At 53.0% G+C, this 54,813-nt stretch carries 67 protein-coding genes, 8 tRNA genes, 1 rRNA gene and 1 riboswitch (1 of these 77 only partly in view); of the genes, 16 read left to right on the top strand and 60 right to left on the bottom strand.

Annotated elements, in window-relative coordinates; all coding sequences use genetic code 11:
• The 4 genes from KNP86_RS07230 to KNP86_RS07215 all read right to left on the bottom strand — a co-directional run.
• A protein-coding gene (locus KNP86_RS07230) for an alpha/beta hydrolase (protein WP_214753444.1) crosses the window boundary here: on the bottom strand, positions 1–344 show its 5' portion. 601 nt of this gene lie to the left of the window's left edge; 344 of the gene's 945 nt are visible here — the first part of the coding sequence; the start codon lies at positions 342–344; its stop codon lies beyond the left edge, outside the window.
• Positions 345–403: 59 nt separating this feature from the next.
• Positions 404–634: a hypothetical protein gene (locus tag KNP86_RS07225; RefSeq protein ID WP_214753442.1), complete on the bottom strand. Its 231-nt coding sequence runs from the start codon at positions 632–634 to the stop codon at positions 404–406.
• A 112-nt stretch (positions 635–746) separates the two neighbouring features.
• Entirely contained in the window at positions 747–1,502 is a 756-nt protein-coding gene (locus KNP86_RS07220; RefSeq protein ID WP_214753441.1) for an HAAS domain-containing protein, read from the bottom strand.
• Entirely contained in the window at positions 1,477–1,830 is a 354-nt protein-coding gene (locus KNP86_RS07215) for a PadR family transcriptional regulator (RefSeq protein WP_214709184.1), read from the bottom strand. Before KNP86_RS07215 ends, KNP86_RS07220 begins: the two co-directional genes overlap by 26 nt.
• 170 nt (positions 1,831–2,000) lie before the next feature.
• Between KNP86_RS07215 and KNP86_RS07210 the strand changes: the two genes are divergently transcribed.
• Positions 2,001–3,458, top strand: a complete 1,458-nt coding sequence (locus tag KNP86_RS07210; RefSeq protein ID WP_214711214.1) for an aldehyde dehydrogenase family protein — start codon at positions 2,001–2,003, stop codon at positions 3,456–3,458.
• Between the two features lie 45 nt (positions 3,459–3,503).
• On the opposite strand, the gene KNP86_RS07205 is transcribed toward KNP86_RS07210, so the two are convergent.
• From KNP86_RS07205 to KNP86_RS07190, 4 genes are all read right to left on the bottom strand, one after another.
• Positions 3,504–3,842 (bottom strand): zinc ribbon domain-containing protein YjdM, encoded by a 339-nt coding sequence (locus KNP86_RS07205; RefSeq protein WP_114165343.1) that lies wholly within the window; start codon positions 3,840–3,842, stop codon positions 3,504–3,506.
• A 66-nt stretch (positions 3,843–3,908) separates the two neighbouring features.
• Entirely contained in the window at positions 3,909–4,421 is a 513-nt protein-coding gene (locus KNP86_RS07200; protein ID WP_214753440.1) for a GNAT family N-acetyltransferase, read from the bottom strand.
• Positions 4,422–4,534: 113 nt separating this feature from the next.
• Positions 4,535–4,864, bottom strand: coding sequence for a four-helix bundle copper-binding protein (locus tag KNP86_RS07195; RefSeq protein WP_034779654.1), 330 nt, complete (start codon positions 4,862–4,864; stop codon positions 4,535–4,537).
• A gap of 83 nt (positions 4,865–4,947) precedes the next feature.
• Positions 4,948–5,559, bottom strand: a complete 612-nt coding sequence (locus KNP86_RS07190) for a protein kinase family protein (RefSeq protein WP_214753439.1) — start codon at positions 5,557–5,559, stop codon at positions 4,948–4,950.
• Positions 5,560–5,712: 153 nt separating this feature from the next.
• Here KNP86_RS07190 and KNP86_RS07185 point away from each other — a divergent pair, with 153 nt between their 5' ends.
• The 3 genes from KNP86_RS07185 to KNP86_RS07175 all read left to right on the top strand — a co-directional run bounded on the left by KNP86_RS07185 (position 5,713) and on the right by KNP86_RS07175 (position 9,150).
• Complete coding sequence (locus KNP86_RS07185; protein WP_214753438.1) at positions 5,713–6,609, top strand: aldo/keto reductase; 897 nt, start codon at positions 5,713–5,715, stop codon at positions 6,607–6,609.
• Between the two features lie 287 nt (positions 6,610–6,896).
• A complete protein-coding gene (locus tag KNP86_RS07180; RefSeq protein ID WP_353048160.1) occupies positions 6,897–8,168 on the top strand; it encodes a hypothetical protein in 1,272 nt (423 codons plus the stop codon).
• Between the two features lie 124 nt (positions 8,169–8,292).
• Entirely contained in the window at positions 8,293–9,150 is an 858-nt protein-coding gene (locus KNP86_RS07175; protein WP_214753437.1) for a pirin family protein, read from the top strand.
• Between the two features lie 24 nt (positions 9,151–9,174).
• On the opposite strand, the gene KNP86_RS07170 is transcribed toward KNP86_RS07175, so the two are convergent.
• The 4 genes from KNP86_RS07170 to KNP86_RS07155 form a co-directional block, all read right to left on the bottom strand.
• Positions 9,175–9,477, bottom strand: a complete 303-nt coding sequence (locus KNP86_RS07170) for a hypothetical protein (protein ID WP_034779662.1) — start codon at positions 9,475–9,477, stop codon at positions 9,175–9,177.
• 170 nt (positions 9,478–9,647) lie between these two features.
• A complete protein-coding gene (locus KNP86_RS07165) occupies positions 9,648–10,112 on the bottom strand; it encodes a GNAT family N-acetyltransferase (RefSeq protein ID WP_214753436.1) in 465 nt (154 codons plus the stop codon).
• Positions 10,109–10,426 (bottom strand): hypothetical protein, encoded by a 318-nt coding sequence (locus KNP86_RS07160; protein WP_214753435.1) that lies wholly within the window; start codon positions 10,424–10,426, stop codon positions 10,109–10,111. Before KNP86_RS07160 ends, KNP86_RS07165 begins: the two co-directional genes overlap by 4 nt.
• A gap of 55 nt (positions 10,427–10,481) precedes the next feature.
• Positions 10,482–11,006: a GrpB family protein gene (locus KNP86_RS07155; RefSeq protein WP_214753434.1), complete on the bottom strand. Its 525-nt coding sequence runs from the start codon at positions 11,004–11,006 to the stop codon at positions 10,482–10,484.
• Positions 11,007–11,161: 155 nt separating this feature from the next.
• On the opposite strand from KNP86_RS07155, the gene KNP86_RS07150 reads away from it, so the two are divergent.
• Positions 11,162–11,704, top strand: a complete 543-nt coding sequence (locus tag KNP86_RS07150; protein ID WP_138858609.1) for a TraR/DksA C4-type zinc finger protein — start codon at positions 11,162–11,164, stop codon at positions 11,702–11,704.
• A gap of 139 nt (positions 11,705–11,843) precedes the next feature.
• Positions 11,844–12,311, top strand: coding sequence for a helix-turn-helix transcriptional regulator (locus KNP86_RS07145; protein ID WP_034779672.1), 468 nt, complete (start codon positions 11,844–11,846; stop codon positions 12,309–12,311).
• Between the two features lie 39 nt (positions 12,312–12,350).
• Here KNP86_RS07145 and KNP86_RS07140 read toward each other — a convergent pair whose 3' ends face one another.
• From KNP86_RS07140 to KNP86_RS07130, 3 genes are all read right to left on the bottom strand, one after another.
• On the bottom strand, positions 12,351–13,343 hold the full coding sequence (locus tag KNP86_RS07140) for a M23 family metallopeptidase (RefSeq protein ID WP_214753433.1): 993 nt from the start codon (positions 13,341–13,343) through the stop codon (positions 12,351–12,353).
• Between the two features lie 181 nt (positions 13,344–13,524).
• Entirely contained in the window at positions 13,525–13,707 is a 183-nt protein-coding gene (locus tag KNP86_RS07135; RefSeq protein ID WP_152567766.1) for a hypothetical protein, read from the bottom strand.
• Positions 13,704–14,504 carry a GNAT family N-acetyltransferase gene (locus KNP86_RS07130; protein WP_214753432.1) on the bottom strand — a complete coding sequence of 267 codons (801 nt, stop codon included), beginning with the start codon at positions 14,502–14,504 and terminating at the stop codon, positions 13,704–13,706. Before KNP86_RS07130 ends, KNP86_RS07135 begins: the two co-directional genes overlap by 4 nt.
• A gap of 70 nt (positions 14,505–14,574) precedes the next feature.
• Here KNP86_RS07130 and KNP86_RS07125 point away from each other — a divergent pair, with 70 nt between their 5' ends.
• A complete protein-coding gene (locus tag KNP86_RS07125; protein ID WP_034779680.1) occupies positions 14,575–15,039 on the top strand; it encodes a GNAT family N-acetyltransferase in 465 nt (154 codons plus the stop codon).
• Here KNP86_RS07125 and KNP86_RS07120 read toward each other — a convergent pair.
• The 4 genes from KNP86_RS07120 to KNP86_RS07105 all read right to left on the bottom strand — a co-directional run bounded on the left by KNP86_RS07120 (position 15,020) and on the right by KNP86_RS07105 (position 17,689).
• Positions 15,020–15,607 (bottom strand): GNAT family N-acetyltransferase, encoded by a 588-nt coding sequence (locus tag KNP86_RS07120; protein ID WP_214753431.1) that lies wholly within the window; start codon positions 15,605–15,607, stop codon positions 15,020–15,022. The genes KNP86_RS07125 and KNP86_RS07120 overlap by 20 nt on opposite strands.
• Before the next feature lie 94 nt (positions 15,608–15,701).
• Positions 15,702–16,304 (bottom strand): NUDIX hydrolase, encoded by a 603-nt coding sequence (locus KNP86_RS07115; RefSeq protein WP_214753430.1) that lies wholly within the window; start codon positions 16,302–16,304, stop codon positions 15,702–15,704.
• Positions 16,304–17,323: a S66 family peptidase gene (locus tag KNP86_RS07110; RefSeq protein WP_251130459.1), complete on the bottom strand. Its 1,020-nt coding sequence runs from the start codon at positions 17,321–17,323 to the stop codon at positions 16,304–16,306. Before KNP86_RS07110 ends, KNP86_RS07115 begins: the two co-directional genes overlap by 1 nt.
• 60 nt (positions 17,324–17,383) lie before the next feature.
• On the bottom strand, positions 17,384–17,689 hold the full coding sequence (locus KNP86_RS07105) for a hypothetical protein (RefSeq protein ID WP_214753429.1): 306 nt from the start codon (positions 17,687–17,689) through the stop codon (positions 17,384–17,386).
• 147 nt (positions 17,690–17,836) lie between these two features.
• Between KNP86_RS07105 and KNP86_RS07100 the strand changes: the two genes are divergently transcribed.
• Positions 17,837–18,151 (top strand): hypothetical protein, encoded by a 315-nt coding sequence (locus tag KNP86_RS07100; RefSeq protein WP_034779691.1) that lies wholly within the window; start codon positions 17,837–17,839, stop codon positions 18,149–18,151.
• A gap of 85 nt (positions 18,152–18,236) precedes the next feature.
• A complete protein-coding gene (locus KNP86_RS07095) occupies positions 18,237–19,022 on the top strand; it encodes an SDR family oxidoreductase (RefSeq protein WP_034779695.1) in 786 nt (261 codons plus the stop codon).
• Between the two features lie 31 nt (positions 19,023–19,053).
• On the opposite strand, the gene KNP86_RS07090 is transcribed toward KNP86_RS07095, so the two are convergent.
• The 11 genes from KNP86_RS07090 to KNP86_RS07040 all read right to left on the bottom strand — a co-directional run bounded on the left by KNP86_RS07090 (position 19,054) and on the right by KNP86_RS07040 (position 28,032).
• Positions 19,054–19,848: a GNAT family N-acetyltransferase gene (locus KNP86_RS07090; protein WP_214753428.1), complete on the bottom strand. Its 795-nt coding sequence runs from the start codon at positions 19,846–19,848 to the stop codon at positions 19,054–19,056.
• Between the two features lie 67 nt (positions 19,849–19,915).
• On the bottom strand, positions 19,916–20,983 hold the full coding sequence (locus tag KNP86_RS07085) for a saccharopine dehydrogenase family protein (RefSeq protein ID WP_214753427.1): 1,068 nt from the start codon (positions 20,981–20,983) through the stop codon (positions 19,916–19,918).
• Positions 20,984–21,043: 60 nt separating this feature from the next.
• Positions 21,044–21,520 (bottom strand): hypothetical protein, encoded by a 477-nt coding sequence (locus KNP86_RS07080; protein WP_052090196.1) that lies wholly within the window; start codon positions 21,518–21,520, stop codon positions 21,044–21,046.
• Positions 21,521–21,609: 89 nt separating this feature from the next.
• On the bottom strand, positions 21,610–22,239 hold the full coding sequence (locus KNP86_RS07075) for an NADPH-dependent FMN reductase (protein WP_034779702.1): 630 nt from the start codon (positions 22,237–22,239) through the stop codon (positions 21,610–21,612).
• On the bottom strand, positions 22,236–23,228 hold the full coding sequence (locus KNP86_RS07070) for a ring-cleaving dioxygenase (protein WP_034779704.1): 993 nt from the start codon (positions 23,226–23,228) through the stop codon (positions 22,236–22,238). Before KNP86_RS07070 ends, KNP86_RS07075 begins: the two co-directional genes overlap by 4 nt.
• 40 nt (positions 23,229–23,268) lie before the next feature.
• Positions 23,269–23,700, bottom strand: a complete 432-nt coding sequence (locus tag KNP86_RS07065) for a MarR family winged helix-turn-helix transcriptional regulator (protein ID WP_034779705.1) — start codon at positions 23,698–23,700, stop codon at positions 23,269–23,271.
• A gap of 131 nt (positions 23,701–23,831) precedes the next feature.
• A complete protein-coding gene (locus KNP86_RS07060; RefSeq protein ID WP_034779706.1) occupies positions 23,832–24,266 on the bottom strand; it encodes a GNAT family N-acetyltransferase in 435 nt (144 codons plus the stop codon).
• A gap of 10 nt (positions 24,267–24,276) precedes the next feature.
• Entirely contained in the window at positions 24,277–25,404 is a 1,128-nt protein-coding gene (locus KNP86_RS07055; protein ID WP_034779708.1) for a tetratricopeptide repeat protein, read from the bottom strand.
• 48 nt (positions 25,405–25,452) lie between these two features.
• The gene (locus KNP86_RS07050; RefSeq protein WP_029594462.1) at positions 25,453–25,992 is read right to left on the bottom strand and encodes a ribonuclease FAU-1 family protein; all 540 of its coding nucleotides are present in this window, start codon (positions 25,990–25,992) and stop codon (positions 25,453–25,455) included.
• A 64-nt stretch (positions 25,993–26,056) separates the two neighbouring features.
• Positions 26,057–27,109, bottom strand: coding sequence for a DUF58 domain-containing protein (locus tag KNP86_RS07045; protein ID WP_034779711.1), 1,053 nt, complete (start codon positions 27,107–27,109; stop codon positions 26,057–26,059).
• 2 nt (positions 27,110–27,111) lie between these two features.
• Complete coding sequence (locus tag KNP86_RS07040; protein ID WP_034779712.1) at positions 27,112–28,032, bottom strand: AAA family ATPase; 921 nt, start codon at positions 28,030–28,032, stop codon at positions 27,112–27,114.
• Between the two features lie 98 nt (positions 28,033–28,130).
• Here KNP86_RS07040 and KNP86_RS07035 point away from each other — a divergent pair, with 98 nt between their 5' ends.
• On the top strand, positions 28,131–28,823 hold the full coding sequence (locus tag KNP86_RS07035) for a hypothetical protein (RefSeq protein WP_152567768.1): 693 nt from the start codon (positions 28,131–28,133) through the stop codon (positions 28,821–28,823).
• Positions 28,824–28,915: 92 nt separating this feature from the next.
• Positions 28,916–29,662: a hypothetical protein gene (locus KNP86_RS07030; protein ID WP_034779717.1), complete on the top strand. Its 747-nt coding sequence runs from the start codon at positions 28,916–28,918 to the stop codon at positions 29,660–29,662.
• Between the two features lies 1 nt (position 29,663).
• On the opposite strand, the gene KNP86_RS07025 is transcribed toward KNP86_RS07030, so the two are convergent.
• Complete coding sequence (locus KNP86_RS07025; protein WP_034780195.1) at positions 29,664–30,632, bottom strand: aminoglycoside phosphotransferase family protein; 969 nt, start codon at positions 30,630–30,632, stop codon at positions 29,664–29,666.
• 42 nt (positions 30,633–30,674) lie between these two features.
• Between KNP86_RS07025 and KNP86_RS07020 the strand changes: the two genes are divergently transcribed.
• The 5 genes from KNP86_RS07020 (at position 30,675) to KNP86_RS07000 (ending at position 34,836) form a co-directional block, all read left to right on the top strand.
• Positions 30,675–30,995, top strand: a complete 321-nt coding sequence (locus tag KNP86_RS07020) for a hypothetical protein (RefSeq protein ID WP_034779718.1) — start codon at positions 30,675–30,677, stop codon at positions 30,993–30,995.
• Positions 30,996–31,019: 24 nt separating this feature from the next.
• A riboswitch (TPP riboswitch) is annotated at positions 31,020–31,118 on the top strand.
• Positions 31,119–31,182: 64 nt separating this feature from the next.
• A complete protein-coding gene (gene thiW, locus KNP86_RS07015) occupies positions 31,183–31,671 on the top strand; it encodes an energy coupling factor transporter S component ThiW (protein ID WP_034779720.1) in 489 nt (162 codons plus the stop codon).
• A 63-nt stretch (positions 31,672–31,734) separates the two neighbouring features.
• Positions 31,735–32,001 (top strand): hypothetical protein, encoded by a 267-nt coding sequence (locus KNP86_RS07010; protein ID WP_034779722.1) that lies wholly within the window; start codon positions 31,735–31,737, stop codon positions 31,999–32,001.
• A gap of 493 nt (positions 32,002–32,494) precedes the next feature.
• Positions 32,495–32,893 carry a VOC family protein gene (locus KNP86_RS07005; RefSeq protein WP_021065867.1) on the top strand — a complete coding sequence of 133 codons (399 nt, stop codon included), beginning with the start codon at positions 32,495–32,497 and terminating at the stop codon, positions 32,891–32,893.
• A gap of 113 nt (positions 32,894–33,006) precedes the next feature.
• Positions 33,007–34,836: an LTA synthase family protein gene (locus KNP86_RS07000; RefSeq protein ID WP_034779728.1), complete on the top strand. Its 1,830-nt coding sequence runs from the start codon at positions 33,007–33,009 to the stop codon at positions 34,834–34,836.
• An 18-nt stretch (positions 34,837–34,854) separates the two neighbouring features.
• On the opposite strand, the gene KNP86_RS06995 is transcribed toward KNP86_RS07000, so the two are convergent.
• From KNP86_RS06995 to rrf, 29 genes are all read right to left on the bottom strand, one after another.
• Positions 34,855–35,739 (bottom strand): VOC family protein, encoded by an 885-nt coding sequence (locus KNP86_RS06995; protein WP_034779729.1) that lies wholly within the window; start codon positions 35,737–35,739, stop codon positions 34,855–34,857.
• Positions 35,740–35,753: 14 nt separating this feature from the next.
• Positions 35,754–36,038, bottom strand: a complete 285-nt coding sequence (locus KNP86_RS06990; RefSeq protein ID WP_214753425.1) for a putative quinol monooxygenase — start codon at positions 36,036–36,038, stop codon at positions 35,754–35,756.
• 102 nt (positions 36,039–36,140) lie between these two features.
• Positions 36,141–38,795 carry an MMPL family transporter gene (locus KNP86_RS06985; protein ID WP_214753423.1) on the bottom strand — a complete coding sequence of 885 codons (2,655 nt, stop codon included), beginning with the start codon at positions 38,793–38,795 and terminating at the stop codon, positions 36,141–36,143.
• A gap of 3 nt (positions 38,796–38,798) precedes the next feature.
• Positions 38,799–39,242, bottom strand: a complete 444-nt coding sequence (locus KNP86_RS06980; protein ID WP_021065862.1) for a MarR family winged helix-turn-helix transcriptional regulator — start codon at positions 39,240–39,242, stop codon at positions 38,799–38,801.
• A gap of 85 nt (positions 39,243–39,327) precedes the next feature.
• Complete coding sequence (locus KNP86_RS06975; protein ID WP_034779738.1) at positions 39,328–39,831, bottom strand: GNAT family N-acetyltransferase; 504 nt, start codon at positions 39,829–39,831, stop codon at positions 39,328–39,330.
• Positions 39,819–40,292, bottom strand: a complete 474-nt coding sequence (locus KNP86_RS06970) for a YfbM family protein (RefSeq protein ID WP_052090197.1) — start codon at positions 40,290–40,292, stop codon at positions 39,819–39,821. The genes KNP86_RS06975 and KNP86_RS06970 overlap by 13 nt, the downstream gene beginning before the upstream one ends.
• Before the next feature lie 72 nt (positions 40,293–40,364).
• Positions 40,365–41,297, bottom strand: a complete 933-nt coding sequence (locus KNP86_RS06965) for an NAD(P)/FAD-dependent oxidoreductase (RefSeq protein ID WP_235420228.1) — start codon at positions 41,295–41,297, stop codon at positions 40,365–40,367.
• Positions 41,298–41,365: 68 nt separating this feature from the next.
• The gene (locus KNP86_RS06960; protein ID WP_034779744.1) at positions 41,366–42,052 is read right to left on the bottom strand and encodes a DUF975 family protein; all 687 of its coding nucleotides are present in this window, start codon (positions 42,050–42,052) and stop codon (positions 41,366–41,368) included.
• 97 nt (positions 42,053–42,149) lie between these two features.
• On the bottom strand, positions 42,150–42,356 hold the full coding sequence (locus tag KNP86_RS06955) for a helix-turn-helix domain-containing protein (protein ID WP_021065857.1): 207 nt from the start codon (positions 42,354–42,356) through the stop codon (positions 42,150–42,152).
• Positions 42,357–42,366: 10 nt separating this feature from the next.
• Positions 42,367–42,846, bottom strand: coding sequence for a DUF2975 domain-containing protein (locus tag KNP86_RS06950; protein ID WP_034779747.1), 480 nt, complete (start codon positions 42,844–42,846; stop codon positions 42,367–42,369).
• A 113-nt stretch (positions 42,847–42,959) separates the two neighbouring features.
• Positions 42,960–43,520 carry a YdhK family protein gene (locus KNP86_RS06945; protein ID WP_034779749.1) on the bottom strand — a complete coding sequence of 187 codons (561 nt, stop codon included), beginning with the start codon at positions 43,518–43,520 and terminating at the stop codon, positions 42,960–42,962.
• Positions 43,521–43,651: 131 nt separating this feature from the next.
• The gene (locus tag KNP86_RS06940; protein ID WP_034779751.1) at positions 43,652–44,212 is read right to left on the bottom strand and encodes a hypothetical protein; all 561 of its coding nucleotides are present in this window, start codon (positions 44,210–44,212) and stop codon (positions 43,652–43,654) included.
• Positions 44,213–44,364: 152 nt separating this feature from the next.
• Complete coding sequence (locus KNP86_RS06935) at positions 44,365–45,546, bottom strand: MFS transporter (RefSeq protein WP_034779753.1); 1,182 nt, start codon at positions 45,544–45,546, stop codon at positions 44,365–44,367.
• A 217-nt stretch (positions 45,547–45,763) separates the two neighbouring features.
• Complete coding sequence (gene glmS / locus KNP86_RS06930) at positions 45,764–47,560, bottom strand: glutamine--fructose-6-phosphate transaminase (isomerizing) (protein ID WP_034779756.1); 1,797 nt, start codon at positions 47,558–47,560, stop codon at positions 45,764–45,766.
• Positions 47,561–47,918: 358 nt separating this feature from the next.
• Positions 47,919–49,277, bottom strand: a complete 1,359-nt coding sequence (gene glmM / locus KNP86_RS06925) for a phosphoglucosamine mutase (RefSeq protein WP_034779759.1) — start codon at positions 49,275–49,277, stop codon at positions 47,919–47,921.
• Positions 49,278–49,312: 35 nt separating this feature from the next.
• Entirely contained in the window at positions 49,313–50,593 is a 1,281-nt protein-coding gene (locus KNP86_RS06920; protein ID WP_034779762.1) for a CdaR family protein, read from the bottom strand.
• A complete protein-coding gene (gene cdaA / locus KNP86_RS06915; protein ID WP_034779763.1) occupies positions 50,594–51,454 on the bottom strand; it encodes a diadenylate cyclase CdaA in 861 nt (286 codons plus the stop codon).
• Between the two features lie 135 nt (positions 51,455–51,589).
• On the bottom strand, positions 51,590–52,225 hold the full coding sequence (locus KNP86_RS06910) for a bactofilin family protein (protein WP_034779766.1): 636 nt from the start codon (positions 52,223–52,225) through the stop codon (positions 51,590–51,592).
• Positions 52,222–52,797: an RNA polymerase sigma factor SigW gene (sigW, locus tag KNP86_RS06905; RefSeq protein WP_034779769.1), complete on the bottom strand. Its 576-nt coding sequence runs from the start codon at positions 52,795–52,797 to the stop codon at positions 52,222–52,224. The genes KNP86_RS06910 and sigW overlap by 4 nt, the downstream gene beginning before the upstream one ends.
• Before the next feature lie 139 nt (positions 52,798–52,936).
• Positions 52,937–53,839 (bottom strand): arginase, encoded by a 903-nt coding sequence (gene rocF / locus KNP86_RS06900; protein WP_052090198.1) that lies wholly within the window; start codon positions 53,837–53,839, stop codon positions 52,937–52,939.
• A 201-nt stretch (positions 53,840–54,040) separates the two neighbouring features.
• A tRNA-Ala gene (locus KNP86_RS06895) sits at positions 54,041–54,116 on the bottom strand.
• A gap of 15 nt (positions 54,117–54,131) precedes the next feature.
• A tRNA-Gly gene (locus tag KNP86_RS06890) sits at positions 54,132–54,206 on the bottom strand.
• 8 nt (positions 54,207–54,214) lie between these two features.
• Positions 54,215–54,287, bottom strand: a tRNA-Lys gene (locus KNP86_RS06885).
• Positions 54,288–54,292: 5 nt separating this feature from the next.
• Positions 54,293–54,376 (bottom strand) — tRNA-Tyr (locus tag KNP86_RS06880).
• A gap of 6 nt (positions 54,377–54,382) precedes the next feature.
• Positions 54,383–54,455: transfer RNA gene (locus KNP86_RS06875), tRNA-Thr, on the bottom strand.
• Between the two features lie 28 nt (positions 54,456–54,483).
• Positions 54,484–54,559, bottom strand: a tRNA-Val gene (locus tag KNP86_RS06870).
• A gap of 3 nt (positions 54,560–54,562) precedes the next feature.
• A tRNA-Glu gene (locus KNP86_RS06865) sits at positions 54,563–54,637 on the bottom strand.
• A gap of 6 nt (positions 54,638–54,643) precedes the next feature.
• A tRNA-Asn gene (locus tag KNP86_RS06860) sits at positions 54,644–54,718 on the bottom strand.
• 8 nt (positions 54,719–54,726) lie between these two features.
• Positions 54,727–54,813, bottom strand: a 5S ribosomal RNA gene (gene rrf, locus KNP86_RS06855); the annotation flags it as partial.

Here is a 54,813-nt window from a genome sequence, read left to right as displayed (position 1 = left end):
AGTCGGTAGCCGACCGAGATGACGGTGCAGTCGGCCTCGTTCGCGATCGTCCGACATATCGCGTCATGGGTGTCGAGACTGCCCGTGACATATCCGCCACCATGAAAATAGACGAGTGCTGGCGCGATCGTTCGACCCGACCGATAGACGCGGATTGGCAGTGAGCGATTCGGAAGCATAATCGAGCGATTCTCGACGTGATATACATGCTCTCTATGTTGAAACCGGGTCATCATTGCGTCTTCTTGTCGTCTTAATTCGAGCGGATCCAATTGGTCATATGTGGTCGAGATCTGATTTTGAAACTGGTTCAAATAAAATTGAATCGTCGGATTGACTGGCAACGGGAATCCCTTCTTTCTCTTTTAGGCGTACAGTTGCCTATTCCCAGCCGCGTTCGACCTTAAGCAGATTCACGTGCTTTTTCGAAAGCCCAACGGTTCACACATACTACAACGACCCCACTCGCGAACACGACGGTCCATATGTTCATGACGATGGATTGGCCGAACGGCTTGAAAAAGTAATCCCATGCCCCATCGATGTACCCGATCATGGTCATGGAAATCAAGTGCGAGATGATGAGCGTAAAAATGATCCAACGCAACCATCCACGCCGGCCAAATTGCCACACGCTCCACCACATCACGGCCGGAATCACGAGATAACCAAGCGCATTGCCCCCGCTGTCACGAAAAAAACCCACGGCAGACATAAAAGAGCGACGAAGATGATTCGTCCGAGCATCAGGTTTGCCCCCGTTGATTCTTTTTCCACCAGACGAACAAGAAGACCCCCATCCCGACGAACAGAATCAGCATCGAGAAAATCAGTTGTTGCTCGAGCGGCAAGCTTGTCTGGGCGAACGCGTATTGCGGCCCAAATAAGAGAATCGGAATGATCAGATTGATCCATGTCTTCGTCCACACAGAGACGGTGAGCAACGTGACGACGGCGAGACCGAGCAAAACGAGTTGACCGGTTGGACCGAACACGATCGTCGGGGTCTCGACGAAGATGTCGAGTACCATCAGTCCGAGGAACAATGTCATCGGCATCGCGGCGAGCGTGATGTACGTCGCCCCATTTTTAAATTTGCTTTCTTTCGAACGGACCGACATGTGGCGGAACGCTTGTGAGGCGGCCAGCAAGAACAGGACGGCGATGAGCGGGAACCCAATCAACTGGACCGTCGAGAATGTCATCTCGCCTTGAATGAAGTTGGCGATGATGATGTAGGCGAACACGTTCGGAATGATCATCGCGATGATTTTGAAAAACCCTTTTCCATCGAACGCCATCTCACGCCCAAGATGCTGCATGTAGGCTTTCGGGCTCTGGCCGACGACATCGTCCACGCTTTTGCCTGCGCGTTCCGCCTCCTCGAGGTGGTCTTTCAGCTCGGCGACAACGTCTTGCACTTCCCCTTCCGACTTACCGCTCGACATGAGATATACCGCTAAATCATCCAAAAAATCACGACTCTTTTTTGAAAGTTCCATCTTCATTCCCCTCTCCGAGTACGCGGTCGACGCCGCTTGACACTTCCGCCCAACGTTGTTTGAAGGCCAGCAACTCTTGGTGCCCCGCCTCCGTCAAAATGTAATATTTTCGTTTCGGTCCCCCTGATGGCAACGCCTTTTGGACCGTCTCGACCCACCCTTCTTTCTTCATCCGTAACAGGACCGGGTAAATACTGCCCTCGCTCACCATCGTGAAGCCATACGTTTGCAACTTCTCCGACATCTCATAGCCGTACGTCTCTCCTTTATCGATGATGGCCAACAGGCAACCTTCGAGCAATCCTTTTAACATTTGACTCATCGCCATGGCGTGACCTCACTTTCGTTAAACTAACTTGTTATACACAATAGTAATGGAAGGCACTACCAATTGCAACTACTTTGTAAAACAAGTTAGTTGCGCATCGAGAGGTTTATTTTTTCAAATCAGGTGAATACTTCTTAAGGTGAAGCAAAAAGATAAAGGAGTGTTTGAATATGCATACCGATTTTACAAAGATGTACATTGATGGCCAATGGGTCGAAGGGTCAAGCGACAAATCGATCGATAACACCAACCCGTTCACGGATGAGACATTGTTCTCCATCCGGTCGGCCGACGAGTCTGATCTCGACAAGGCTTATGCCGTTGCGAAAGAAGCACAAACCGAATGGGCGACGATGCTGCCACAAAATCGCCGGGCCTTGATTGAGAAGTTCGCCGAAGTGACGTTGCAGCATAAAGATGACATCATCGACTGGCTCGTCAAAGAGTCGGGCAGCACGCGCATCAAAGCAGAAGGCGAATTTTTAGCCTCGATGGCGATCATCAAGGAAGCGGCGACATTCCCGTTCCGGATGGACGGGCTCATCAAGCCTTCAATCGTCCCGAACAAAGAGAACCGGGTCTATCGGAAACCGCTCGGCGTCATCGGCGTCATCAGTCCATGGAACTTCCCGTTCCACCTCGCGGTCCGCTCAATCGTCTCCGCCCTCGCGACGGGGAACACCGTCGTCGTCAAACCAGCGACGGCGACACCGGTCACAGGAGGTCTCCTCTTCGCCTCGCTATTTGAAGAAGCGGGTCTTCCGAAAGGCGTCTTGAACATCGTCGTCGGTCGCGGTTCGGAGATTGGGGACGCCATCGTCGAGCACCCGGTGCCAAAACTCATCTCGTTCACCGGTTCGACCGAGGTCGGCAAAGGGATCGCCGAGAAGGCCGGACGCCTGTTGAAAAAGACAGCGCTCGAACTCGGCGGGAATAACGTCTTCGTCGTCTTAGACGACGCCGACATTGACCGTGCCGTGGAATCGGCCGTCTATTCGAAATTCTATCACCAAGGGCAAATCTGTATGTCGACGAACCGAATCCTCGTCGCCGAGTCGATTCACGATGAATTCCTCAAAAAATTCGTTGAGCGAGTCCGTGCCTTGAAGTTCGGCAACCCGAACGAATCGGATACACAAGTCGGGCCGCTCATCGACCACGACCAAGTCGACCGCATCCTCGATCAAATCAAGCAGACGGTCGACGCCGGTGCGACGCTCCAGGTCGGCGGCAACGCTGACGGGAACGTGCTCGAGCCGACCGTCGTGAGCGGTGTCACGAACGACATGCCACTTGCGAAAAATGAGATTTTCGGACCGGTCGCCGTCATTCTGTCGTTCAAGGACGACGCCGAGGCGCTCCATATCTCGAATGAGTTGCCATACGGACTGAGCGGTGCCGTCCACGGTTCGATTTACCGTGCGACCGAGTTCGCCCGCCAAGTCGAGACCGGGATGATTCACGTCAACGACCAATCGGTGAACGACGAGCCGCACTTGCCGTTCGGCGGAGAGAAAGATTCGGGTCTTGGCCGCTTCAACGGCGAGTGGGTGCTCGAGGAGTTCACGACGCTCCAGTGGGTATCCGTCATGCACGAACGCCGGGAATACAAACCATTTTTCTCATAAACAGCAAAAAGCGTGTTGGTCCGCGAACGGATCAACACGCTTTTTTTAAATTTTTTTCACAAACTCCGATTTGAGCTTCATCGCGCCAAAGCCCTCAATCTTGCAGTCGATGTCATGATCCCCGTCGACGAGACGGATCCCTTTCACTTTCGTGCCTTGTTTGACGACGAGCGACGTCCCTTTCACCTTCAAATCTTTGATGACCGTGACTGTGTCCCCGTCTTGGAGCACATTTCCGTTCGCATCTTTGATTTGCGCGTCTGCTTCCGCTTCGGCTACCTCGCTCGGCGACCACTCGTAGGCGCATTCCGGACAGACGAGCAAGCTCCCGTCCTCATACACATAAGTCGACTGACATTTTGGGCAATTCGGTAGTTCTGTCATACTGATTCCTCCATTCGATACACTGTTCCCAGTATACCGCAATTTTAGAAGTTCGACAGCTAGCGGTCAGCCTTCTTGCGGAGTCTCGGGGCCTTTCAAATCAAGCTGATAAAACGATAAGTCCAGCCATTTGCCAAACTTGTATCCGGCTTTTTTAATCGTGCCTGAATGGACGAATCCTAACTTTTCATGGGCTTTGACGCTCGCGATATTGGCGGCATCGATACCACCAATCATCGTCTTCACTTCCCGTTCTTCACCGATGCGGATGATTTCACGGAGCAATTTATTCCCGATCCCTTTCCCCCGATAGCCGGGATGCACGTACACCGAGTGCTCGACCGTATAATGATAGGCCGGCCATGGACGGAACGGGCCGAACGTGGCAAAGCCCATGACGACATCGCCTTCCTCCCAAACGATGATCGGGAGCCCGGACGCTTTTTTGTCTTCGTACCAAGCGACGCGATTTTGAAGCGTCACCGGCTCGTAATGGTAAACAGCTGTACTGTTGACGATTGCGTCATTGTAAATATGTAAAACGGCTTGAAGGTCGTCTCGACGGCAGTTGCGAATCATGAGGACACCATACTTTCTATAAGTTTTCTTTATTATACTTATCTCAATTTCAAAATACACGTAACGATTTGCTGCCACAAAAAAAGTCAGCCGTTTCGACTGACTTTTTTACCTTAGGCTGCCAAACGGTCACACATCGATGCGCACTCGAAACAGACGCGCGCACATTCCTGACAATGTTCGTGCTTATGTTTCTCACACTCTTGGGCACACGCCTTACAGACGACCGCACAAGCCCGGGCCAGTTCCGGTACGAACGCCGAATCCCGTGTCATCGCCTCAGCGAGGAATGAACAGATTGCAGCGCACTCACGATCGAGTCGGATACAGTCGACCATCATCTTCACGTCATGTTCCTCGAGACAAGATTCAAGACAGTAATTGCACGTCTCCACGCAATCGTGCAACGTTTCCAGTTCGTTCGCATAAATTCGATGAGCCATGTATTCGTCCTCCTTTTGAATGACTACACAACGACAATACGTTACTGTTGTTCCCTAATCTTCAAAAGAAAAACGACCGTCGACTAACGTCTCGGGTCGTTCACGAACGTACGATATAGGTAGGCGACACCGTTCAACCAGCGCTCCGAATACCGCTTCGGCATGAAACGGAGGCGGTAGAGCCGATACATCCGCTTCAAATCTTCCCATTGGTGATCGACTTGTTGCCCTTGTCGGAATCGCGCCAAGTCAATCAAATAGAGTCGGCCGTCCGGCGTGAGGATGAGGTTGCGCAAATGGACATCGGACGGGGTCAACCCGAGTCGCCGGGCCGCTATGAGCGCCTCATCGACTTGCTTGATGTACGCGGGGTCGATCCAAATGCCTTCAATCAAACATTCAAACAGTGTCTTCCCTTCGATATAGTCGATGACGATATAGTTCGGACCCGCTTCGTACAGACCCGGGAATTGTGGCAATCCCTCGAGCTTCCGATAGATCACGGCTTCCTCGGCCGCGATGTGCGTATAGCCAGGGAAAAACACTTTAATGACGAGTCGTGTAGATTTTATGCGGAACACGGCAGCACTGCGCCCGATCCCGTGCAGTTCGAGGTCAGGATGATAGGCGGTCACACGCGTGTCTTGCCCGTGTTGCTCAAACGTGACGCCCGCATATTGTTCATAATGATTCATAGAGCACTCCTCTTTTTCGGTTCATCTCTTTCCTATCATAACTGAAATCACTTTCATTTGACTCGGTCCGCGTCCGTCCGATACGCCCAATAAGTGACGCATCCCCCGATTATCTCTATAATGAAAGCGACAGACAATGAGGAGGAATCAATCATGCAACGTATCGAACTGACAGAAGACTTATCATTCTCACGGATCATCCACGGCATGTGGCGTCTCGCTGAATGGGATATGAGCCCGCAGGAACGTCTCACGTTCATCGAGCAATGTATCGAACTTGGAATCACGACGTTCGACCACGCCGATATATACGGTGGCTATACATGTGAAGGACTATTCGGGGAAGCACTTCGCCTCAATCCTTCACTTCGCGATCAAATCGAGATCGTGACGAAGACTGGCATTAAACTGACAGGTTCTTTCAACCCAGGCCAAACAATCAACCATTATGATACGACGAAAGAGCATATCATCCATCAAGCCGAGCGTTCACTCAAAGAGCTCGCCATCGACCAGATTGACACGCTGTTGATCCATCGTCCCGATCCGCTCATGGACCCGGACGAAGTCGCTGAGGCATTCATTACGTTACAACGAAGTGGAAAAGTCCGGACGTTCGGTGTCTCGAACCACGTACCGGCAACCCAACAGTTGCTCCAGTCACGCTTACCGTTCCAACTCGTGACGAATCAGCTCGAACTTTCACCGATGCAACTGAAACACTTCGAAGATGGTTCTGTCGACCTATGCCACGAGAAGCGGATGCCGCTCATGGCGTGGAGCCCGCTCGCCGGCGGTCAACTGTTCACCGAGTCACAGTATGCGCCGCTTCGCGAGAAACTCGAAGACATCAGTGACCGCCATAAAGCGAGCGGCATCGATGCAGTCGTTTACGCATGGCTTTTGAAACACCCTGCCAAGATCATGCCGATCGTCGGATCTGGGAAAATTGACCGAGTCAAGACCGCCGTCGGCGCGCTCGATATCGAGCTCACCCGTGAGGAATGGTTCGAAATTTTGAAGGCAGCCCGCGGCCGCGACGTCGATTGAAGGTAAAAATAAACAAATAAACCCTGATTGGTTCCATCCTTGATTTTTTAAATAGTTTCATCATTTTCAAGAACGTGGCCATTCAACGGTTCATTCGTCAAAAATCGACATGTTCACAAGAGTGAAATTCCATTTCATATCCATAAGTGTAAAACAAGCCCGCTCAGTTCAAGTTGAGCGGGTTTTTTGATTTTTTTTTAAAAAAACACATTAATTTTCCTAAGACTAAAGTCACAAAAAAATGGTGCTAAAATGATGAAAGTTAATCATCAAAGGAGTGCACCCCCGTGAAAAAGTACTTGATTCTTTGTACGCTCGCCATGTTGTTCGTCCTTTTTGGATGTGAAGAAGAACATGCCTTTCGTTTACATACAGCTCCAGAGTACTATCAAGGTCGCGCTACCCTGCCATCAGGACAACAAATCGAAATGACCGAGTCCGATCGGACGAACGTCCTCGATGCTTGTTATCCAGAGGACGCGCTATCCCGTATTCCTGACGGAGAACGTCACTTGATCGGGACGGTCACATTGACCCAACCGCTGATCACGACATCCTCGACCGATGTCTTTCCGACCGCCACTTTTTTTGAAGTGGACAATCAAGCCTACGTCCAGTGCCAAGCCGAGACGATCACGTATATGAAACAAATCGACACGTTGCCGAACAGTCTCATTGCGTATCGTGACCACGCTGTCCCGTCTTCGGCAACGTCAAAACTACGAAACGCCCAACCGCACGAACGGATCCATTTCACAGAGGAAATGACTAAACCCGTCGGCAACGAGCCATATCCGAAACGGAGCGGGCTCGATCAGACGCTCGTTCACGTGACGATGCCGTTCAATGGCTCTTTCGAATTCACGTTCGAATCCCCGGAAACATATGAGACGGTCACGTTGCCGATTAACGAAGCATCGCGCCAACCTTTCCTCTCCCTCGCCTTAGGTACCGAGGTGTCTCAAGATACAAAACAATACGGGCTTCATTTGTCATCTGATCAAACCTTATATGGGGATGTGCTTCGACCGAAAGACGCGAGGTTCGACCGCATGCTTGGCGCTCGTCAAGCGAGCACGCTCCCGACGACACTCATCCCGAATGAGCGTTATCCTTTGTTCAGCTTTTCGTTCATCCGTGACGGGAAACCGCATAAACAAGTCGTCTCAATCACCTATCGAGAAGAGACGTTGCTTCGCGGCGATCGGTTGAAAACGAAGATGCGACAACAATTTGCCCACCGCCGGCATGTCGTGACACATGACTTGGCGCTGCTCGGAACGGAGTCCAAGGACGCATCGTTCTTGCATCACGCCAATGCCGAGGCCGTCCAATTCGTGTTTCAAGCGATCGATCGTTCAAAAGCTGTCGCCACGGCCGGAACCCCGGCCCCGACTCCCTATTTGACCGTCTTCGAAGGTATTTGTGCGCAGACGTTCGATGTCAGCTATAGCGGAGACGATGTCTTTTTGACTAATACGTTGACAGGGTCACACTTCAAACTGCTCCGCGCCGATGCCGAACGGTGGCACGACTTATTCAATAAGCAACAGGGCTAACCCCCTTCCTAAAGACAGACCGGTATGAACCGGTCTGTCTTTGCACGTTTTCTAGGCAAAATCAGGAAGTATCCATCGGTCGCTATGCGACAATGACAGCAAACGATGTAAAGGAGAGAATTCGATGACGAAACGATTCGAGCGCGACGTCGCCACACATTGGCCCGTCGCTTATAAGCAACCTGGATATCCACACGTACAACAAGGTTGGGTCTTGCCCCCTGAGCGAAAAAACGAGTTCGACCCGTTCATCTTGATGGCCGAGGACTGGTTCAAACGTGGCACGTTCTCGGACCACCCGCATCGCGGTTTCCAAACGATCACCTACGTGATTGACGGACGACTCGAACATATCGACAACCATGGCGGCCATTCGATTTTAGATGCCGGAGACGTCCAGTACATGAACGCGGGCTGGGCGGCCCGACACGCCGAGGAGGCCGTTGCTGATGACTTGATTCATACGCTGCAACTATGGCTCAATTTACCGAAAGCGCTCAAAACGACGACGACGTCTTATCAAAACGTGTACGTCGAAGACGCCCCGGTCGTGCCGATCGACGGTGGACAAGTCCGTGTCTATTCGGGTGAGGTCGCCGGTGCGACAGGCCCGATGGACAGCCTTGTCCCGATCACGATGAGTGAAGTCACCTTAAAGGAAGGTGAAGTCTATGAGCACGTCATCCCCGTGAACCATAACGCCTTCGTCTATATGCTCGCCGGTTCGGTCGAACTCGGGACGTCCGCGACACCGCTCGAGAAAACACACGTAGCGACGCTCACATTCGACGAGACGGCCGAGGGTGAGAGCGGACTCCGCATAAAAGCAACGTCACGCACGAAACTGCTTGTCTATTCAGGCAAACCGATTCGAGAAGACTATATCGCTCACGGCCCGTTCGTCATGAACACCGAGGATGAGATTCGCCAAGCGTTCCGCGACTATCACGCCGGTGTGTTCGGTCCCCCGGCCGTCAAATAAAATAAGCCGCGCCTGAGGCGCGGCTTATTGTTTGTCCGGCATGAGCACCGTCTGTTGTGTCGGAACCCGACCAATCGGGACGGTCCGCTCGACGAGGACGTAGCGTTTCCCGTCCACTTCAAACTTCCGGTCGCCGAGATAATGGGCCGACTTCCCGTCTTCATACAGTTTCGTCAAGATTGCCGGCACATACTCATTCAGATTCGTATAATGCTCGTCTAGCGTCATGACGATGTTGCCTTTGCCATAACCCAACCATTGGTTCGACATGAATAACATGAGCGAAATCGTCCCGATGACACCGATGACTAAAATGACTGTCTCCATCAAATCCTCCTCATTCCACTTTCAAAAATTGCGCATCATAGCGGCGTGCCAAGACGAGCACGAGACCAATCAAAAGTGCCGATGAGATGGCTGGCACAAAATCCGGTACCGTATCTCCCGCGCTCAAGAAATCGAATGTCCCGTGGAACAGGATGGCCGGTCTCTCCGTTCTACAGCTGCTTCACGACGACTTGACGTTTCGCTCGGAATCCGACCTGTTCATAAAAAGCCGCAGCCGCTTCGTTCACCGACCAATAATCCAATTCGATAGATGGGAACCCGTGCGTGATGGCAAAGCGTTCCACTTCATCCATGATCAAACGTCCATACCCTTTTCGCTTCGCTTCCGGGTTAATACTGATTTGATGCACGTACAGCGTGCGCACTGCTTGCCGAAATGCGTTCGCCTCACTCACCCGCTCTTGAAAACAGACGTATCCGATGACGTCAGCATCGACCTCTGCCGTGAAGAAATGATAATCGTCCCGTGCCATCATCTCCGAAAACGCCGTTTCCATCGCCGCGTGATCGTAAGATGCAAAGAAAGCCGGTGCGAGTTGAAGATGATGCTCATGGATGGGACGGTTCAACGTCGCAATCAATGCCGCATCGCCGGTTCGTTTCAACTGCATCATAACGATCCCGATCCCTCGTTCCCATAGTCTCGTGTCTCAGTGACCCCGTGCGGTTTTTCATACCCGCGCAACGTGTGGTTCGAACTGACGGTCTCTCTTCCGCTCAAACGGCGCTGAATGGGACGGGCCAGCCAGTAACCTACGAATAGCGAGGCCGGAAAGACGATAAACGCGGTGCCGAGAAAGACATAGAAATAAGACTCCTCGGCTGTTAAGACGAAGTGACTGACTCCGTAACGCAGTCCGAAAAACAAACCCACGAACACGACGGCGACGAACGCGTACTCGATACACTTGCCAAGAAATTGTTTCATTCCGTTCCCCCCTTAAATAATTACCATTCTTTACGAGGGGAAATGGAAAAAGGTTTCAAATTTGTTTTCTGGATCCATACCATATTGTAGCCGCCCGCTCCGTCGCCGATACCCAGTCTTGTTTCCCTTGGATGTAACTTTCGATATCGTCCGGATGTTGGCTCGCCAACTGCTGCTTGAGCGCCGCATACTCGTCCCGCACGTCCGGGAATGTGACCAAGTAGTCACGAAAGGCGAGATGCCGGATGACGCCGTCATCCCCGTCCTCGAACATATGGACGTGGAAAGTCCGAACCTCCTCGCCTTTCGCAAAGAAACGGCGTCTCGGGATGCCGTGTTCGCCAAAACTCCGATAACCGAGCGCTTCCATATGACCGATCCAGTCGTCGATTCGCTCGATTTGCCGCACGACCGGCATGATGTCGATAATCGGCTTCGCGTCGAGCCCGGGAACCGACGTACTGCCAATGTGATGAATCGCGACGAGTTCGTCTTCGAACAATCGCTTGAGCTTGGCCGCCTCTTCTTCGAATTTCGTCGCCCATATCGGGTCATATGGGATGACTTCTACTTTTCTCATCGTCCTAATTCCTCCTTCGCCTAATTCGTTCCTTCTCTGTCATCATACCCGTTTTCCGAATCGTTTAGAAACGGACCCCGCCGACGGGAAGGTTTGTCACGACTCAAAATGGGAAATGCTAATACTAATGAAAACAGAACTGGAGAGTGAACCGTATGTTGACACAGAAGCAGATCGATACGTTCAAGGAGCGTCTATTAAAAGAAAAAGCGAAGACCGAAGGATATATGGAAAATCGGGAAGAGGTATATGACGAAGGGGAACTGTCGCACTATGATAATCACCCGGCCGATTCCGGGGAAGAGCTCTTTTTGCGTGAACGCGATCAAGCGCTCACGGAGCTCGATGAAGACTTTTTGAGTGATGTTGACAAGGCACTGCTCGCCATCGAGAAAGGCACGTATGGAAAGTGTGAGGTGTGCGGGCAAGACATCGAGTTGGACCGCCTAGAGGTGATCCCGGAAGCGACACTCTGCATCAAGCATGCGCGTGAACAAGAAGAAGACGAGCATCAGACCGACCGTGAACGCCCGGTCGAAGAAGACGTGCTCAACCCGTCCGAGACAGCCGCCCGCAAACAGCTCGATGGGACGGACGAGCCTGGCCAAAGCACCGACGCTTTCAGCCAAGTCGAGGATTTCGGGAGCTCGGATACGATTGCTGATAGCGAAGGCAATCACGACCCGACACGAGAATAACTTAGGCCATTGCGTGAGCGGAAGGAGTCCATCTCCTTCCGCTTTTTCATGACCATAAACAGCTGTTTTCCCCATCCTATATCTTCCCTGTTTTCAAGCCACATGATACGATGTGTAAAAATACATCTTAGGAGAATTTATGCATACAAAAGAAACGTTTTCTGAGCTGATTTCCAGCAAACTCAAACTGATTCGGACGGAACAAGGATTATCCCAAGAAGAACTCTGTACGCTCGTCGGTATCTCAAAAAAGACATTGATTCAAATCGAGAAGCGACGCCTGAACGCGAACTGGACGACGACCGTCGCCATCTGCGCCTTGTTCAATCAAAGTCCCTATCTGCACTCATTGATTGGCGACCATCCGATCGAGTTCATCCGCCTCGTCGCGCATACCGATCCAACGTTGGCGACGAAGACGTTGGGCGGACACGTCTGGTGGACGACGATCGAGCATCAAGGGAAATATCGGATTCAACAGAATATGGTCAGTCAACATTACCGGATTCTCGACCACGACGACTTTCGCTGGTTCAGCACGTTCGACCGCGACGAGGCGTTCCAAAAGCTGTTCGAACTGCGAACGACACATGATGAGCAGGCTTGAAGAAATGACACAAAAAATGACGCAACGAATTTCGTTGCGTCAATAAGTGGCTTTAATGGGCGACGCGCCACCGAGTACTTCGGCGACGTCCATCGGGTTGACCGTGTTTCCGGCCGAACTGGATGAGTAGGCATATTCGCCTTTATGCACTTCGAAATGGAGGTGAGGACCTGACGAGTTACCGGTGTTGCCGATTTGGCCGATGCCTTCGCCTTGGAGCAACGCCTGTCCTTTTTTCACTTCGATTTTATGCATGTGCGCGTAGACCGTGGTCCATTTCTGACCATCGATTTCGTGCTCGATGAAGACGTGCTTGCCGTAAGGACCACCTGACTTGACGTCGGTGACCGTTCCGGCCGCGGCCGCGTAAATCGGTGTGCCGACGTTCGCGGCGATATCGAGTCCGTTATGGAACGTGTACCCGAACTGTCCGCTCGCAGCGCCATAGCCTTGTGACAGACGACCGGTCGCCGGCATCATGAACTTCTCAGGCGCTAACGCTGCCGCTTGTCGTTTCAAATCTTTCAACTCGGCGGCCCGATGTTTCAATTGCTTGTAGGCGGCTGAATGGGTCGAGCGGGCCTTCTTGTGCTCTGCGTCCACTTTGGCCTGTTCGTTCTCTAATTTTTCTAACGACCGAGTCGTCGCCGCTTGTTTCTCTTTCAAGTCAGCCTCGGTCTTTTCAGATGCCGCCGCTTCCGCTTTCGCGCTCGGAAGCACAGTCGATAGCACTTGTTTGAACAGGGATGGATCATCCGTCTCGGGATTCAGCGCCGTCTCGTATGACGCGAGTTTCGCGTTGGCACGATCAATCTTCTTTTGTATCGCGTTCTTTTTTGCTTCCACCGCTTCAGCGCGGCGTTTGGCTTTCGCGACCGATTGTTTTGAGGTATGAAGCCGCTGTTCGGTCTGTTCGAGCGATTTCGTCGCCTTGACGAGGTCTTGCGGGGTAAGTTGATCCGCCGATACGGCTGAAGTCCCTGAAAAAATCAGGACGCCTGTACCGACGGTTACGAGTAGTTGTTTCCACATATATTGATAAAAACCTCCAAATAGGATGATTCGCTAGCTATATAAAAAGCTACAAGTGCGAATATAGCATCCATGTTTGAAAAGTTCAATATATGAAGCATTTCATTTGTATGTCGAACATGTCAAAACGGTGAGTCGACCCTCCACAAACTTCACTCAAACTTCATATGTCCTATCGCGGTCACCGTTTTCGTTTCAATACGATTATGACAATACTGAGGGCGGCGCAGACGGTCAAGGCCGGGCCACCGATTAAAAAGAACCGGGTGCTGGCTGATGATAAGTTCGTCGTCAGTCCGAGGATTGTGAACAAATTCCCGACAATCAGCAGCACCATCAGGACGGGCAAGAAACGATGCATCACACGATACCTCCCGGTTTGACCATCTCGAATTGAGCGATGGCGTCCTGCACGAATCCGAGTCGGCGGGCTGCCTCGATCAAGGCCGGACGATCCGAAGTGAGCGTCAGTTTAATCGGACCGGAAGCTGCTGCCGCTCGCAACAACCATTCCGCATCTTCATCCCGACCAAACACATCAAGGAGCAAATCGCCTCGGAAAAGGAGGGCTCCTGTCGTCTCGCCCTCACGGACTCGCACAAGCTCAGCCTGTTGTTGGGTCGTACGAACGTCGACTTGCCAAATCGGTCGGTGGGTCGCAGACGGATAATACGTCTCGAATAGCTCGGTGATCGGTTCCGGTTCGAGCGACGCCTCCGTCTCGGTCGGTACAGATTGGAAGTACATAATTTCTCGAACTGTTTCATAGCCGAGCCGTTCATAAAGCGTGAGTGCTGGTTCGTTCCCTTGGATGACTTCAAGCAGGCGTGTGCCCATCGCTTGTTCATCGAAGCGGCGCATCAACTCGTTCGCGATGCCGAGGTGTCGATAGCCAGGGGCGACCGCCAAGCCACCGCAACGAGTGACCCACCCCGAATCCAGGTGCGCCACGCCGCTCAACATGACGGCAACAGGACGATCGTCCGCATAGGCGACGACGGAACGGGATGGCTGGTTTTGATCGCGGACGAGAAACACCGCCTCAAATCGAGCCTCATCCATGTCAAAGTGAATCATATAATCAGAAAAACCGTCCATGAAGGCATGGTATAAATCCGCGAGCGGTGGATTTTGGACATAAGAAATGATTGGTCTCGCCATCGTGCTCAGTTCCTTTCGAGTTAGAGTTCAGTATACTAGAAGAGTCAACTTACACCGAGGAGGAATCCGGATGTCAATCAAACTCGAACCACTCCGTGACGCCCATTGGCCTGTCTTGGAGACATTTTCCCTACCGCTCGACCAAGAGAAGTATACGACGCTCCCAACAGATCTCGATTCGCAGTTGCCAGACGGGGTGTACCCTGTCGTCATCACGACCGATGAGCCCGTTGGCTTCTTTTTGCTCCACGACACGGAACGGGTCGCCTCTTACACGGAGGCGCGAGATGCGTTATTGCTCTCGATGTTTTCCATCAATCATCCGGCTCAAGGAAACGGCCACGCCAAAGCGGCGCTCCGTCTCTTGCCAAGTTATGTCCGGGAGCACTTCACCGATAAACACGAGGTCGTCCTGTCAGTCAATCTCAAAAATGAGCCGGCCTTCTCGCTCTATCAAACTGTCGGCTTCGTCGACACCGGCCGCTTGATCGACGGACCGGTCGGACCCCAACGCATCATGTCGCTGCAGGTATAAGTTCGCCGGGTAAGATGCTGTAGACGGCCGTGTCCGTCAAGCGTTTTCCGTCAGCGGACAAGTCCTCGTTTCGGAGCGTGCCTTCCAACTGAAAGCCGAGCCGTTCCGGAATCATTCGACTTCCTTCATTGGTCGACTCGCATTGGATTTCAATCCGCTGGAAGCTGAAGTGGGCGAATCCGAAACGGACGATCGCCTCGACCGCCTCGCTCATATAACCGTGGCCGGTGTGTTCCGTGTGAAGCCAATAGCCGACTGCAGCCTTCCGTACGTCCCAGTCAATCCCAAACAGGCTGACCGTCCCGACGAACGTCCCCGTCTCCCGTAAAAAGATGAGATACCGAAAACTCTCGCCTGTTACATAGAGTTCCTGTGCCCGCTTCAAGTTTTCTTCTGTCTCGGATAACGTCGGCACTTCTTGCGCGAACGGAAGCCAGCGCTTCAGTTCATCATGCGACTCCCGAATCGCCTCGTTGACGATACGGGCATCTTCCCCGGCGCGAGGTGCCCGCAAGTATAACCGTCCGGTCTCAATCTGGAGCGGTGTATCTGTACGTTCAACGTTCATCTCGTCATTCCCCCCTCTTCACTTGCGAAAACACCAAACCAAAAGACTACCTAAACCGAGCACGAGCAATACGTTCAGCAGTTGCCAAATAAAATCAATCATGAGACCCGCCTCGATTGCTTGAAGTCAACTCTTCAAGGCCTGTCAAAACTTGCTCCCAGTAGCTTGTCGGATGGGGCACGAGATCTTGCTTCGTCACGGTCCGCGTCTCCCCTGAGATTGCCGAGATCGACTCAACCTCCGCATGCTTCCCGGCCAAGAGCGACCGGAACGCCGCAAAATCGACCGTGACGACATCGCCCACTTCCGTCTCATCTAATGTAAACGGTTCTCCCGCGTACGCGTAGACATATGTATGGGCGAACTCTCGATCCAAAAATGTCCCTGTCTCGATCACGTCTTCGAAGACGCCGAGCGGAGTCAGTTGATCGAACGTCAGGTCGAGCCCGAGCTCTTCATGAATCTCCCGCACCCCGTCCCGAACGGTCTCTCCGGCCGCCAAATGCCCGGCTGCCGTGATATCGAACAATCCGGGAAAATCTGCCTTCCGATCGCTTCGAAGTTGCAGGAAGAGACGGTCGTGGGCCGTCATCCAACAATGGAACGTTTCATGCCAGTCCCCGTCCCGGTGCACATCGGCGCGTGACTTCAACCCGACTTTCTTCCGCCGGTGGTCTACGACCGTGATGAATTCCATTATCGCGTCACTCCATCCTCTAAAAATGTAATTGTCCCTGACGTCGCATCGAGTTCGACATCGATGCCGATGGGGAACACGTGTGACGGAAACGTATGCCCGATATCGACGTTCGTCAAAATCGGGAAGTCGACGTCTCCGAGCACTTCGAGCAACAGCTCCTCAAACGTGAACGGTGCGCCGGCCGCATCGAAATGTTCATGTTTCCCGATGATGAGTCCATTGATTTGATTGAACACTCCGCCCAGTTTGAGCATACTGAGGGAACGTTCCTCGTCTGCCATCGTCTTGAACGAGTCTTCTAAAAACAGGATGACCCCGTCCATGTCTGGAAAATAGTCCGACTTCAAGAAGCCGGTCATCGTGTTCATGTTCCCACCAATCAACTTGCCACGAACCTGACCTTCTCGGAGAGTGAGCCAGCCATCATTCGGGCGGAAATTTTTCTCCCGGTCCTGGGTCGACCAATCGATCATCTCCTCGGTCCACTCTCGGGGAACGTCGAGTGTGTAAGGCGCCGTCCGCTCCAAACAGAGTACCTCTCGCACGTAGCGCTCCCCGTCCGCAAACATCGTCTCGTATTCCCCGAACGACGGGACGATGGCTGGACCGTAGAACGTCGTCACGCCCGTCTCCGTATAGCAGGCGAGGAGGAGTGCTGTGACATCGCTATACCCCATGATGATTTTCGGATGTTGTCGCAACGCCTCGTAATCGATATACGGTAAGAGTGAGTTCGAGTTCGTCCCCCCAATCGTGCTGATGATCGCTTTCACGTCATCATCACGCAGCAGCTCATTGAACTCCTCGGCCCGTTCTCGGATCGAGGCCGAGCGGTATCCTTCTGAACGGTGCGTGCACCGTCCTTCTCGTACGAGAAATCCCATCCGCTTTAGCTGTTCAATTCCTCGCGCATACCGTTCCGGAAAACGGACCGGTGCCGGAAACGAGGGCGTGATGATTCCAATCGTGTCCCCTTCCCGTAACGCCGGCGGTTGTTCACTTGTCCCCAACATCATCGCTCCCTCACGTTCGTTTCATTCACTGTACGGGTTCTAAGAGTCGGCTGACAACCTATCCTAAAACAAATCAGGGTCCTCCGAGAGTGTCCGTACCTTTCGAATTTTCTGCGGGCGACCAATCCAACCGAGCACAAGAAAGAAGAATCCGCCCGCAACGATACAAAATAATCCGACCAATCCCGCGATGATGCCATTGAATCCAAACCGTTCTCCGCTCAAGACAAGGAGGAAGGGGAAGCAGGTGAACGCGACACCTAATATCATCAGTCCGCCCCATATGCGTCGCCGCGGGAAACCGATTGTCCACCATCCGAACGCCACCAATCCTGAAATGATTAAACTAACCAGCCCGACTAGAATCATCGTCAGCGCCTCCACTCATCAAATTGTCTTGTTTTATTCCGCATCACCGATTCAAATTCCTGTCAAAAGAACCCTATAGGATTCCTGTAATCCGGGTAAATAACTAATGGAAACCATCGTACCGGAATGACACAGAGGAGGAACACCATGAGAACCCGACTCATCTTTGCTCTGGCATTTATCGGTCTTTGTTTAGTGGCAGTGTATTGGATTAGTACATGGGACGACCATCAAATCGAGGGACGGATTGAGCAAATCGATATCCCGCAATTGATGATTGGTCCGAGTGACGTCTCAGGCAGTGAGGTGAAGTTGCAGACGATTTTAATCAATGATCAGACCGAAGTAACCGGGAGTGCGGACGACGTGCAAGAACTCCGAGTTGGTCAAGTCGTCACGGTGGAGCTCGACCGGGACGCAAAACTCAAGATTGCCGTGTCAATCCATGTAACACCGGATTAAGCGACACGGCTTTTTTTCAGAAAACGAGCATAGTTTTCATAGAACGGTGGAATATGAGAACAGGAAGCTGAAAGGAGCGAATTGAATGATTTCAAATACATTGTTATCGGGGAAAGTCGCGTTCATCACAGGCGCGGCATCCGGAATCGGACGCGCCGCCGTCATCCGGTTCGTCCAGGCGGGGGCAAAAGTCGCCATCATCGACTTAAAATTAGAAGATGCCCAGCAACTCGCAAGCCTGATCGGAGAAGAACGGGCCATCGGCATCAGTGCCGACGTAGGGAACGAAAACGAGATGAAACGGGCGTACGAACAAACAGTCGAACGTTTCGGCCGTGTCGACATTGTCTTCGCGAACGCGGGTCGTAACGGGACGATCACGCCAATCGAGCATTTGTCGCTCGAGGATTGGAACGGTGTCGTCGAGACGAACTTGACGGGCACGTTCTTGACGGTGAAACATGCCATCCCTTACTTAAAGGAACGAGGCGGCAGCATCATCATCACGTCATCCATCAACGGGAACCGTTATTTCAAAAACTTCGGTTTCAGCGGCTATGCGACGACAAAAGCCGGACAGACCGGATTCGCCAAAATGGCTGCAGCCGAGCTCGCCCAGTTCGGCATTCGCGTCAACTCGATTTGTCCCGGGGCCATCGATACGAACATCGATGACTCGACGAACCGAGATGACGCCTTACTTGAGGAAGTCGTCATCCCGATTGAGTACCCGGAAGGGAATCAGCCGCTCGCCGGCAAGTCAGGCACGGCCAAACAAGTCGCGGACGTCGTGTTGTTCTTCGCGAGCAACATGTCGAGCCACGTCACCGGTTCCGAGGTGTACGTCGACGGCGCCGAATCTTTGCTTTAACGACAACAGGTCGCCCCGCGGGGCGACCTGTTTATTTGAGAATCGGGCTTTTCATGACCGCTTTCTGATAAAACGGGATAAAACCTAAACGCTCCATATTGCGGCCCGAGGCCGTATCGACTTTCGTTGTGACGGTCACGTACTGACAACCCGCAGCTTTCGCGGCGGCGATCCGCTCCAAGATGAGCTGTGTCTGGTAACCTTTGTTTCGGTAAGCTGGGATTGTGCTCGTCAAAAACAATTCCCCCATCCCGTCCTGGATAGCAAGAATACCGCCGGCGACAGCCGTCTCGCCTTCGCGGACGAGAAACGCCTGATTTTCGGGTAACGCGTAGAAGCCTTTCGCGGTATCGATCGTCTCTTGCATGACCGTCCCAGTCTCGGCAAAGCCGGCCGCGATGGCCCGGGCCCATTCGTTCACGTTATCGGCGTGCACGCGTTCGACCGTATGCTCCATATCCGGAAACACGAACGTGTCCACGTCGAGCAACCAGACGTCGAGGAAGTGGTCGAGCGTATAGTTTCGTTCTTGCAGCAACCGAAGGAGCGACATGTCCGCGAGTGGACAGACCTCGATATGTAGGCGGGACACGTTCTTCCCGCGCACCCACTTCTCCATCTGGTGCAAATCGTAAAAACTGGTCGGTCGATTCAACCCGAAGCCGACCGCGAAACTCGTATTGCCCATCCGGAAGACGTGGCCCTTGTTTTCAACAATCAATTCCGAACCTTCATAGGGAGGGGTCTGTTTACGATGCCGAATATAGGCAGACGTCCCTTCCGCTTTGATGCGTTCGATTCGCCTGGCTAGTTCTAAGCGTCTCATCTCGTTCCCTCCCCACTAATCTCCCCTGAGTTTACCACACTTCGATTGCGAACAGATTGTGATTCCGTTACAGCCGGACCTCATCGACGACAAATGACGACGATCCTTCGATTTCTTCGATGAAGTGCGACCCGAACAGCATCGCCGGTGTGAAGCTGCCTGGAATGACCCGGCCCGATCCGACAAGACGCTTCACGACCTCAAGTGCGCCGTACACGGTGAAGGCATACGTGCTCGCCGTCTTGATGCGAACGATCACTTTGCGACCCGAAGCGTCCGTCGCCTCGCCCCAGACATACGTCGATGATTGCTCCCGCTCCGACTCATCCGGTCCGCTCACGTGCTCATCAACGTAACGGAGCAGCTTTCCTTGCACCGCGTCGCTACCAAGAATCGGGCCGAACCAAGATAAGAGACGCGCCCCGTAAGCGTAAGCCGTCGGGACCGGGACCCACGTCGTGATGTTCGGGATACCAGTCGTATAATAGGCGGTCGAGACATCCCCCCATGGAATCGCAAGTGCCGTTTTCTTGCCGCGTCCGAAATCGATGTGACGGCGTTTCGCCCCGAGCGGGAATGGTGTCAGTTCGCCATCTTTCCGTTCGGCACTGCTCGACCCGAGTCCGCGGATGGCTGTTTTCAGCGTCCCGCGTGAGATACCGGCGGCCGCCGAGAAGCCAAGGGCTAGATTCGTCGCGTCCGGCATCAGCTCTTTCAACTTGCGGGCCACACAGTCGGTCGGGATGACGTCGAAGCCGACACCCGAACAAAGCAACACGCCGGCCTCTTGTGCGAGTTTGGCCCGTTTCTTCGAGTGGATGTATTCGAACACTTCAATTTCCCCGGTAATATCCAAATAATGCGTCTTCGTAGCGAGGCATGCCTCGACCATCGGCCGACTCGTATCGGCGAACGGTCCGGCACAGTGTAGCACGAGGTCGATGTCTTCCAATTGGCGTGTCGCCTTATCGAACGACAAGTTAAAGACGCGCGTCTCACACGCGAGCTCTTCCCCGAGCTTGGCGATTGCGTCCGCACGTCGACCCGCGAGCACCGGTGTCATCCCTTCTTTTACTGCTTGCCGGGCAATCAACTCACCAGTATATCCGTTCGCCCCATAAATCATCCATTTCATCACGATTCCTCCTTCAACTCTACAAACATGTCTTTTCTTTGTTCCCTATCCTGCCAACTTTCACCCGTGTAACCGATGCATCACGTCTTGCATCACACCAATCAAATAGACGACGCCAACAGCCGTCACTATGACACCGACGGGGATGACGAGACTCGACCACACCTGCCTTGTTCCGAACCGACAGCCCTTATATGTCAAGTAGCGATCAATCGCCCAATATAATAGCGCCGCCCCTAAACTGAGCCAGAGCAAGACGAGCCCGAACCCGATATGTAACCCAAACGAAACGAGCGGCCCGAACCGCTTCGACATCCGGCGTGTCACCCAATCGCTGAACACCGACGTGAACACGCCGTACGTGACGATGACCGGGAAACTAACTGCCAGATAGGCGGCCGTCAACATCAATAGCCCATTCACCGTATCGCTCACCCCACCGCTGTCCGGATATTGCGGGATGACGACCCAACACGCCAACAAGAGTGCATAAATCGGGGCCGTGAGCGACGCCGCGACAATTTTCCGAGCCCACATGCTCATTCCCCCTTCTTCTACTCCAACTTTACACGACCCTTAAAAAAAGCGCACAAAAAAACCAGCCTGTTTAAAGGCTGGCCAAATACTTAGTTGTTCGCAGCTTCTGCCGCTTTCGTGCGGACCGTCTGCATCGCTTCTGTCCATGGGACGAGCTGGTCGAGCATGTCGTTGACCGATTGGACTTGTACGTCTTTCGGTGCGAAATGTGTGCCGTTCTCGAAATCTGTAAAGAGCGAGAGCGCTGGGTGGACACGGACGTGGGCGATCAAGAGCTCGCTCAACACGCCGCGTAAGTGTTCCGTCGCACGCGCACCGCCGACCGAACCGTATGAGACGATGCCGGCTGCTTTGTTATGCCATTCGTTGCGTAAGTAGTCGAGGGCGTTTTTGAGCGCACCTGTGATCGAGTGGTTGTATTCTTGGACGATGAAGACGAAGCCGTCCATCTCCGCGATTTTCTCAGACCATGCGCCGGCACCTGTTGCGTCGCCGCCTGGCTCGCCGAGAAGCGGGAGGCTATAGTCTGCGATATCGATGATTTCATAGTTGGCGTCACCGCGTTTGTCCGCGAGTTCTTTCACCCATTCTCCGACTTGCGGGCTGACACGTCCTTCACGAGTCGATCCGAGTACGATTCCAATTTTCAACATGTTAGTTCCTCCTTGTGAGTTGGTTGGTTCCTCTTGTTTACCGAACAAACGATTTAAAAAGCTCATTTCATGCCCTCATATTCTTTCTCAAACGTTTTTGTGCTTCTGACCGTATCAATCGGTCGAACCATCGCTTCAATCTGTTCCCGCTTCGGTTCTAAGAACGGCGGGAGTGACAATTTTTCACCGACCGTCTCATACGGTTCATCGCCCATGAATCCTGGTCCGTCCGTTGCCCATTCGAACAGGATTTGCGGCGCGACTCGTGCATAAGACGATTCGAAGAAGAAGCGGTCGACATAGCCTGACGTCGGTAACCCGAACTGTTGCAAGCGTGCCGTCCATTCATCGAGGACACTGCGGTCATCGACACGGAAAGCGACGTGATGCACGGTTCCGAACCCTTGGCGCGCGACTGGTGACGTTTCGTCATGAATGACGACGACTTGCGCTCCGTTTCCACCCTCACCTCCTTCAAAGAGATGCGCGTCACCTTCTTGCCCGATTTCTTCGAACAACATGACTTGCTCCATCACTTGTTTGAAATACGTAAAGTCCGCGATACGGATGAAGATTGGACCGAGGCCCGTGATGGCGTACTCGAGCGGGACCGGGCCGTTTTGCCACGGTTCGCCTGACGCGACGCCGACGTTGAACTCATCCGAGATGAGCTGGTACGCCTGTTCGTCAAAGTCGACGAACGCGAGCGTTTTCTTGCCGAACTGCTCGGTGATGCCTTCATGCTTCACGCCGAGGCGATTGAAGCGACGTTCCCAATACGTGAGCGCCTCGTCGGTCGGGACGCGGAACGACGTCTTGGCGATCTCGTTCGTCCCGTGCACGCCTTTTGGGATGCCCGGGAAATCAAAGAACGTCATGTCTGTTCCAGCGCTGCCTTTGTCATCGGCGAAAAATAAGTGGTACGTCTGAATGTCGTCTTGGTTGACCGTCTTTTTGACGAGACGCATCCCAAGGACGTTCGTGAAGAAGTCATAGTTCTTCTCGGCGCTGCTCGTAATCGCCGTCACGTGGTGAATACCTTTTACATGGTTCATTAAAATCGCTCCTTCAAAATCTTGATTTCGAGATAATTAATTAAAAAATTTTTGACGCTTCGGCGCGTTTGCCGATCGTCTTCAATTGAGTGATCGTTTCATTTAGTTCGAGTCCATCGAACAACTCGTCCATTCGTTTTTCGTGGGCTGGAAAGATGCATGACATGAGTGTCTGTCCTTCCTCAGTCAGTGCCGCATACGTGACGCGACGGTCGCTCGGACACGCTTTGCGAATCAAGTAACCTTTCGCTTCGAGCCGGTCGACGATATACGTCATGCTCCCGCTCGTCAGTAATACTTTTTTGCCGATCATTTGAATCGGTTGGTCGCCTTTATGGTACAGCAATTCCAGGACCGAGAACTCGGTCGGATTCAGCCCGTACTCGGCGACTTCATGCTTGACCACGTCTTGAATCGATTGCGAGGCCCGAAGCAACACCGTGATGGCTTTTAATGTGTTGGATTGTTTCATCTGTTCCCCTCCTCTGCTGAGAGAAAACAATACTTTAAATTTCATTATCTTTAATTCGAGATAAATATAACACGCTAAATTTGATGGGTCAATCAATTTGTCTCAAAAAAAAGACGAGTTGCCTCGTCTTGTCATGCACGGCGAATGACCGCCATCTCCCGCCCGAAGCGATTGCCTTCATCGACAAAGCCCAACCTTTCATATAAGCGATGCGCGCCGATATTGTCAGGATGGTAGCCGACGACGATCGGTTCGGTGCCGAGTTGCGCCATCTCTTCTAACATGAGTTCGGTCGCCTGGCGCCCGATCCCTTTCCCTTGGTGCGCGTGGTCGACCATGATGCGATATACCCAGCGTGCATCCAACTCTTCGAGTGCCGTGTTGTACATAAGAAAGCCGACTATCGTCTCGTCCTCATAAATGGCGCGTGCCTCGAGCGTCGGCTCGTACACTGCTTGCAGCAAGGAAATCGCATTCGGTTCCATATACGCTTGTTGTGCGTCAGTCAGAGTGAGTTGACAGCATGGATACCAGTTTTGGTCTGTAATCGGTTGCAGTGTGATCATTCGGTTCTCCTTAATCATACGTCTCGTCCAAGTTACGCGCATAAAACGCGATGGCGCGACGATACCGTTTAATGCTGTCATCCGGCTCCGGGCTTGCGAGCAGTTCGAGCAACGTACCGGTCGCCTCACTGTGGCGTCCGAGATTATAATGGGTCATCGCTTGAAATACTTTGAGCGCCCCGATGTCTGGGAACTGTTCGATCGCCTTGGCGAACAACGCCTCAGCGTCCTCATAGCGGCCGAGCGCCCGATACGTGCTGCCGAGTCCGATATACGTCTCCCGGAGCTCTTCGCCGGCGAGGCCGAGCCGGATTGCCCGTTCATAATGCGGGACGGCTTGCCGTTCTTCTCCGAGCGAATCATAACACCAGGCGCAATGGGCATGCAGGCGTGGGTTCTTCTCGTCTTGACGGAGCAACATGAGCAACAGCTGCTTTGCCCGTTCGAGCTCTCCGTTCTCGCGGAGACGAATCGCTTCGTCGAGCCCCTTCTCCTCTGGGGTTTGAACTTCCAAGTCACTCAAGTCGTCAAGCCACGCTTGCAACAATTCGTAATAGCGACCGACATGGACGCCATCGACGAGGGCATGGTGGGCTTGGACCGAGAGCGGCATCGTCATCCGGTCACCGGTCTCCGTGAATTTGCCCCAGGCGATGCGCGGCACCGTATCATGCTGTTGGTCGTGTGTCGGGTGGCTGATGCTCGTGAACGTGACCCAAGGCACGCTCGTGATGTAAAGCAGACTGTCCGGCTCATCGTCGCCGACAACGACTTCCCGTTTCGCTCCGCTCATCCGGGCCGTCACTTCTTCCATGAAGTCCAGAAACGCGTCTTTATACGTTGCCGTGCAAAAATTGAAGACGTCATCATCCATCATGACAGTAAAGGACGGATGCACGACGTCATGCTCGATGACCTCGTCGCCGCGGATGCGGTAGCGAAGCTCCGGGATGGCATTCGCCGTCTTGACGGCACCATACAAGAACAGTTTAAAGAACGACTGGCCGGTCCGTTTGGCGTGCGTATGTAACTTCGTCACATCAACGCTCGCCGTCACGTTGAAATGCGGAGCGTCAAACGCCTTGAAGAATTCGTAGTGCTTCTTGCGCGACCACGTCTCGATATTGATAATTTTCATATTCGTCCCCCTGTTTTTTCTTTCACTGTACCAAAGGGAACAGGCCGTTCAAAGTTTTTGCTTCAATTCGGTATAATGCTCGTTCGCCAAGTCGAAATAGACGAAGTCCCGACGTTCAATCCGGTCGAGCGTCGCATGGAAGTCACGCCAGCCCTGCTCGACGAGCTCCGGCGTCAGTTCTCCGGCCTCCGTCGCTTCCTCGAACTCGTCCTCGTCTTTGCGGACAACGTCCCCGTTCGGGAAGATGAGGATGTCGAGCAACAAGTCGTCCATATACGGGATTCCGTCCTCGTATCCGATCGCTTCGACGATATCGATGTACCATTGAACGATGTGCCCTTCATCATTAAACATGACGGTCACACCGAACGGCTCGTCGTCCGGGAAATATTGGAGCCAGCTGTAACCGGCATCGGCGACGATGAACTCTTCTCCCTTGTGCATCTTATATTGCGGTGCGCGGACCGCATCGATTTGAAACAAGGCGACGGTCCCGGAGAAACGGTCATCATGTACCTCCATTTGCGCGTAGCGATGTTGCAAAATCCGTTCCCAGTCTCGACGATTGGCAAATTTCCGTTTTGGCATATGTCTCTCTCCTTTTGACCCAATTCATACGTAAAGAGTTCGCCAAAATCCGACATTTCCCTGTTCAATCGTACAGATTGTGTTGATTGAACGAGACGAGGTGGCTTTGCTTCAACCGTTTCCGTTCGACCATCCGCGTAAAGGCGTCAGTCGAAATGAAGCGATTGCCCGGGTGAATGGTCGCCAACTGCAACAAGATGAATCGTATGCCGCGCTCGCCTTCTTGAAGCCGGATATGAACCATCGTCCCATCTTCTTCAAAACGATTCAAGAATAACTCAATCTTGCAGTCCTCTTTCAACAAACGTGACGTGACGAAAGCGACTTGGCTGATCAGCGATTCGAAATCATGATGGAGCGTGTAACCGGATGGTCCGTTCAAATCCACGGCGAACGTGAACGTATCGAGCGTCGTCTGTTGAAACACTTTCGACTGCAATCGTCCGAGTTTTGCCGTCGCATACCAGTCGATCTCCTTGACCGGTTCCCCTTCATACGGTTTCGATCCAATCAGCTGCAACGGATTTCGAAGCGGTGACGCCAAGAGTGGTCGTTCCCCGAGCGCTAGCCGCTTCGTCCCGACCGGTGGGTGCAAGAGGAGTGACGGGAGGACGGTCCATTGCGTATCAACCGGCCGCTCATACAAATACGTCCCTAGTCGAAACGGGAGCGTGACGGCGATGACGCATTCCTCAAACGTAGCTGGACCGCGATACCCGGCGCGCACAATCAATTCATGTCGGGCCTGACCGACATCGACCTCATAGTCGAGCACGCTCGGGATCCGGTCATGCGCCGGAAAGCTGATTCCCGAGCTCGCCTTCAAACGAATGCGAAGTGGCAGGCCGATCCGGTCCAACTCGCCCACCCCATCGACAACCAATACGAGCCGACTCTCGTCCCCGACAAACAGCAGTTCTTCGTATTGCGTGAACTGGAGATCGATGTGCCGCTCGAGTTGTTGCCGCGTCCGCTCGAGCATCCAAATCGCACTCGCGACAATGAAACATAGATAGCCGAATCCGTAGACGTACGGGAAAAACACGAGCATGACTCCGCTCACGATATATACGGGCAGGAGCCGTCGCTGTAACCATGCGTGTGTGGAGAGTGTCATCGTCAGCCCTCGACCGGTACGGGGACGGTGTCTAAAATGTGCGCGACGACGTTCGCTTTCGTCGACTTGATGCCGCCTTCAAGTGTTAACGTGATGCGATGGGCGAGCACATACGGCGCCACGGCTTTGACGTCTTCTGGGATGACATACAGCCGGCCGGCCAAATAGGCATAGCTTTGACAAGCACGGAGCAATGCGATCGCGCCGCGTGGACTGACCCCGACCTCGACGGACGCATGGCCCCGGGTCGCATGGACGAGACCGAGCATGTAATCGAGGACATCGTCTTGAATCGCGACTTGTCTCGTCTCAGCCTGCGCTTCTTGCAGCGAGGCGAGTGACGTCACGGCCTCGATTTGTTTGCGGGTCTCGGTCAACACTTGCAACAACAGTTCTCGCTCTTCGGCGGCTTCCGGATAGCCGACCGGAATCGAGATGAGGAACCGGTCGAGTTGCGCGTCTGGGAGCGGGAACGTCCCGGCCGATTCAATCGGGTTCTGCGTCGCGATGACAAAGAACGGTTTCGGCATCGGATACGTCTTCCCGCCGATTGACACTTGTCGTTCCTCCATCGCTTCGAGCAGCGCCGACTGGGTGCGTGGGACGGCTCGATTGATTTCATCAATCAGGACGATGTTTGCGAAAATCGGACCTTGGCGATGGTCAAAGCCTTGCGTCTGCATATTGAAGTAGTCGGTCCCGATGACGTCGGACGGGAGCAAATCGGCCGTAAATTGGATGCGCGAGAATGACCCATCAAAACTGCCGGAGATCGCTTTGGCGAGCAACGTCTTCCCCGTGCCCGGAACGTCCTCAAGCAAGATATGTCCTTCGGCGAGAAGTGCCGTGCAGCAGAGACGAACGACTTCTTCTTTCCCTAAATACACTTCATTCAATTGTTTGATGACCGCTTCGATTCCCATTTCGTTCTCCTCCGTTGGTAGATGTCTTATTCGAAGTTTACCTGTTTATGGTAATATAGACAATAAATAGTCTGAACATTCCGATAAGGAGGGAAAAGATGAAGTGGTCCTCTCGATTTATAGGGTTCCTTGTTGTGACAGCTTGTCTCGTTGTGACGTTCGTCTTTGTCAGTAAGGAGACGTTCAGTTGGTTTCAAACGCTCGAGCATCCAGTTGACGATCCTCTAATAGAAGAGCGTGAACAAGAAGAAGGGGAACCGGACGAGGATGGAATCGATTTAACGACAGTTGGTGAAAGCGAAAAAGGTGGAGCCTTACGTGAAAAGAAAAAAATGTTTGAGTTTCCATTCGGTTTGGGTGGAGGCGATGCACCCGGAGGACTCGGAACACTGTTCGCCATCCTCGCTGCTGCCGGATTGATTGTTTACAGTGTCCGGAAATGGTTGCGTCGTCGACGGCTGGAAGGACTCACGTTCCTTTTTACGGATGACACTTCTACTCAACCATCACACGAAGCGGACGCAACGATCGCTGCACAAACGTTCCCGATGCTCACGAACATCGAACTGAGGGATTGGCTCATCACGTTCAACGCGTCGCTCGCCCCTGAGTTAAAACTTCGGACGAATGAGACGGTCGTCGACTGGTTCGAACGCATCGAGCTGACAGATATCGACGCCTCGCTCTATCATCTGATTCGCTATGGTCCCGCATCCGATCATGACATCCCGTTCGAGCAGCAACAACGATTTCACGAGGCACTCGACCGTTACTTGAAGCGGCAACCCTGAGCGAGAAAGTACCCGGGTTCTCAATGACTGGCAAACATGCTACGCTCATTGATAACAGGAAAAAAATGTAACTTTCTTAGGAGGTTTGATTGATGAAACGCCTAGGCCTACTCGGATTCAGTGTGTTTTTGCTGACCGGGTGCACCGATTCCGTTGAGCAACCCATTGTCCCGGCCGATACAAATGAACCGTCGTCCGAAGACATCACCGCTTGGACGCGAGAAGATTTTAAAGACGTCTTCGACCAATATGAAAAAGTCCCGCCGCTCTTGAAGGCACTCGAGAACGATGGACTCACCCCGTTCCGCGAGACGTTCGAGCACGTCGTCATCGCCGGCGACGGCATCCAGCATACATACGCCGATATTCATCCATTCAAACTCGATGACGGCACGTACGCCACCGTCTATGAGAGCGAGAACGGAGACATCGCCAACGGTCCCGAGTCGGTCGCGCCGCTGTTTTGGCAAGAAGCATCGTTCCTTCAATTCGTCGAAGAAATCGAGAAACGAAAATATGGGACGAGTGCCCCACCGACGGACGTCGTTTTGACCGAAGATGAATTCCAGACGCTCTATAATCGCCATGCCTACACATCCGCGCTCATCGTCGAGCTCGACGAATGGGGCGTACAACTGGCGCGCGATCCGCTCGAGAACGTCATCATCGCGGGAAACGGGGTCAAGGAAGTGAAGGCCGACTTGATCGTCTTTGAAGTCGAAGGCGGCTACGCCATCGTCTACGACCGAGACGGTGAGATCTTCAAAGGGCCGGAGTCGATTGCTCCGCTGTTTTGGAGCGAGACGGATTATGAAAACTTACTTGAGAAGTATGAATGACTTATGGGAAGCGTCGTTTCAAGTCCCGGTACTCGAGTAGCAAATCGAGCCATTGCGCCGGCTTATCGCTCGACTCAGCTACATCGTACCGGTATCTCGTCACATATACATGCCACGACAGGGCACGATAGACGCAACCGAGCTCCTCGGCGATCAATAGATGACGCCAAAGTACGTCCTTGGGTGCGACGCCGCTCCATGCTTCCAAATAAACCGTACGCATCGTTTGAATCTGTTCATACCAGGCGACCTCGTCTTCTTCCGGCAATAAGTCGTACAGCGCGTTCCAAAACACGCGCACGCTGAAAAATGGATGCGTGACGGTCGCGTCGCCCCAGTCGAGGATACACAAATCATTCGTCCGTTCCCGCCAGAAGATGTTGCCGCCGTGCAAATCACCGTGCTCGAGACTCATCGGCATCCCGGTCGCCAGCTCATCGCACATGGCGATCAATTCATCTTGAAGCGCGAGCATGGCCTCGGCTTTGTATCGCTCGAGCCCGGCGCAGAGCTCAGGTAAATACGTGCGGATTTCGTCCTTCAACTTGGCCGGTCGGCGGTCCGGGATGCCGTAAGACAAGCAGGTCTCGATCTGGTCGATCTCCTGTCGCTGCAGCTGTGCGTATTGACGCAACGCCGCTTCGTATCGACTCACGTCCGGCCGTTCACGTAGCGCCTCTCCGCCGATGCCTCGCATGAGCAACCAGTTCCGGGCTGAATCGATGGTGATGACGTCAGGCACGAAATTAGGATGCCGCTCGGCAAGAAACGCCGACAGATTGGCTTCGCCGCGGCTGATGTCGGTCACCGCTTTGGCGTAGTAACGTTCCTCATTGAGCGCGCCAACAAGCAAGTACGTCAAATCGGTATCTTTGATCACGTGCCACCTCGCATTCGGCACGTTTGCCTCAATCCATCGTTCGAACCGTTCACGAAACGATCGGTCACGCCATGGAATTGCCTGTCTCATCTTTTTCACCCTTTCTTTCATCATCTCCTAGGAGGAAACGATATGGACGTTGTATATTACTCATACCCGGTCGATGCCATCTTGTATATGTACTTAGGGGCGACGGCCGTCGTCAGTCTCATCATCGGGCTGCTCGTTTGGCGTCTGTTCAAGCGCCGAGCTGTCGGCTTTTGGACAACGCTCGTTCTCAGCTTTGTCGGGCTGTCGCTCTCGCTCGTCTGGTTTCAAAACGCGTCCGTCGCCGTGTTCATGGGGACACTCCCGTGGCTGATCAATCTCGTCTTCTCCCTTTTGTTGTATGGCCTGTTCGTCGGCATCACCTATGTCACGTTCCGACCACGAAAGCTCGACCGCGTCAAATGACGGTATACTATACTCATGTTAATAAACGACCACTAGGGGAGCCTTCGGGCTGAGACGGCATGCGCCGGACCCTTCGAACCTGATCTGGCTCATACCAGCGTAGGGAAGTGGTGTGGGATTCGTCTGTCTTTCCACGCCACTTTTCCACTTGGAGAAGTGGCGTTTTCATTTTGAAAGGAGACTATCTATGCGTATTCAACAACTCACTTGGATGGCGATGCTCATCGCCATCGCCGTCATCGGTTCCCTGTTCATCTCGATTCCGACCGGTGTCGCCCGTGCCTATCCGATTCAACATATGGTGAACGTCATCGCCGCCGTCACCGTCGGGCCGATCGGGGCCGTTCTCGTTGCGTTCGTGACCGGAATCGTCCGTGTCATGACCGGTACCGGGTCGCTCTTGGCCTTTCCCGGAGGTATGATTGGGGCGCTTTTGGCCGGGGTCTTCTATATGAAGACGAACCGCGTCGCCTTCGCCGCATTTGGTGAAGTCATCGGGACCGGCCTCATCGCTTCGCTCGTCGCCGTCCCGTACGCCAAGGTGTTGATGGGGAGCGAGTTCGGGGCGCTGTTCTTCTTCCCAGCCTTCCTTGCCTCGAGTGTGACTGGGGCCGTGCTCGGCTGGATTGTTTTGGCTCGGGTCAAGCAATTGCGACCACTCACGGCGAAGCGATAAATACTTCCCTCCCACCGATAGTAAATGGTAAAATCAGGATATCAGATATTAGGAGGTCATGTCTTGAATCGATTGACGCTATTACTGGCTGCCACCGCTTGCCTGTTCATATCCGGTCTCTTGTACACGCTTGAACGCATCGCCACGTTCACCCGCTGGAATGCTCAGATTGCGACGGGCACGTTCTCCAGCGAGCCGATGTTCGTCGATGTGCTGCTCCAAAATGTGTTCATCTCGATTTTCGGAGTGGCTGCCATCGTCCTCTTTTTCAAAGCGGGCGACGCTGTTCAAGGCTCAACGACGACGAAAACAGGGACGGCCGACTTATGACGGCTGTCCCTGTTTGACGTGATGCGATGGTTTTACAACTCTAGTGAAGAAGGAGTGTTTAGTGATGAGTAATAATCGAAATCTTTATTTTTACTTATTGTTAGCAGGAACATTATTGTTTTTATTCATCTTCATATCTGAATTCTTTTTTCACCATGGAATTATATCGAATTATTCGATTACATTACTCTTTGTTTCTTTGACCGTTATGTTGACTGTGCTACTTATTTTTTCCGTTTTGTATATCAAAAAATTTAATGACGAAAAAGGAGGACTATTATTAGGCGTATTAATATTTTCAGGAGCTATTTTCCTTCTTTTCTTACTCATCAATACGCTGGTTATGGTGTAAGTTGAACCGGATTTAGTCATCTTTCGGCAACTCCTATTGAATCTGCATCGTCATTCCCTCCTCGGTGTCCGATACGTCTCACGTGAAGAAAAGTTCCGTTCAGAACGTTGAATGGATAAACTAAAAGAAAGGAGTGACATCATGAAACAAATCCACCATCTCTGCATCCAAACGCCCGACTATGAGGCGTCCAAACGATTCTATGAGGCGCTCGGCTTCGAGCTCGTCCAAGAGTCGCCTGACTTCCACACCCGAGCGTTCAACAGCTGGCTCAAACTTGGCGATTTCTATATCGAGCTTCAAACGGCAAAAGTCGACGAGACGTTGTCGCCTTATTCGAAGCACGTGGCCGGCCCGGTCCACTTCGCGCTTTATGTCGATGACCTCGAAGCGGAAGTGAGACGGCTAGAATCACTTGGCGTGACGTTCCTACCAAAGCACGGCGGGAACATCTACTTCGTCGTTGACGGTCATTTGAGTAAATTAAAAGCCCCGGAAGGCACGATTATCGAGCTCCGGGACACGTTTGTCATCAAGTGAGGCGCTGCCTCGCTTTTTTTATTGCCAAAATCGCACACCCTCATGTTTTTCGCCGTCTTCGAACAGGTACATGACAGAGAACACACTTTGTCCGTACCGTTTGGAGGCCTTTCATGAAATATCTCGATTATTGGAGTTACTTATCGCTCTCCCTCACCAAGCTGTTCCTATTCAGTCTGTTGACGGCGAGCGCGTTCGACCTGCGCTTTTTGTTCATCAATCTAGCGACCATCTTGATGATGACGAGTTGGGCGCTACTCATAAAACAACAGACGCGCCGCTGGATTTTGTTCGCGTCGCTGTTTCTGCACAGCACGCTCCTCATCTCGGACGTCTGGTACTACCGCTATTTCGGCAACTTGCTGTCGGCCGCCCTACTGTCTGATATCGGCCAGATGGGAGACGTCGGGGGAGGCTTTCTGACACTGATTCAAGCTCCTGACTTCATCTTGTTCACAGATTTGCTCGTCTACGCGGCCATCCTCGTCTATATGAAGCGACAGCCGGTCTTGGAATCGAAATCTCTCGGTCGCCGTTTGGCAGTCACCGGTTTTCTTGTCGGCTTCATCGTCTTTACCGTCCCGACCGTTGTTCATTACGCCGAAACAGATCACCGGAAAAGCCCGATTTCAAATATGCGCGAGTATTATCAGCTCGGCTTTTGGGGCTATCACGGCCTCGATGCATTCCGCGGCATTCAGGACGCCCTTCATCTCGGTGGCGACCTGACAGAACGGGAGCGCAGCCAAATCGAAGCGTTAGCGACCGAACCAGTTGACGCCACAGCCGATACGAACGTCATCGTCGTCCAACTCGAGTCGTTCCAAGCGTCCGTAATCGGTCAGACGGTCAACGGGCAGGAACTGACGCCGAATTTGAACGCGCTTCGTGATGAGATGCTGTATTTCCCGAATTTTTATCATCAGACGCACGAGGGCCGGACGTCTGATGCGGAATTTACCGTCAACGCCTCGCTCTATCCTGTCAAATCAGGTTCGGTGTATACGCAGTATGCGACGAACACGTTTGACGCCTTGCCTGAGCAGTTGCGCCGAGCCGGCTATGATACGGCCGCGATGCATGCGTTCGACAAGGAGTTTTGGAACCGCGCCAACTTTTATGAGCAAATCGGCTACAACCATTTCTTCCATCAAGACGATTATCCGACGAAGCCTGTCATCGGGATGGCGGTCGGTGACAAGGAGTTCCTGACGACGTCAGTCGACCATTTGGACACGTTGGACGAGCCGTTTTATTCCTTCATGGTCGCGTTGACGAGCCATACGCCATATGAGATTCCGGACGAGGAGAAACGATTGGATTTGTCGGGGTACGACGACTCGCTCCTCGAGGACTATTACCACACCGTCCACTACAGCGATGCCGCCGTCGGTCTTATGGTCGAACAATTGAAAGCAGACGAGAAGTGGGACAACACCCTCGTCGTCTTTTATGGTGACCACGACAGCGGATTGACCGCTGCCGGTGACGAGATGGCCGTAAAAGCAGATGCCGACTCCACGGTCGAGTTGTTCCAGCTTGACCGCTCCGTCCCGTTATTCATCAAACCGGCCGGGCTCGAACGAGGTCAGACGGTGCAGGCGAGCGGCGGGCAAGTCGACCTGGCCCCGACCATCCTCGATTTGCTCGGGATGACACCGACGTATATGCTCGGACGCTCGCTCCTCGACGATGAGCCGAATTTGACCGTGTTCCGGAACGGCTCCTTCCGCTACGACGACCTCTATTTCGTCCCGGATTTGACGGAGCCGGTCGGCAGCGGCATGTGTTATTCGGTCGAGACCGGTGATGACTTGCCGCTTCAAGCATGTGAGCCGTATATTGACGAGGCCGCCGAACAGCTTCGCTTATCCGATACAATGATTGAGAAAGACGCCCTGTCCGACTTCACACAACACGACAAACAAGCCGCCCCGAACTAATCGGGACGGCTTGTTTTGTCAGTAGACGTTTCGTAACGCCTTGACGTCGATTTTCTTCATCGGCAAGAACGCCTCGGTCACTCGTGCCAATTGTTCCTTTGTTCCGGTCGTCAGCATCTCTTCCATCTCCCACGGCACGATTTGCCAGGAGACGCCATAACGATCTTGGAGCCAGCCGCACTGTTCCGCTTCCGGGACGGCCGACAGTTTGGCCCAGTAGTCATCAATCTCGGCTTGTGTCTCACAAAACGCGATCAGCGACTGCATCTCGTTGAAGGCGAATTGATGATTTTCCGCGCTGTCCATGGTGACGAACTCGCGTCCGGACAAGACGAAGCGGGCGTAATTGAGCTTCCCTTCCAACTCCGGTCCGTCTGTCGCCTCGTAACGGATCAGATGGTCTTCCAGCACGTACGAATCCGGGAAGATGGAAATCCAGTCGTTCATGGCCGCCTCAGCGCGCCCGAAGACGTCCCCGACGAACAAAAAGCATGGGGTCACCGTCTGGATGTCCATCCCGCCGCTATGCATGATTTGCCAAGAGACACCGTGTTTGTCTTTTAACCAGCCGTAGCGCTCGCTGAAGTCATACGTATCGAGCGGCATGAGCACCTCTGCCCCCTCCACAAGCTCGTTCCATAGCGTCTCTACTTCTTCCGACGTCGGGAACGCAACCATATACGAGATGGACGGGTTGCGTTCCTTCAACGGACCCGCCCCGAGCAGTTGAAAGAACTGTCCTGCCAGCGAGACGGTCACAACCGTCGTCTCCCCGGAAGGTGTATCCGTCAGTTTCGTCGTATAGTCGACGAATGAATCCGGAAACTTCGACACGTACCACTCCGCAATCGCCTCGACGTCACCTTCAAACCAAATGCACGGGATAATCGATTGGGTAATCATCGGATTGACTCCTTTCAGACTTCACGCAGACGATACACATCACGGACGGCGAGCAGCGTCTCAGCTGTCTTTCGGTATGCTTGGTAATGCGGTGAGTTGATGTGATGGTCGAGCGCCGTCTCGTCTTCATATTGCTCATAAAACACAAACGTACCTGGGGCGTCGATCGACTCATGGAGCACATACGTCAAACATCCCTCTTCTTGTCTCGACGAGGGGATGACCTCATCGAGCGCTTGCCGTAACTCGTCCTCTTTCCCCGGATGTGCCTTCAAGATAGCGGTGATTGTAATTGCCATATGCGATTCCTCCTTCTAAAAGTCTATTCGTTCACCTGTTCCCTAAACGAAACCGATCTATCCCAAAAAGCGAGTGTCTCATGAGGAGACACCCGCTTGTGCTTACTTCTTCTGTTTCGGTTTGAACGGCCACCATACTCCGTCCCCGAACGATACCGTGATCGCAGGGATGAGCAGCGGCAACACAATCAATCCGTATAACAACAGTCCGGTGATAACGATCGTCGCAATCTGGACGAGACTGAGCACGCCAGACGGGATCATCGCCCCGAACGTTCCGGCGAGGATGACGGCCGCGGTCATGATGACCGTCCCCATCTTCGTCATCGAATGGACGAGCGCATCGCGAACCGTCATCCCGTTGATCGACTCTTCGCGGAACCGATCGAGCAGGAAAATCGAATAGTCGATGCCGAGGGCGATCAACATGACGAACCCGAAGAACGGAACGGCCCAACTGATGCCGTCATAACCGAGTCCTTCGACGAAGATGAGCTCCGTGATGGCCGCCGACGTGTAATACGTCAGTAAGAGCGAGCCGATCATATAGAGCGGCATGACCATCGAACGGAACAACATCGTCAAGACGATGAACAGCGTCACGAGCATGATGGCGACCGTCCGATTGAAGTCGTTCGTCGACGTCTCATTCAAGTCGCTGTTAATACTCGAGATACCGGCATATCCGATTGTCGCATCCGCGAACGGCGTATCGGTGACGATCCGGTCCATCGTCGCTTTCACGGTCTCGACCGTGTCAATCGCTTCCGGCGAATATGGGTCCATCTCGAGGATGACCTCGAGCTGTGTCGCCGTCCCGTCGTCAAATACGTAGCGTTCGACAGCTGGAGCGAACTCCTCTGACGTGAGCGTCCCTTCCGGTAGATAGACGCCCGTATCGCGCAGGCTGTCCGAGCTACTCAGGTCTGATAGGAATGCCGCCGCTTCATTGATACCGGTCTCGATTTGAGCGAGCCCTGCGTTCGCTTCACCGACACCTGCGGCGAGTTGTCCGAGACCCGTTCCGAGTTCTCCGGCTTGGGCGCCTTGTGCCGTCAACGTAGATGCTGCCTCGTTAATGCCTGCCTCGATTTGACCGAGACCGGCCGACACTTGCCCGAGCTGCGTTACGGTCGCAGGAATATTTTGCGTCGCCGTGAGTCCTTGGCCAATCAGACCGAGCTGAGCGTTCAATTGACCAAGTCCCGCTGCCGCTTCCGCGAGCGGGGCGCCGGCGTTCGTTGAACCGGCCGGTAATTGGCCAACGACGGCGTTAAGCCCAGATTCGACTTGCGCGAGTCCGTCCTGGACGTCACCGAGACCAGTCTCGGCTTCCGTCAGTCCTGCGCTCACTTGTTCGAGCTGGGTGTCGACGTAAAAGTCATCGATGACGTCACCGGTCGGACGCGTCACCGAACGGACGCCGCTCACCCCATCGATGTTTTCCAGTTCACTCGAGAATTTCTCGATGTACGGGATATCCGTTTCGGACAACGCTCCAGCTTGTTTCAAAATGACTTGGACCGGGAGCGACTCCCCTTGTCCGAATCCTTCTGAAATCAAGTTGAGACCGCGCACGGAATCATAATCGTCACCGATCTCATCGACCGTATTGAACGACCGGGCATCGTCGTACGTGAACAACACCGGTACGGTGATCAACGCGACGACGAGAATCGAAACGAACGGTCGATTGACCGACAGACGGCTGAATCCGGCCCAGAGACGGCTGTCGTGATGTTCGCCCGCCTTCTTCGATGGCCAGAACAAACGATGCTTGAGCGTCGCCATAAAGAACGGCACGACCGTGAAGAGAATGAGCAAGAGCACGGCAATCCCGACCGCGACGGCGACGGCTGATTTGAAGATTGGGAAATCGGCGAAACCGATAGCCGCAAAGCCGACGAACACGGCGAGACCGCTGATGAGGACTGTCCGCCCTGCCGTTTTGTACGTGTTGACGATGGCTTCTTCAATCGCGTGGCCCGCGCCGAGCTCTTCTTTATACCGGCTGAGCAGCAAAATACAATAGTCGGTTCCAATCCCGAACAAGATGGCCACGAGGAAAATCTGCGTGTAGTTCGAGACCGGGAAGCCAAACCAATCGACGAAAAATGCGACGAACGATTGGCTCAATAAATACGTGAATCCGACCGCGATGAGCGGGATGAACGGTGTCACGATTGAGCGGAACACGAGCAGCAGCAGTCCGAAAATGAGCACGACCGTGATGATTTCCGTCTTCTTCAAGCCTTCCTGCGCACTCAAGTTCACATCGTTGTTGATGATTTCTTCACCTGTGATGTAGACGGTCTCGTCTTCCGGGAGGATGTTCGCCCGCACGTCGTCCGCGAAGGCGTTGATGTCTTCCATCGACCCTTCGACCGTGATTGGGACGAGCACGATGCGGCCGTCCTCCGAGACGAGCTGTGCTTCCGTCTTTTCACTTTCAAACGGGTCGAGTACGTCTTTGACGACCGTGTCGTTTTGTTTCATCTCGTCGATGACCCGGGAAATATCGGCCCGTTCGGCATCACCGAGCGTTTCGAACTCATAGACGAGCGAGATCGTCTTATCGCTCTTTCCGGCGGCGTTCAAGATGTCCTGCGCCCGCTGCGAGTCCATGTCCTCTGATAATTGGAAGCTGCCGGCTTGTTCGGCCTGCTTCGTCAAGTTCGGCGCCATCACAAACAAGGCAACCGTCAAGACGATGAGACCGATTAAGATGCCCCAGCGCCATTGGATGATTTTATGCACGTGTTATTCCTCCCCAATTCGAAGCAGCTGTTTAATTTTCCGGAACGTCCGGACGAACTGTTCGATTTCTGTCTCTTCGATGTTTCCGTCGAGCAACGATTCGACGTAACGGTAGACGGCCGCATCCGCTTCTTCGACGATGCGATGTCCGGCTTCCGTCAACTCGATCAACCGCTCGCGCTGGTCATGCCCGCGTCGACTGACGACGAGCTCTTTGTCGACGAGCTTTTTTAACCGGTTGGAGACGGCGCTCTTATGAACTCCTTGTTTTTGGGCCAACTGGCCGGCTTGAATCGGACCGAACTGTTCGAGCAGCTTGAGCAGCTGCAGTTGTTCCCGCGAATAGTCATGCCAGACGTCACCGTCCATCGCCTCGATGACATGCTCCGCACCTTGGAACATGACCTCTTCGAACAACTGGACGGCTTCCCGCATCAATTCTTTCATTTTGGTTTACCCCCTAAACTAGATAAAGATAGTTTATGTCCTAAACTAAGAGCGGTCAACTAAAATGACCGATGAAGTTGCTCCTTCATCGGTCGAGTGGATATACATACGTATAAAACGTCAGCGTTCGTCCTCCCCATTCTATCTGTCGTACCTCGCCGTCACGGATAAAACCGGCACCCCTTAATACGTGTTGGGACGCCACATTGTCGCTCGTCGTCTCGGCTCTCAATCGATTGAATCCAGGCAACTCAAACGTCAACAATTGTCGCAGGGCCGTCGTGGCATATCCGCGTCCCCCATGCTCCGCTCCGACCCGGTAACCGGCCTCGCCAGTGTCGGCATCGGTATGATGAACGTTCAGACGCCCGACGATTGTGTCGTCGCGCCAAATCAAGTAATAGTACCCGTCCCCGTCCGCCTGCTCGCTCAGCAGGTGCTGCAACGCCTGATGGAATGATTCCGGCTCATAGTAGGCGTCGCCACGGCTCGGGACCGAGCGTTCGAAATGTATGCGATTCGCGCACTCGAACACATACAGCAACGCCTCATCTTGAAGACGTAACGCCTTTACGCTTACCCGATCCATGTGACGAGCGCCTCCCGCCGTCTCGACGCCTGGGCGAAGACACGTTTCAACTCATCGAACTGGTCCAATAAGTACTGTTTTTCCTCGAGTCCCCACTCCCGTTCAAATGGGTACAGTTCCTGCTCGTTCATCGTCGCGACGTCGTAGCGCGCTTCTAGCGCCTCCAGCTCGATGTATTGAAGTCGGGTCGACAAGTCCTCGACTTCTCCCGGCATCAAATAGGCGATGCCCGTCTCTTCGTCGATGACATCCCCTCCGAAGACTGCCTTCCCGAGCGAATGACGGTCGATCTCGTTCAAATCGGTCGCCCCGGTCAATAAAAAGTAAAGACCGTGCCACGCCTTATCGATATCGGTCTGTCGTTCCTCATCTTCTAACAGTTGCTCGAAACGCTTCGGCTCTTGAAGCAGTGCTGTCAACTCTTCGACCGATACCCGCATGTATGCGCCAACCATCCCCATGTCTGATTCCCCTCTCCAATTCATATGTCTGACTATTCGGCACGGTCATGAAAAAAACCTTCCGAAGAAGGTTTAGCGCATCGCTTCCGCGACACGGAGTCCTGAGACGTACGCGCTCTCGAACCGAGTCCGGCCTGAAGCGTCATCCGGCTCGAGGAAGACGTCACCGGCCAAGAAAATCGGCTCGTCCCGCAATCGATGGTAAGGCTCGTTCCAGACGTCGGTCGCCTGCGCATAGCGCCACCGTTTCAACTGCCTCGATTGAATCACCGCCGACCCTGTCACCGTTTGCAACAGGCGCTCAATCTCACGAAGCGTGTCTTCGTCCGCTCGTTCATACCACTCCTCGCTCCACGACTCGTCCATATAGACGCTGACGAGTTCGGTCGCCGAGATGCCTTTTTGGCGGTTGTTGATGACTTTCAAGATACCCGGCGCCAAGTCTGTATCGAGAATCCCGTCCGGACCGATGGGAGTATCGCTTGCCGATTCGAACAAACCGACAAACGTCGGGGCGTACGTCAATTCACGTAACGCCGCATCGACCGGAAAATCTGCGAGCAAGTCGAGCGTCTGCGGGAGCGGCGACGTGATGAGGAGACGGTCATACTGCCGCGTCGTCACATCCGTCTTGACACTGACCTGACCATCTCGGGTCGTGACCGTCTCGACCCGCTCGTTCAAATGGACGGTCAACCCGTCGGCCAACCGTTTGGCCAAAGCGTTCATCCCGTCGACGGCGACGTAGCGCGGATACGGGTCAGCGTACCAGACGTTCACCCACCCTCTCGTCTGCCAGTCGGCGACATCTTGTTTGAGTTCTTCCCCTCGTACGGTGAAATAGACAGCTCCGTGATCGGCTTTGCCGTCTCCGATCCGCCTCGTCGCCAAGCGTCCCCCGACGCTCCGACTCTTCTCAATCAATTCAACTGTATGGCCGTGACGGGCGAGGTCGCGTGCTGCGACAATCCCGCTCAGTCCGGCACCAATAATACCGATGTTCATGTCCATTCCCCCTTCTGTCAGGAAGATTGTATCATGGCCGAGGACTCATACGCCGGAACCGATGCGCTTCACGCCGAGCGATTCCACTGCTCGTCATACTCGATACGCGCGTCTTCATACATGACGGCGAAACGGCTGACGATGAACGGGCGGATGAGTGCTAGTGCGACAAGGAAAATCCATGACCCGAGGATGACTAAATCAAGTTGCATATAAAAAATCAAACCGATAAGATACATCGGAACGAATGGCAAAATGAGTTTGAACGCATCCCACTTTCGTCCGCGCATCATCGTTCTCGATTTTGTGATTGCCTCTGTAGCAGACAGTTCTGGTTCGTCGCGTAAGATGAAGTATGTGAACGCATACGAGAAATACTTTATGATTCCTGGTACGACTAGCAACAATGTCCATAGTACTTGGAACAATATGACGAGAATTGTTGCGAGCAAATGTTTTCCATAACGGTGACGAAACGGGTCGAACACATCACTCCAGCGAATCGGCTGATCTCGTACCGTCTTTAAGATGAGCCAGCTGTATCCGACGTTAACCGGATAAAGGGCGATATAAACTAAGATGCCACCTAAACTGAGCACGGTCAGCGGCAGTGACTCCACCGTCAAACCGTAATAAGTCGGGTCTGCCATCAACCCCAATTCTAACATCACAGAGCAGGCGAACGACCAGATGAGTAATAGCCCTGCCTTTCCTTTTAACGCTTTGTGCGCCCGTTCATTCCATGTCTGAATCATCTCGTTTCCCCTTTTCGTTCGTCTTTCCTGTCTTATACGCAACGTGATGGAAAATGTTTCAAACTCCACAAAAAAAACAGGGCGCTCGCCCTGTCCATCACTCTTCCCGATATTCTAAAATGTCGCCCGGCTGACAGTCGAGCGCCTGACAGATTGCTTCGAGCGTCGAGAAACGAATCGCTTTCGCTTTGCCGGTCTTTAAAATCGACAAGTTTGCCATCGTGATGCCCACTTTTTCAGACAACTCGGTCACACTCATCTTTCGTTTCGCCAACATTACGTCAAGATTTACGATAATCGCCATCTATCTCACCTCAGACCGTCAAATCATTTTCTTGCTTCATGTCGATGGCACGCTTCAATAGTTTCTGTAACAGTTCCGCGAATACGGCGACGACGAACGCGGCAAACACAAAGACGAGCCCGATGAGAAGGAATCCAGGCGCATCATCTCGCTCGGCGAACCAGTAGAAGAACGGGAGCGTCCCGATATAAACGGCCGTGATCGCCAACGCACAATACTTGATCATGCGGAGTGATTGGACAGCCCGATACGAGAACCCTTCATCGCGGTCAATCAACCGTAGCAACATGAACGCTTGGAACAGCGCAAGGAAGAACGGGATGGCCGATACGTACATGCCAATCACAATCGGGCGAATCGAGTCCTCAATCCAACTCCCGCTCTCGACCGCCTCGCGCCAAATGTACGGAAGCAAAAACAAGCAGGCCGCCACAATCGGGACAGCCAGAACGAATACGGCCAGCCGTAAAAAAACCGTCTCTCGTTTCATGATGAAGCCACCTCACTTCGTTTGATAGCTTCATCATAACCTCACTTTTATCGTTTATCAATAAATAATCATCGTAAATAAATAAAAACCTCAGATTACTCTGAGGTTCGTCCTTAGTTCATGGCTTCGAGTTCATCTTCTGTGACCCATTTATGGTTCGTGACGTCTTCCCCGTCGTTTGTGGTGAAGTCGACCATATACACCGTCGTCTGTTCGGCCGAATCAATCGTCGCCTCGGCGCCGTCCATCCCGTCCATGTGGTCCGTGGCTAGAGTGGCTTCGGTCCCTTCTTCTAACGGTGCCTCACCTGGATTGTCGAGTTCTTCATGGATGACCCACTTGTGATCTTCGACCGGGTCACCTCCATCCGTCGGGGTATAAGAAACCGAATAGACGGTCGTGTCATAAGCACCGACGATTGTCGCCTCGGTGCCATCCATGCCCGGCATGTGGTCGGCCGTCATCATCGCGGTCGACCCGACCGGGAACGTCGGATCTGTCGCTTCACTTAACCCGCTCGGCACCTCCCCTGATCCCGAATGGTCCATCATCGAATGGTCCGAATGTTCTTCTGTCGAATCGCTCGTCTGTTCTTCCTCGGCATCCCCACAAGCTGCCAAAGTCGTCGCCAGCAACATCGCGCTCAAACCCGTCATCCATTTTTTCTGTCTCATCGAATCTCTCCCTTACGTCTTTATGTGTATACGTTACCCTGCTATCGAGGTGGTGAGACGTTTTTGAGACCGATGCGATGATTTGTTATCGCTTTGACACATTAAAAGACCGCCTCGCGGCGATCTTCTAATTAATGCGCGTGCTTCACATCCTCGAACAAGCCGAGCGCGAAACCGGCCACCGCTCCGATTGTCGTCACGATGAGCACGTAATTCAAATCGACCCCTTGCCAAAATTGGCCTTGCATCACGTTCGTGACTTCAATCAAAAAGGTCAACACGAGTGCCGTGATGAAGCTGGCCAATAGGAAGAAGCTAAGTGCTTTCTTCCCGTACACGATGACACCGAGCATTGTACCGAAGGCCGTCGTCACCATAATCAGGAATGCCGTGTTTCCGTACGTGTCACCGAGTGATGGGAAGATGGCCGTGAACGTTTCGCCGACCGCAAACCCGAGCAAGATGGCGGCGACCATGCCAATCGTGCTCAAGCCGACATTTCGAATCAAGTGTTCACGGTGACCGAGCAATAAGAACAACAGGACGCTGCCGACGACACCGGTGAGGAACGTGACGAGCACACCGGTTTCAATAAAGAGACTGAAGAGGAAACTGCTGAGCAGGAACGACCCTAAACCGATCAACAACCCGATTGCCCAATGCGTCCGGTGACCTCCATGAACAATATTCATGATGTTCATCCCCTTTATATGCTCTACTATCCTATTGACCACTTTTCTAATAATCAAACGAGTTCTATCATTTAATATGGCGCTTGACTGTAGAATTCCTCACATCGTCACAAAAAGACCGTCCCCGAACGAATCACGGGACGGTCTTTGCCTCAATGGTGCTTGATTTTTCTCAAGAAAACCAACATCGGGAGGAGCAAGAGCGCCGCTGCCCCGAGCCCTCCTTGAATCGACGTGTACAGGGCGAGCAGTCCAATCAACGGTCCCCCGGCGACTTGACCGAACGCGTCGACCTGACCGAACATCGACAAAATCGTCGCCCGGCCTTTCGACGGGAGCCGCTCGTTCGTCATGACGCTCATAAGCGGGTAGTGCACGTTGCGCAGTGCCGCAATCGTCCAATACAGCAACACGGCCACCCAAAACTGTCCGACCAAAGCGAAAGCAAGCATCGCAACGATGAGCAACACGTTGAACCAAAACAAGGTCGTCGCATAGCGTCCTTTGACGTATAGCTCGACACCTTTCAACACCAGCATGTTGAATAGAAACGCGACGGCATAGAACAAGCCGAACCAATACACGGCCGCCTGTTCCGACAACTGGAACGTCTCAATCAAATGCGCGCCCCATAACCGGTCGAATCCTTCACTAGCGAGACCCCAGACGAGCGTGATGGCAGCCAAGCCGACGAGAATCGAATTGCCACGGATATGGGTGTATCCGTCCCGAACCGTCCGTTTTGCTTGCACGAGGTTCGACGTATCGGCCCGCGTGATCGGTTCGAACCGCGTCTCTGGCAAGACGCGCCATGCGATGATCGCGAGCATGACCAACATCCCACCGGCGAGCACGATTGTCGTTTGGACGGACGTGACTTCGGCGAGGAGCACGGCAAGCCCAATTCCGACGAAGCGGCCGAGCGAACTATATTGAGCGCCTCGCAAAAACACTTGTTCTAACCCGTCATTCCCCATCTCATCGGCAATCCATGCCTGTTCGGCCCCGCTGATGAACGTCCAGCCGATACCCCATAGCGCTGACGCGACCGCGATGGCCCAAAATTCAGGGATGCCCCCTTCTAGCAAATGGGCCAGTCCAATCAAACCGATGCCGATGACCATCGACCGCTTCCGTCCATATAAATCGGCGACGAGACCGGTGGGCAGCTCGAATAGTAAAATTGATACTTCTAAAATCGTTCCGATCAAGACGAGTTGTAACGCATTCAACTCGGCGGTCGTCACATAATAGATGGCGTTCAACGTGAACACCATCTGTATGATGAGCGAGCGCGAACTCGTGACCGCATAGTAAAGCTGTTGAATCTTCAATTGTATGGTTCCTCCGATAGTTTGTTCCAATACAGTGAATCATCGGAGGAGGTGGCCAACTTATGAACGCACGTCCTCCGGCAGGATGAATGTGTTAACTAGTTGGATTCGCATGGCGTTCTCTCCTTAGTCGTTATACCTTCAGTATACAAGCCGGTTCGCATGACGTAAATCACAACAAAAAAAGCCAAGATCCCGAAAGATCTTGGCCTACCGTTTATTCGACTGTGACTGATTTCGCCAAGTTACGTGGCTTGTCGACATCGCAATCACGCGCAAGAGCCGCGTAATACGAGATGAGTTGAAGCGGTAATACCGTCACGAGCGGCGTGAGCAGTGGCTCGACACGCGGCAAGACGAATGAATCACTCTCGTGTTCCATGCCTTCCATCGAGATCGTGCAAGCAACGGCGCCACGGGCGACGACTTCCTTGATGTTTCCACGGATGTTGAGGTGCGTGTTCGGTTGCGAGACGAGCGTGATGACCGGTGTGCCGTCTTCAATCAAGGCGATTGGTCCGTGCTTGAGCTCACCACCTGGGTAGCCTTCCGCTTGGATATACGAGATCTCTTTGAGCTTGAGGGCACCTTCGAGACCGACGTATGAGTCCATGCCGCGACCGAGGAAGAACGCGTTGCGTGACTCTTTCAAGAACTTGTCTGCCAATTGCTCAAAGATTTCTTTTTGAGCCATGACCGAGTCCATGATCGTCGCGACACGCGCGAGCTCTGTCATGAGGTCAAACGGAAGCTTCTTGCCGTTCGCACGAGCGATATCGTAGGCGAGGATGGCGAGCACGGCGATTTGGGCCGTGTATGCTTTCGTCGATGCGACCGCGATTTCCGGGCCGGCGTGGAGGAGCATCGTTTCGTTCGCTTCACGTGAGAGCGTCGAACCGGCAACGTTCGTGAGTGTGAGCGCCTTGTAGCCGCGCTTCTTCACTTCGACGAGGACGGCCCGGCTGTCCGCTGTCTCACCTGATTGTGAGATGAAGAGGAACAACGGCTTCTCCGTGAGGAGCGGCATGTTGTAACCGAATTCTGAAGCGACGTGCACTTCTGTCGGCACACCTGCGACGCGCTCGATCAATTGCTTGCCGACGAGACCAGCGTGGTAGCTCGTACCGCAAGCGACGATATAGATGCGGTCCGCTTCTGAGACGAGCGAGCGCACGCCTTCCGTGAGCTCGATGTCACCGGCGTCGTTCTGGTAGTGCTGGATGATGTTGCGGATGACGGCCGGTTGCTCGTCCATCTCTTTCAACATATAGTGCGCGTACGTGCCTTTCTCGATGTCTGACGCATCGATCTCGGCCGTGTACGGGGCACGTTCGAGGACTTCGCCGTCGAGTGTCTTGATCGTCGCCGATTCGCGCGTCAAGATGACGATCTCGCCGTCGTGGAGCTCAAGGTACTGGTCCGTCACTTGGAGCATCGCCATCGCGTCAGACGCCACGACGTTGAACGTGCCGTCGCCGAGTCCGACGAGGAGTGGTGACTTGTTCTTGCCGATATAGAGGCGTTCTTTGTCCTCCGAGTCGATCATCGCGATCGCGTAAGAGCCGTGGAGCTCAGACAACGTCTTGCGGAACGCTGCCTCGACGTCGCCGAGTTCGACGAAGTTCTTCTCCATCAACTGGACGATGACTTCCGTGTCCGTCTCCGAGAGGAACGGCACGTCGAGTGTCGCCTTGATCTGTTCGTCGTTCTCGATGACACCGTTGTGGACGAGCGTGAAGCGGCCCGTCGTGCTCTGGTGCGGGTGGGCGTTCGGCACGCTCGGCACCCCGTGTGTTGCCCATCGTGTGTGGCCGATTCCAATCGTGCCATCTACTTCTGCTGGGACGACTTCGCGTAGCGCAGCAATCCGGCCGACTTCTTTATGCACGTTCACGTTATCATGCATCAAAGCAAGACCTGCCGAGTCGTAACCGCGGTACTCGAGTTTTTCAAGACCTTTGAGAAGGATCTCCTTCGCTCCGGTATTCCCAATCATTCCTACAATTCCACACATACAAAAATCTCCTCTATATTCGATTTCTCGAAAAAGGAAACGGGCTTTTTCTAAGAGCTGTCAACGCGCTCCCCTTTGGCCGTCCGGTCGCCCGGGCGTTTTGAGGGTTTGCTTGTAGTCGTGACAGGCGACTAGGAGGCATCCGCCGAAAACTCGATAACCTCCAACCTCGTCAACTCCGAAGAGTTCTGGCGCTTGTTTCGTACTGGGTGTCCTTCCGTTTCTAAGGTCACGCTCTTAATAGTACAAATCACACCTCCATTCGTCAAGAAAATCACATAATTTCACAGTGACAAAACGGAAACAAAAAGGGAACCCGAGGACGGATTCCCTTGTTTTATTCCCTATTTCGACAGAATTATCCTTCTAAGCCGTAATCTTCGCGGACAACTTGTGCGATTCGTTCGACATAACGGTCACATTCTTCCGAAGTCGGTGCTTCCGCCATGACGCGTACGAGCGGCTCCGTACCAGAGGCGCGGACGAGGATACGGCCGTTGCCGTTCATTTCTGCTTCCGCTTCTTGAATCGTCGCGAGCACACGGTCGCCGTTCATCGCTTCATTCTTATCCGTGACACGGATGTTGACGAGTTTTTGTGGGTAGACCGGCATCTCAGCCGCGAGTTCTGACAGCTTGCGGCCTGTCGTCTTCACGATTTGGGCGAGTTGAACGCCAGAGAGCATACCGTCTCCCGTCGTCGAGTGGTCGAGGAAGATGAGGTGACCCGACTGCTCGCCACCGAGTGTGTAGTTGTGTTTTTTCATCTCTTCGACGACGTAACGGTCACCGACTGCCGTCTGAAGCGCCGTCATGCCAGCATCTTCGACCGCTTTATGGAAGCCGAGGTTACTCATGACCGTCGCGACGATTGTGTTGTCTTTAAGACGGCCTTTCTCGCTCAAGTACTTCCCGCAAATGTACATGATTTTATCGCCGTCGACGATATCGCCGTTCTCATCGATCGCAATCAAGCGGTCGCCATCGCCATCAAAAGCGAGACCCATGTCCGCTCCTTTATCACGAACGAATTGCGCTAAGTGCTCTGGGTGAGTCGAACCGACACCTTCGTTGATGTTCAAGCCGTTCGGCGAGTTCCCGATCGTCGAGACGTTCGCTTCGAGGTCAGCAAACAGACGGGCTGCCAATCCGCTCGTCGCACCATGGGCGCAGTCGAGGGCGATATGGAGACCGTCGAAATCTTCGTCGACCGTCTGTTTCAACATTTGAAGGTACTTCTGTGCACCTTCATAGTAATCCGAGACAAAGCCAAGGTCTTTCCCGACCGGGCGTGGCAACGTGTCTTCCGCCGCATCCAAAATCGCTTCGATTTCCGCTTCTGTCGCGTCATCGAGCTTAAAGCCGTCGCTACCAAAGAACTTGATGCCGTTATCCGCGACCGGGTTGTGCGACGCCGAGATCATGACACCGGCTGTTGCATCAAGCGACTTCGTCAAATAAGCGACACCCGGCGTCGAGATGACGCCGAGACGCATCACTTCGGCTCCGATTGATAGGAGACCCGCGATAAGTGCACCTTCAAGCATGTGGCCTGAAATGCGTGTGTCACGGCCAATCAAAACTTTTGGCTGTTCGCCGGCTGGCAGGTGTTTCGATAACACGTAGCCGCCCGCACGACCTAAACGATATGCTAATTCTGCTGTCAATTCTGAGTTCGCGACACCGCGGACTCCATCAGTTCCAAAATATTTACCCATGAATTCAATTCCTCACTTTTGTATGATTGAACGCCTCATTGAATCGAGGACGTTTCGGTTTGTTCATCGACACTCGTCAACTCAATGTCGATTGTTTTCGGTGAGACGACGGTCACACCTTTTGGTACTTCATAATCGACGTCGACCCCATGCAGTCCGCTCGGGAGACCTGTCAAATCCAAGGTCACACTCACACTGTTCGACGTGATGTTTTCCAACAGGGATCGCTTCCCGGACAACGTCACTCCAATCACTTCAGGAGCTTGGAGCGTAAAGTTGGTCCGGTCATACCCCCGCACGGTCACAGGGACCGTCAAGCGAACCCGTTCCGTCAATTCGCCTGTGTCGTCTCGCGTCTCATCTGCAGCCCGGACGAGCAATTGGACTTCCACTTGCTTTGTCGCAAGCGATGAAGCGCCTTCTGGCAAAGCGAGATTGGCGGTCACTTTCCCGGTCTTGTCGATGCCGTCTAAATCAATCGGCTCCGTCTCCACGGTGTCGATTGCATCGATCACGTCTTGTGGCGCAAAGACACGGACTTCCGTCTCTTCAAGCAACGTATCGACAAGTCTGTAATCGTCGGCCACTTCACCAGTCGTGACTGCTTCGATCGGGAAGACGGCACTTTGTTCGTAGACCGGGACCGACACACTGATGATGTTCGGTTCAACAGTCACGTTGAGCGGATTGCCGTTCGCATCTAAAATCGTCGGCGTCAATTCTCGCGTGAACGTTTGACTTTGGTTGGCGACATCGACGTTCAACGTGATCTCTTTGACGTTTTGAATCCGACTGGCACCGCCCGAGACTTTCACCGTTGCCGGTTCAATATCGGCGTCACCGACCACTTTCCCTTCTGGCAACTGCTCTTTGTTCAAAAGGTTGACCGATACGGGAACTTCAATTGTCTGTTTACGGTCGATGTAGATTTCTACTGTATCCCGTTCGAGCTTGACGTTGACGTCTCCGCCAAAGCCGCGTGCCTCAACCGGAACACGGTGGAAGCCGGTCCCGAGATTCGTTAAATCGACGAAGACTTGATAATCTTTCACCAATTTCGTCATCGTTAAACTGCTAGATGGTCCTTGAAGTTCAACGTTCATTTCTTCTGGAACGTTATATGCCACGTACTGCACCTCATCGAAGAACACTTCGACGGGAACGTCGAGCGTCATCGAACTTTGTCCGACGATCGGGAGGGCATTCGTGGAGTTGGTCGACGAACTCGTTTCGGCGACCATGAAATAAAGCAGGATGGCTAAAGCAAGTGCGATGATGCGGAGAAACCATTTATGTTGTAACCACTGATCAATCACTTACTTGTCCCCCCCTTTTTTATTAAAGAACGAGAGCGTCGTCTCTTTTTCTTCAATAACGAGTTCTTGGATCAACTTACTGCGAAGTGCCTCCTCATCCAACTCTCGATACAGACGACCGGCAATCGCGAGTGACACGGCGCCTGTTTCTTCAGAGACGGTGAGGGTCACGCTGTCGGTCACTTCACTGACCCCGATGGCGGCCCGGTGTCGTGTCCCTAACGCTTTATCGATGTGCGGGCTCTCGGACAACGGCAAATAACAAGCCGCGGCCGCAATTTTCCCGTCCTGGATAATCATCGCCCCGTCATGCAGCGGGGTGTTCGGAATGAACAGGTTGATGATCAGTTGTGATGTGATGTGCGAATCCATGCGAATCCCGGTCTCGACGTACTCATTCAAGCCCGTATCGCGTTCAATCGCAATCAATGCGCCGATGCGACGTTTTGACATGTATTGCGCCGAACTGACGATCGCTTCGATCATTTGACGTTGCTTATCCTCATCGCTCGTGCTCGTTCGGCCGAACAAATTACTTGTTCGTCCTAAATGCTCGAGTCCTCTTCGGAGTTCTGGTTGGAAGATGATAATGATCCCAAGTAGTCCATATGTGATGATTTGATTCAATAAGAACTGTAACGTCTTCAACCCAAAGAACCCACTGAGGAACCAGCTGACAAGGATGATGGAAATCCCTTTAATCAATTGGACCGCTTTTGTCCCACGTACAATCATCATCAATTTATAGATGACATACGTGACGACGACAATATCTAAAACGTCATTCAAATAATCGTACCAATGTACGTTCTCTGAAAGACTAAAAAATGATAAGAATGATACCTGTTCAAGTAGCGGCAAATGCTCCCCTCCTCAACTACCTAGCCAATTCGTGCAAATTACATTATATCACATTTCCGAAACCGCGCATCGCTAGACAATAAAACGAAACCAGATTGAAACGAACACAAAAAGACGCCGTCTCCGGCGTCTCCGTTAGAAGATTTGTTTGAACGAATACCACATCCACTCAAACATCCGATCGATCTGCTCAAGTTCTCCCGTGACTTCTCCAGCGCTAGCCAGATAAGCCCGACCATTTACAGCCGTCGCGTTCCCATTGACGGTCCCTTCAATTCGAAGGTCCCCGCCTTGGACCGTGATATCCCGCTCGACGGTAACGCCTTCCGGGATAACGACCTCGTTTGACGTGACAACGATGCCCGGCACTTTCGTGTACGTCATCGTCTCTGTCGATTCGTTCCATAGGCCGAGTGTCGCGCTCGACATCAAACTGAAGAATAAGGCGGCTGCCATCAGTCCTGGATGCTTACGGAACCACGTCATCCATTTGGATGGTGGTTTGCGTTTCGTCTGGACTTTTTCTTCAAATCGAGTCACCGGTGTGACCTCGACCCGTGCTTTCGCGTCCGGTAGAGATGCCATCACACGGGCTGTAAAATCATCGGATAGTTTCGGCCGTGGTAAGGCCTTCAGTTCGGCATCTATTCGTTCGTATTGAAGGTACGCTTCATATAAGTCGTCGTCCTCCAACAAGTGACGTAGTTCGTCAGATTCTTCGGGCAGGATGCCATCTTCCAAATATTGTTGTACTTTTTCTTCAGGAGTCAATTGAACCCCTCCCTGTTTTGAAAGATTGTCTTTAACATTTCTCTTCCCCGGAAGATCCTTGTTTTAACCGTAGCGACCGGCATATCGATCATGACGCTGATTTCTTTGAGCGATAAATCATCCACGTACTTCAGCAGGAGCGGGATCCGATACTTATCGGGCAACTGCTTGATCGCTTCATGCATCTCGCCTCGAATTTCGCGATGAACGACTTGGGCATCGGGTTGGGGTGCTTCATCAGCCAAATGGTCCTGATAGGTCAAGCCGTCGGTGCCAGCAATCTCGGCATCCATCGAATACTCCGGCTTTCGTTTTCTGAGACGATCGATTGCGACATTCGTCGCAATGCGATAGAGCCACGTCTTGAACTTGTACTGAGGATCGTACGTATCAATCCGGGTATATGCCCGAATGAACGTCTCCTGGGCTGCGTCTTCCGCTTCGCCACGATCATATAATATCTTATAAGCGACAGCAAAGACACCATCCTTGTACAGTTCTACCAGCTCAGCAAACGAATCATGATTCCCCGACCTCAATTCGTCTACTAAACGGGTGGTCAGCCGTTCCATCAATCCACTTCCCCTCTCCGCAACCTATGCGGTCATCTTTCTATACGAATCGTTTTCTATGTAGGTTTCAAAAAAATCGTAACAACAAAAAAAGTTTCCAAGTCCATTGTAGCAAAGAGACTTGGAAACTGTAAGGTCATCAGACAGTTTCACCTTCCAATAACAGGTTTTCTTTGGATTTCAAAATCGTCTCGCACAACTCAAACGCCAACTGGGCCGTCGTATCCTCATGGTCAAGCGCCGGATTCAATTCAACCAACTCAATCGCAATCAGATCGTCTGCCTTCATCGCTTCGGCCAAGATCGCTTTTCCTTCCGCGGCCGTCAGACCTTGATCGACCGGCGTCCCGGTACCTGGCACAAGTTTCGCGTCCAAGCTGTCCATGTCGAAACTGAGATAGAAGCGATCGACACGTGCGCGCAAATAAGCGAGTGCTTCTTCCATCATGACGTCGACGCCCCGCGTCCGAATTTCTTCGACCGTGATGACTTTAATGCCAAGACGATTGATTTCTCGAATCTCACCTTCATCGATGTCTCGAAGCGCCATATAGACCAAGTGCTCAGGCGCGAGTTTGGGTTCACGTCCGCCGACTTCAGTCAAGCGAATATCTCCCATTCCCATCGCCGCAGCAAGCGGCATGCCATGAATATTGCCCGATGGAGACGTTTCTCCCGTATTCAAATCAGCATGTGCGTCGACCCAGATGACGCCGTACGGTCCTGTTTTGGCAAGACCCGCCAGCGTCCCGATTGCCATGCTGTGATCGCCCCCAACGATCAATGGGAATCGTTTCGCCTGTATCTCGATATCGACGACTTCTGCCAGTTCTTGGACCGTGTATAACACCCCGTCTACGCGTTTCAAATGCTCTTCACTGTTGATCATTTCAGATTCAGGTAACACTCGAATCGTCTGTTGCTTCGTTGAGGCCGGTAATAATGTCTCCAATCCAAGTGTGCGTAACTTTGATGGACCTTGCTCTACGCCATGTTTCCCCTGTCCATAGCGAAGCGGTACTTCAATATATGACCAATTCATCCCCATTTCCCCCTTGAACGTTTAATACCTTCATTGTAAACGCTACCAAAGTCGTGGTTCAACTTCACACCATGATGAATAAACATACAAAAAGGCAGCCTGAATGGTGGCAGGCTGCCTTTCTCTGTACTCTCAAGTGAATGGTTCATGGATTTAGGCAAAAAAAAACTTAAGTCATAAGTAACTTAAGAAAAAAACAAATGGTGGAGCCTAGCGGGATCGAACCGCTGACCTCCTGCGTGCAAGGCAGGCGCTCTCCCAGCTGAGCTAAGGCCCCTTAAAGGGAATAATATGGAGCGGAAGACGGGATTCGAACCCGCGACCCCGACCTTGGCAAGGTCGTATTCTACCACTGAACTACTTCCGCATAAAAAATGAGCCATGCAGGGCTCGAACCTGCGACCCTCTGATTAAAAGTCAGATGCTCTACCAACTGAGCTAATGGCTCAAACCTGGTGGGGGGGGGCGGATTCGAACCGCCGAACCCGAGGGAGCGGATTTACAGTCCGCCGCGTTTAGCCACTTCGCTACCCCCCCAAGGAGTGCCGGCGAAAGGATTCGAACCCTCGACCCTCTGATTACAAGTCAGATGCTCTACCAACTGAGCTACACCGGCATATATAGTTTGATTGGTTAAAATTAAATGGTGGAGGATGACGGGATCGAACCGCCGACCCCCTGCTTGTAAGGCAGGTGCTCTCCCAGCTGAGCTAATCCTCCAAATGGTGACCCGTACGGGATTCGAACCCGTGTTACCGCCGTGAAAGGGCGGTGTCTTAACCGCTTGACCAACGGGCCTTAATATGGCTCCGCAAGTAGGATTTGAACCTACGACCTACCGGTTAACAGCCGGTTGCTCTACCACTGAGCTATTGCGGAACGATTTTGCCTGGCAGCGTCCTATCCTCACAGGGGGAGACCCCCAACTACTTTCGGCGCTGAAGCGCTTAACTTCCGTGTTCGGCATGGGAACG

It is taken from the genome of Exiguobacterium sp. s16 (assembly GCF_018618115.1).
GTDB classification, from domain to species: Bacteria; Bacillota; Bacilli; order Exiguobacteriales; family Exiguobacteriaceae; genus Exiguobacterium; species Exiguobacterium mexicanum_A.
Note: the sequence above shows the minus strand (reverse complement) of the source record. Positions and strands in the feature narration are given on the sequence as shown.

Bases quoted from the DNA above. Each gene is read 5' to 3' on its own strand.
- KNP86_RS07220 (WP_214753441.1), bottom strand. From the start codon at position 1,502: ATGGAACTTTCAAAAAAGAGTCGTGATTTTTTGGATGATTTAGCGGTA.
- KNP86_RS07215 (WP_214709184.1), bottom strand. From the start codon at position 1,830: ATGGCGATGAGTCAAATGTTAAAAGGATTGCTCGAAGGTTGCCTGTTG.
- KNP86_RS07210 (WP_214711214.1), top strand. From the start codon at position 2,001: ATGCATACCGATTTTACAAAGATGTACATTGATGGCCAATGGGTCGAA.
- KNP86_RS07205 (WP_114165343.1), bottom strand. From the start codon at position 3,842: ATGACAGAACTACCGAATTGCCCAAAATGTCAGTCGACTTATGTGTAT.
- KNP86_RS07200 (WP_214753440.1), bottom strand. From the start codon at position 4,421: ATGATTCGCAACTGCCGTCGAGACGACCTTCAAGCCGTTTTACATATT.
- KNP86_RS07195 (WP_034779654.1), bottom strand. From the start codon at position 4,864: ATGGCTCATCGAATTTATGCGAACGAACTGGAAACGTTGCACGATTGC.
- KNP86_RS07190 (WP_214753439.1), bottom strand. From the start codon at position 5,559: ATGAATCATTATGAACAATATGCGGGCGTCACGTTTGAGCAACACGGG.
- KNP86_RS07185 (WP_214753438.1), top strand. From the start codon at position 5,713: ATGCAACGTATCGAACTGACAGAAGACTTATCATTCTCACGGATCATC.
- KNP86_RS07175 (WP_214753437.1), top strand. From the start codon at position 8,293: ATGACGAAACGATTCGAGCGCGACGTCGCCACACATTGGCCCGTCGCT.
- KNP86_RS07170 (WP_034779662.1), bottom strand. From the start codon at position 9,477: ATGGAGACAGTCATTTTAGTCATCGGTGTCATCGGGACGATTTCGCTC.
- KNP86_RS07165 (WP_214753436.1), bottom strand. From the start codon at position 10,112: ATGATGCAGTTGAAACGAACCGGCGATGCGGCATTGATTGCGACGTTG.
- KNP86_RS07160 (WP_214753435.1), bottom strand. From the start codon at position 10,426: ATGAAACAATTTCTTGGCAAGTGTATCGAGTACGCGTTCGTCGCCGTC.
- KNP86_RS07155 (WP_214753434.1), bottom strand. From the start codon at position 11,006: ATGAGAAAAGTAGAAGTCATCCCATATGACCCGATATGGGCGACGAAA.
- KNP86_RS07150 (WP_138858609.1), top strand. From the start codon at position 11,162: ATGTTGACACAGAAGCAGATCGATACGTTCAAGGAGCGTCTATTAAAA.
- KNP86_RS07145 (WP_034779672.1), top strand. From the start codon at position 11,844: ATGCATACAAAAGAAACGTTTTCTGAGCTGATTTCCAGCAAACTCAAA.
- KNP86_RS07140 (WP_214753433.1), bottom strand. From the start codon at position 13,343: ATGTGGAAACAACTACTCGTAACCGTCGGTACAGGCGTCCTGATTTTT.
- KNP86_RS07130 (WP_214753432.1), bottom strand. From the start codon at position 14,504: ATGGCGAGACCAATCATTTCTTATGTCCAAAATCCACCGCTCGCGGAT.
- KNP86_RS07125 (WP_034779680.1), top strand. From the start codon at position 14,575: ATGTCAATCAAACTCGAACCACTCCGTGACGCCCATTGGCCTGTCTTG.
- KNP86_RS07120 (WP_214753431.1), bottom strand. From the start codon at position 15,607: ATGAACGTTGAACGTACAGATACACCGCTCCAGATTGAGACCGGACGG.
- KNP86_RS07115 (WP_214753430.1), bottom strand. From the start codon at position 16,304: ATGGAATTCATCACGGTCGTAGACCACCGGCGGAAGAAAGTCGGGTTG.
- KNP86_RS07110 (WP_251130459.1), bottom strand. From the start codon at position 17,323: ATGATGTTGGGGACAAGTGAACAACCGCCGGCGTTACGGGAAGGGGAC.
- KNP86_RS07105 (WP_214753429.1), bottom strand. From the start codon at position 17,689: ATGATTCTAGTCGGGCTGGTTAGTTTAATCATTTCAGGATTGGTGGCG.
- KNP86_RS07100 (WP_034779691.1), top strand. From the start codon at position 17,837: ATGAGAACCCGACTCATCTTTGCTCTGGCATTTATCGGTCTTTGTTTA.
- KNP86_RS07095 (WP_034779695.1), top strand. From the start codon at position 18,237: ATGATTTCAAATACATTGTTATCGGGGAAAGTCGCGTTCATCACAGGC.
- KNP86_RS07090 (WP_214753428.1), bottom strand. From the start codon at position 19,848: ATGAGACGCTTAGAACTAGCCAGGCGAATCGAACGCATCAAAGCGGAA.
- KNP86_RS07085 (WP_214753427.1), bottom strand. From the start codon at position 20,983: ATGAAATGGATGATTTATGGGGCGAACGGATATACTGGTGAGTTGATT.
- KNP86_RS07080 (WP_052090196.1), bottom strand. From the start codon at position 21,520: ATGTGGGCTCGGAAAATTGTCGCGGCGTCGCTCACGGCCCCGATTTAT.
- KNP86_RS07075 (WP_034779702.1), bottom strand. From the start codon at position 22,239: ATGAGCTTTTTAAATCGTTTGTTCGGTAAACAAGAGGAACCAACCAAC.
- KNP86_RS07070 (WP_034779704.1), bottom strand. From the start codon at position 23,228: ATGAACCATGTAAAAGGTATTCACCACGTGACGGCGATTACGAGCAGC.
- KNP86_RS07065 (WP_034779705.1), bottom strand. From the start codon at position 23,700: ATGAAACAATCCAACACATTAAAAGCCATCACGGTGTTGCTTCGGGCC.
- KNP86_RS07060 (WP_034779706.1), bottom strand. From the start codon at position 24,266: ATGATCACACTGCAACCGATTACAGACCAAAACTGGTATCCATGCTGT.
- KNP86_RS07055 (WP_034779708.1), bottom strand. From the start codon at position 25,404: ATGAAAATTATCAATATCGAGACGTGGTCGCGCAAGAAGCACTACGAA.
- KNP86_RS07050 (WP_029594462.1), bottom strand. From the start codon at position 25,992: ATGCCAAAACGGAAATTTGCCAATCGTCGAGACTGGGAACGGATTTTG.
- KNP86_RS07045 (WP_034779711.1), bottom strand. From the start codon at position 27,109: ATGACACTCTCCACACACGCATGGTTACAGCGACGGCTCCTGCCCGTA.
- KNP86_RS07040 (WP_034779712.1), bottom strand. From the start codon at position 28,032: ATGGGAATCGAAGCGGTCATCAAACAATTGAATGAAGTGTATTTAGGG.
- KNP86_RS07035 (WP_152567768.1), top strand. From the start codon at position 28,131: ATGAAGTGGTCCTCTCGATTTATAGGGTTCCTTGTTGTGACAGCTTGT.
- KNP86_RS07030 (WP_034779717.1), top strand. From the start codon at position 28,916: ATGAAACGCCTAGGCCTACTCGGATTCAGTGTGTTTTTGCTGACCGGG.
- KNP86_RS07025 (WP_034780195.1), bottom strand. From the start codon at position 30,632: ATGAGACAGGCAATTCCATGGCGTGACCGATCGTTTCGTGAACGGTTC.
- KNP86_RS07020 (WP_034779718.1), top strand. From the start codon at position 30,675: ATGGACGTTGTATATTACTCATACCCGGTCGATGCCATCTTGTATATG.
- thiW (WP_034779720.1), top strand. From the start codon at position 31,183: ATGCGTATTCAACAACTCACTTGGATGGCGATGCTCATCGCCATCGCC.
- KNP86_RS07005 (WP_021065867.1), top strand. From the start codon at position 32,495: ATGAAACAAATCCACCATCTCTGCATCCAAACGCCCGACTATGAGGCG.
- KNP86_RS07000 (WP_034779728.1), top strand. From the start codon at position 33,007: ATGAAATATCTCGATTATTGGAGTTACTTATCGCTCTCCCTCACCAAG.
- KNP86_RS06995 (WP_034779729.1), bottom strand. From the start codon at position 35,739: ATGATTACCCAATCGATTATCCCGTGCATTTGGTTTGAAGGTGACGTC.
- KNP86_RS06990 (WP_214753425.1), bottom strand. From the start codon at position 36,038: ATGGCAATTACAATCACCGCTATCTTGAAGGCACATCCGGGGAAAGAG.
- KNP86_RS06980 (WP_021065862.1), bottom strand. From the start codon at position 39,242: ATGAAAGAATTGATGCGGGAAGCCGTCCAGTTGTTCGAAGAGGTCATG.
- KNP86_RS06975 (WP_034779738.1), bottom strand. From the start codon at position 39,831: ATGGATCGGGTAAGCGTAAAGGCGTTACGTCTTCAAGATGAGGCGTTG.
- KNP86_RS06970 (WP_052090197.1), bottom strand. From the start codon at position 40,292: ATGGGGATGGTTGGCGCATACATGCGGGTATCGGTCGAAGAGTTGACA.
- KNP86_RS06965 (WP_235420228.1), bottom strand. From the start codon at position 41,297: ATGAACATCGGTATTATTGGTGCCGGACTGAGCGGGATTGTCGCAGCA.
- KNP86_RS06960 (WP_034779744.1), bottom strand. From the start codon at position 42,052: ATGATTCAGACATGGAATGAACGGGCGCACAAAGCGTTAAAAGGAAAG.
- KNP86_RS06955 (WP_021065857.1), bottom strand. From the start codon at position 42,356: ATGGCGATTATCGTAAATCTTGACGTAATGTTGGCGAAACGAAAGATG.
- KNP86_RS06950 (WP_034779747.1), bottom strand. From the start codon at position 42,846: ATGAAACGAGAGACGGTTTTTTTACGGCTGGCCGTATTCGTTCTGGCT.
- KNP86_RS06945 (WP_034779749.1), bottom strand. From the start codon at position 43,520: ATGAGACAGAAAAAATGGATGACGGGTTTGAGCGCGATGTTGCTGGCG.
- KNP86_RS06940 (WP_034779751.1), bottom strand. From the start codon at position 44,212: ATGAATATTGTTCATGGAGGTCACCGGACGCATTGGGCAATCGGGTTG.
- glmS (WP_034779756.1), bottom strand. From the start codon at position 47,560: ATGTGTGGAATTGTAGGAATGATTGGGAATACCGGAGCGAAGGAGATC.
- glmM (WP_034779759.1), bottom strand. From the start codon at position 49,277: ATGGGTAAATATTTTGGAACTGATGGAGTCCGCGGTGTCGCGAACTCA.
- sigW (WP_034779769.1), bottom strand. From the start codon at position 52,797: ATGGAACGGCTGACCACCCGTTTAGTAGACGAATTGAGGTCGGGGAAT.
- rocF (WP_052090198.1), bottom strand. From the start codon at position 53,839: ATGAATTGGTCATATATTGAAGTACCGCTTCGCTATGGACAGGGGAAA.